This is a genomic window from Actinocrinis sp., assembly GCF_035946395.1.
GTDB lineage: Bacteria > Actinomycetota > Actinomycetes > Streptomycetales > Catenulisporaceae > Actinocrinis.
On record NZ_DASYZI010000313.1, the window covers coordinates 1 to 49,700 of the forward strand.

Below are 49,700 nucleotides of genomic sequence, written 5' to 3' on the forward strand. Positions count from 1 at the left end.
CACCGGCCTGATCGGCGGCGCGCTCGGCATCGGCCTCGGCTTCGCCGCCGCGTTCGTGATCGACAAGGTCGCGCCGAGCCTGACGGCGTCCACCGGCGGGATCTCCGCGCCGACCGGAAACGGGCTGCCCGGCGGCGGCAATGGGCCCGGCGGCGCAGGTGGCGGCGGGTTCCGCCAACTCGGCTCGCAGTCGGTCACGGTGCACCTCTCGGCGCCCGTCGCGCTCAACGTCCTGCTGCTCGCGGTGGGCCTGGCCGTGCTCGGCGGCCTGATCGCCGGCGGTTTCGGCGGCTGGCGCGCGTCCTGCCTGCGTCCCGCCGACGCCCTGCGCAAGGTCGCCTGACCCCTCCCCGAAAGAGACCACTGACATGTACCAAGTCACCGGCGTGACCAAGCAGTACAACCGCGGCAAGGATGTCGTGCACGCGCTGCGCGGCGTGGATGTCGCGATCCCGGACGGCGACATGCTCGTCATCCAGGGCCCGACCGGTCACGGGAAGTCCACCCTGCTCCAGCTGCTCGGCGGGCTGGACCGACCGACGGCCGGCAGCCTGGTGTTCGACGGGCGCGACCTGGCGAAGCTGAGCGAGACGCAGCTGACCAGGCTGCGCGCGGAGAACTTCGGCTACGTCTTCCAGTCCTTCAACCTGATCCCGACGCTGACCGCGCAGGAGAACGTCGAGACGGCGCTCGTCCCGCTCGGCGTGCCCGCGCAGCAACGGCGCGAACGCGCGGCGCGCGCGCTGGCCGAGGTCGGCCTCGGCGACCGGGCAGGCCATCTCCAGACGGAGCTGTCCGGCGGCCAGCAGCAGCGGGTCGCCATCGCGCGGGCGCTGGTCAAGGAGCCCAAGGTGATCCTGGCCGACGAGCCCACCGGAAACCTGGACGAGGACACCCGCGACGAGATCTTCGTCGTGCTCGAAGCGCTGTGGCGGGAGCACAGTCTCACCGTGATCCTGGTGACCCACGATTCGGCGATCGCCCGCCGGGTGCCCCGCCTGGCGCTGATCAAGAACGGGAAGCTGACCATCAAACGGGAGCGGACGCCGCAGCCAACGCCGCCCGAGGCTCGCAGCACCAGCACAGCGCCTGTTCACGCAGATTGACCGGCCAGGCCCGGCCACAACGAGTCAAGCATTTGCCCTAGTCACATCCTGTTCTCACCCTCCTCTCATGAGAGATTGCGAGGGTGAGAACAGCTTGAACGGCACGAAAAAGATACGGAGGGTCGATGTCCGCGAACGAGACGAGCAGCCGGAGCCTGGTCGTCGACGATGAGCCCGCGGTGCGCGAGGCACTGCGCGCCGGGCTTGAGTTCGAGGGCTACGAGGTCGCCATGGCCGGCGACGGCCTCGGCGCGCTGGAGGCGATCGCCAAACAGCTGCCCGACGCGATCGTGCTCGACGTGATGATGCCGCGCATGGACGGCCTGACCGTCCTTCGCAGGCTGCGCTCCTTCGACGCAGCGCTGCCTGTACTGCTACTCACCGCGCGTGACACCGTCGGCGACCGGGTCACCGGGTTGGACGTAGGCGCCGACGACTACCTGACCAAGCCGTTCGACCTGGACGAGTTGTACGCCCGGCTGCGTGCCCTACTACGCCGCGGCGCCCTTCTCACCGAGGCCGCGCAACCCGCAGACGCCTTGTCGGACGTGCTCTCCTACGCAGACCTGCGGATGGACATCCTCACCCGGGAAGTCAGCCGGGGCGAGCGCGGCATCGAACTGACCCGCACCGAGTTCAACCTGCTGGAGATGTTCCTGCGGCACCCACGCCAGGTGCTGGCCCGCGAACAGCTGCTCGCGTCGATCTGGGGCTTCGACTTCGGCCCGACGTCCAACTCGCTGGACGTGTACGTGATGTACCTGCGCCGCAAGACCGAGTCCGGCGGCGAGCCAAGGCTGCTGCACACGGTGCGCGGCGTGGGCTACGTGCTGCGCGTAGACACCACGGCGGGAACCACCACTCGCTCGGACGCACACGACAGCACCCACGGCGCCATCCACGGTGGCACGTCGTGAAGCTGCCCCGACCGGGCGGTGTACTGAAGAAGCTCTCGCTACGCGGCCGCTTCGCCCTGCTCTCAGCCGTCTCGGTGTCGATAGCGATCATCGTTGCCGCGCTCGCCTCGTACTTCCTGGTCTCCGCGCAGCTCAACAACCAAGTGAACCAGGTCCTCGCCCGAATACGGCCGCCAGACCTCCGTGCTCTCGCCGGCTCGACAGCGCCGGCCCAGAACTGCGGAGCAGGAGCCTTCCAAGGCTTCCCCGGCGACGAGGGCGGTGGTCCGGCCGGCGGCCCCAGCAGCCCATTCAGCCTCGAATACGTCGACGCGGCCGGACATTCCTGCGCGACCAACAGCGACCTGAGCGTGAAGCCCTCGGACACACAGAAAGCCGTCGCGGCCGGAACTCTCCAAGCCCCGCTGAACCACGGGGTCTTCTACGACACGTACACCACCGGCGGCGAACACGTACGGGTCTATACGGTCCAAATCGTCACCGGAACGGCCGTGTCCAACATCGGCTCGCTGAGCGAAGTCGACTCCGCACTGAGCCAACTGACGCTGTGGCTCGTGGTGGCCGCCGCCGGAGGAGTCGCGGTGGCGACCATGGCGGGCCTCGTCGTCGCCCGCTCCGCGGTCAAGCCGGTCCGCCGGCTCACCCGGGCGGTCGAACACGTGGCCCGCACCGAGGACCTGTCCGTCAAACTGCCGATCGACGGCAAGGACGAGATCAACCGCCTGGGCGCCGCGTTCAACAATTTGACCAGATCCCTGGCCACCTCCCGCGACCGCCAGCGCCGTCTGATCGCCGACGCCGGCCACGAACTGCGCACCCCGCTGACCTCGCTACGCACCAACGTGGACCTGCTCATACGCAGCGAGCGCACCGGACGCGAGCTACCCGCCGGACGCCGCGAGACCATGCTGGTCAGCGTCGACCAGCAACTCCACGAGCTCTCCGGCCTGGTGACCGACCTGCTGGAGTTGGCCCGCGGCCAAGAGCGCGGCACAAGGCGCACCATGCGCGTAGCGCTACACGAAAGCGTCAGCCGCGCAATCGACCGCGCCAGGCTACGCGGCCCCGGCCTGCACTTCGACATCGCCATAGAACCCTGGTTCGTTCAGGGCGACCCGACCGCCGTGGACCGCGCCGTGCTCAACCTCCTCGACAACGCGGTGAAGTTCTCGCCGGCCGAAGGCACAGTCACCGTCCGCCTCCACGCCGGCGAGTACACGGTCACCGACCAGGGCCCCGGCATCGACCCTGCCGACCTGCCCTATGTCTTCGACCGCTTCTGGCGCTCCGAAAGCGCTCGCTCGCTCCCCGGCTCCGGTCTCGGCCTGGCCATCGTCTCGCACGTCGCCGAGGAGTCCGGCGGCAAGGTGAGCCTCCAGCCGGCTCCCGGCGGCGGCACCGTCGCGCGACTGTGGCTGCCGGGAAACGCTGGGCTTGCCTGACGCGTCGTGACTCGCGACGATTGGGGTACGGAGGGGAAGCCGACGGCGCCCGTTCGCTCGTCAAAAGTGTGCCAGCGTCAGTGCGAGCGCGGTGGCGAAAGCTGGCGAATACGACGAAACGCGGGGTGATTTCCGCGAGTCGGCAGCGGCGGCCATCAGCCGAATACATACTGCCTGGTGCGCGTAAAGACGCTCGGGGGGTGGTTTGGTCGCCGTTTCATGACAGATTTTGGTTGTTCGGCACAACAAACGGACAATCGGCCTTTCAGGCACACAAAATCATCACCTTAGCGATCCAGCTTGACTCGGTCAAGACACATGTGCAAGATGGCCTCGGACACAACTGCGAGCGATGGAATGATCACCCATAACCCTCTAACGCAGTGCTGGTCTGATCTTCCGCGCCGCGGAGGTCTTTCCTATGCGCTAGACGGGTTGGTGACAGATCATGAACGCAATTGTGGAGACGCAGTCGGAGCTGGTGTCTGTGGTCTCGGATCTGCGGCACGTGCCGCTGACCGAGCTGGTTCGCGCGCGGGAGGCGCAGCTGGCGGCCGCCGGCCAGTCCACCGCCGGGGCTTTCAACTCCTCGATCTGAGGCCGTACTTGCGATCGCGCCGGCTGGATGCCTGATGACGCACATACTGCCGTTCCGACAGTTCGTGCTGAAGGTGCACAGCCGGTGCGATCTTGCGTGCGATCACTGCTACATCTACGAGCACGCCGACCAGAGTTGGCGGGGCCGCCCCAAGGCGATTTCCGACGCGACGGCGTCACTCGTCGCCGAGCGAATTGCCGAACACGCGGTTGCACATCAACTTCCGGAAGTTCACGTCGTTCTCCACGGTGGCGAGCCGTTGTTGCTCGGACTGGAGCGCACGCGCACCGTTCTGACTGTGTTACGCGACCGGATCGAACCGGTAACGCGATTAGATCTGCGCATCCACACTAATGGAGTACTCCTCGACGCCGAATTCTGCGCGTTGTTCGCCGAATTCGGCGTCCGCGTCGGCGTCTCCCTGGATGGGGACCGCGCTTCGAACGACCGACACCGGCGTTTCGCGAACGGGCGAAGCAGCCATTCGGACGTATTGCGCGCGCTGGCTTTGTTACGCCGTCCGCAGTTCGCACGCCTGTACGCGGGAATTCTCTGCACGATCGATATCGGCAATGATCCGGTCGCCGTATACGAAGCACTGGCGGCCGAGCGGCCCCCACGGGTCGACCTGCTGCTGCCGCACGCCACCTGGGACACTCCACCCACTCGGCCCAACGCGGCACGCGCGCAGTACGCCGATTGGCTAATCGCGGTGTTCGACCGTTGGCAGGCCGACGGCTCGCCGTTCCCCATCCGCACCTTCGACTCGATCCTCGCCGTCCTGCGCGGCGAGCCCAGTCAGACCGAATCCCTCGGCCTGACACCGTCGGATCTGCTGGTGATCGAGACCGACGGCGCCATCGAGCAGGCGGATTCGCTCAAGACGGCCTTCGACGGCGCAGCCGCCACCGGCCTGAACATCGCGGACCACACGCTCGACGAAGCCGCCGAGCACGAAGGCATCGAGGCCCGTCAGCAGGGATTGGCCGGGCTGTGCAGGACGTGCCGTTTATGTCCCGTCGTCGATGTTTGTGGCGGTGGCCTCTACGCGCATCGCTTCCGCAGCGGGACCGGCTTCGCGAATCCGTCGGTGTACTGCGATGACCTCAAGGCGACCATCCTGCACGTCCGCAGCCGTACGACCACGGTGAGAGAGCCTTCGCACGCGCTGCACGCAGCCGATTTCGACGGGCTCGCGTCCGGCTACGGATCCGGCGAAGCCGTCAGGAGCCTGGCCGAGAGTCAGGACTCGATCCGCCGGAAGCTCGTCGGCACGCTGATCGCCGAGACCCGCTCGACCGCTTCTCTCGCCGCCGCAGGTGATCTGCTCGCCGAACTCGACTCCCGCGCCCCGCAGGCGGTGGAGAGGGTTCTGCGACACTCTCGCACGAGAGCCTGGGCGGCCGAATGCCTCGACGCGCTGCACGCCGGCCGAGCGCAGGCAGTAAGGCTGAACCACCTCAATGCGCTCGCCGCCGCAGCAGCTGTGCTTGCGGGCGCCACGGCCGAGTTGACGGTCCCCGTCGTCGCAGGCGCCGTGCGGCTGCCCATGGTCGGATCGTTCCCGACACGCGGCCAGAGCGACGCCTTGGTGTCCATCACGGGCTCCGGAATCACGATCACCTGCGACACCGACCGCTTGCGGCTGGAATTCGGCGACCCGACGCCCGACCCCGCATGGCAGCCGGTCCACCGTCTGGCCACCCGAGACTTCGACATCTGCCTGGAAGAGGCCGACGCCTACTCGGAACACCAGGGATCCGAGATCGGTCGGATTTCGGCTACCGAGGCGAAGGCCTGGCAGTCCGGATTCGCGGACGCGATCGACCTGCTGGCAGCGGGCATGCCTGCCTACCTGCCCGGGCTGCAAGCTGGACTCAGGGCGCTGATGCCGCTCGGCGCGTCGCGGCCCGACCCGGCCGCCGCCACGAGAGAATCGTTCGGTGTGGTCGGCGCGGTCCTGTCCGAGGATCCCGCGGCATTGGCACTCCAGTTGGTACACACGTTCCAGCGCGTCAAAATCGGCGGGATCCTCGACCTCTTCCACCTGTTCGACCGTTCCGCGAGCGTCGCGGTGTACAACACGCCTTGGCACCCGGATCCGCTGCCGCTCTCGGGGATGCTGGAGGAGGCATACGTCGGCGTCGGGGTGACCGAGTTCTGGCGGACCGCTCGAAGTGCCGGCGGCACCACAACGGAGGCTCTCGCGCAGGCCGAGTTCGCCCGATGGCGGCGAGACACCGCCGACGCGGTTGGGCAGTTGCGCGACTGCGCAGACCTCACCGACCTCGGCCGACGGTTCGTCGACGGGATGCAGCTCACCGTCACGACCTGGTTCGACGATCCGGCCGGCCAGCCGGTGCAAGCCGCGCTGCGGCAAACCGGGGCTCTCCCCCGCGCCGAACCCGAAACCGGCCTGCGAGCTCAGCGTTGACCACGGGCTCGGACCGCCGAGCCCTGGCCGCGCACCTCGAAGCGCTCGGGCTCGCAGCAGGCGACATCGTGCTCGTGCACGCCTCGCTACGCCACGTCGCCCCGCGCCCCGCGACGGCGTCGACGGTCATCCAAGCCCTGCTCGACGTGCTCGGCCCCGCCGGAACGCTCGTCGTGCCGACTCAGACCGCTTGGAACTCGACCACGTCCCGGGTTCACCGGGAGGCGGTGGCTGCGCTCAGCGAACAGGAGCAGCTCGAATATCGGATGGCGCTGCCGAGATTCGACCCGCTCACCACGCCGTCGAGCGGGATGGGCGCGTTGGCAGAAGGCGTCAGGACCCTGCCAGGCGCCTGCCGCAGCACCCATCCGCAGACCTCCTTCGCCGCGATCGGTCAGCAGGCTGATATACTGACCGCCGTCCACGACCTGGACTGCCACCTCGGACCGCGCTCCCCGATGGGCGCGCTCCACAAGGCGGACGCGCGGGTGCTGCTGCTCGGCGTCGGCTACTCGGTCTGCACGACGTTCCATCTGGCCGAATACCGGTACAAACTGCGGCCGAAGCGCAGTTACGAATGCCGGATCGCCGACGCGCCGGGAGACGGATGGACCGAATTCGAGGACATCGAACTGGACGACGGCGAGTTCGGCCAACTCGGCAAGGAATTCGAACACGCGTCCGAGCAGGTCCGCGCCGGGCTGGTCGGAAACGCCGAATGCCGGCTCTTCCGGGTCCGCGAGGCAGTTGAGTTCGCCGAGCGGTGGATGCGCCGGTTCGCTCCATAGCGCGGGTGGCGCGATGTTTCACCGCCGCTGCCCGTGGATACCAGAGTTCTTACAACTGGGGCAGCCGGGCGGCACAGACGCCTGGGGGAGGGAGGCGGAGTCGTGCCGTCGCGTCCGGAGGCCGGAGCCGATGTGCCGCCGTTGTATTTCTTCCTCAGTTATGCGCACAGCAGCGGTGTGGGCACCCACGACCGTTTCGACCGCGACGCGCTGGTCCGGCGCTTCGAGGAGGATCTGGGCATCGCGGTGATCGAACGGGCCCGGCATCCGCGGGCGATCGTGCCCGGCCACTCGGACGCCCACATCCCGCTGGGCGGCAACTGGCCGATCCGGCTGGCGAGCGCGCTGGCCGTCTGCCGTACCTTCGTCGCGCTCTACAGCGCCGAGTACTTCGACAGCCAGGACTGCGGCAAGGAGTGGAGCGCGTTCGCGGAGCGGATCAACCGCGACTTCGTGCGGTACAACGAGGACCGGGAAGCGTTCATCCCGGTGCTCTGGCTGCCGATCCGGCCGGAGTCGGTCCCGCAGGCGATCAGGAACGTGCAGTACACGCATCCTGATTTAGGACCGGAATACCACCAGCACGGCCTGCGCTACCTGATGACCCACCGGGAACTGCGAGAGCGGTACCACCGGGTGGTGGACTTCTTCGCCAGCCGGATCACGTTCGTCGCGGAGGACAACGCCCCGTCGACCTCCGTCCCGGCGCCGATCTACCAGGACCTGCCCAACGCGTTCGCGAAGACGAATCCCGCCGACGGGCAAGTACCGCTCACGGAGCGGCCCAAAGTCCGGATCGTGGTCGCCGCTCCGCGCGCGGGGCGATTACCCCGGGGCTGCGATCCCGAACTCTACGGCGACGATGCGGTGCACTGGCGGCCGTACCTGCCGCACTACGAGGGAGAAGTCGCCCAGACCGCCAAACGGCTGGCCGAAGCCCTGCATTTCTATGCCTTCATCGAGAGCGCCGAGCGCTGCCGGGAACTGATCCCGACGACGGAGGCGACCGCACCGACGATCCTGATCGTCGACCCGTGGGCGGCGCAGCAGCCGGACCTCCAGCAGAAGCTGGCCGCGTTCGACCGGCGCACCGTGGACAAGAGCTGGGTGCGCCTGGTCATCCCGTGGAACCGGACGAACCGGCACTCGATAGCCGCCGAGGTCGATCTGGAGAGCAGGCTGGAGAGCACGCTTTCGAGAACGCGGGCACGATGCCGCTTCGAAACGCCCCGGGCCGTGGACGGCCTGGAGACGATCGAGGATCTTATTAATGACCTGCCATCGGTGCTCTGGGCCGCCGAACGGCACTACCTGGGCCTCGCGAAGCCGTTTCCGCCCAGCAGCCCCAGTTCCACGCCGCCCCGAAAGCGGCTGCGGCTGCGTGCGCCGGGCCTCGGGCCCGGCGGCCTGCGCGCGAACGGCAAGGGCTACGACGAACCGCATGCACCCTCGGAGGACCGGTAATGACAGCGCCCCGCAACGGGAAGATCGTCACCTTCTACTCGTACAAGGGCGGTACCGGGCGCACGATGGCCCTGGCGAACACCGCGTGGATCCTGGCCAGCACCGGCAAGCGGGTACTCGCGGTGGACTGGGACCTGGAGTCCCCGGGTCTGCACCGGTTCTTCCACCCCTTCCTGGACCTCGCCGCGGTGGCCGACACCCCCGGCGTCATCGACATGATCCGGCAGTACCGGTTCGCGACCACCGTCGAGAAGCCCGGCCGGCCGCTCGACTGGCACCGCGAGTACGCCAAGGTCGGTGAGAACACCGTCTCGATCGAGTGGGAGTTCCCGCACGGCGGCGTCCTGCACTTCATGTCGGCGGGCAGCCAGAACCAGGACTACTCGGCGACGCTGGCCGGCATCGACTGGGACGAGTTCTACGAAATGCGCGGCGGCGGGGAGTTCTTCGACGCGATGCGCGACGAGATGAGCCGCAACTACGACTACACGCTCATCGACAGCCGGACCGGTCTGAGCGACGTGGCGGAGATCTGCACGCTGCACTTCCCGCACATCCTGGTGACCTGCTTCACCCTCAGCGACCAGGGCATCGACGGCGCCGCCACGGTCGCCCAGCACATCGACACGCAGTACGCCGCCCGCGGGATCAGGATCCTGCCGGTACCCACCCGCATCGACGAGGGCGAGAAGGAGAAGGCCGACGCCGGGCGCGCGCTGGCCCGCAACCGCTTCATATCGCTGCCCAGGGGAATGACAGACGCGGAACGCACCCTGTACTGGGGTTCGGTGGAAGTGCCGTACCGCCCGTTCTACGCATACGAGGAGACGCTCGCCACATTCGGCGACCGCCCGGGTCTGCCCAACTCGCTGTTGTCCACCTTCGAGCGGCTGGCCGGCTACATCACCGACGGCGAGGTGACCGCGGCCGATCCGATTCCGGAGGCGGAGCGCCAGCGCGTACTCGGTGCGTTCACCCGCCGCCGTCCACCGCACCCGGGCGACATCGTGCTCAGTTACGTGCCCGAGGACCGCATGTGGGCCGAGTGGATCTCGGCACTGCTGGAGCAGGCGGGAATACGGACCGTGCAGTTCGACGCGGACAGCCCGGAGTCGCAAAGCACCGCGGCCACCCTTTCGCGCAACCGGACCGTGGCCATCGTCTCGCCGTCGTATCTGATCTCGCGCAACACGCTCGCGTTCGCCCGTGCGGTCGCCGACACCGACCCGTCGCGCAGCCGCGGCCAGCTGATCGCGATCAACGTCGCCGAAGTCCGCACCGCCGAGCCGTTCGTCGGACGCCCGACAATCGAACTCGGCGGGCTCTCGGCCACCGCCGCCACGGAGGCGGTACTGCGCATCCTCGACCTGCCGGTGCCGTCCACCCCGGCGGACCCGGCCCGGCCGACCCCGCGCTTCCCCGGCGCCGCTCCGCTCGTCTGGAATGTCGGGCCGCGCAACGCCACCTTCACCGGCCGCAACCCGGTGCTGGAGCATCTGCGCAGCCAGCTGGCGTCGAAGAGCGTGTCGGTCGTGCTGCCGGTCGCCTTGCACGGCCTCGGCGGTGTCGGCAAGACGCAGGTGGCACTTGAGTACACGCACCGGTTCAAGGCCGACTACGACTTGATCTGGTGGCTGGACGCCGAGCAGCCGGGACTGATCAGCCAGTCGTTGGCGGAACTGGCCCGCAGGCTCGGCATCCGGGTGGGCGAGAGCGAGGCGGAGGCGGCCCGCGAGGCGCTGGACCGGTTGCGGGTCGGCGGTCCGCCGTACCAGCGCTGGCTGCTCGTCTTCGACAACGCCGACGATCCGAACGACCTGCGGCCATACCTGCCGAGCGGTTCGGGACACACGCTGATCACCTCGCGCAACCAGTCCTGGACGCAGGTGGCCGAGCCGCTCGAAATCGACGTCTTCGCACGCGAGGAGTCGGTGGCCCACCTCTCGCGGCGCCTGCCGACGCTGACCTCGACCGACGCCGACCGGGTGGCGGAGGTCCTCGGCGACCTGCCGCTCGCCGTCGAGGTCGCGTCCGCCTGGCTGTCCGAGACCGGGACCTCGGTGGAGGACTACCTCGTCTCGCTGGAGCAGGAGAGCACCCGGATCCTCTCGCTCGACCAGCCGGCCGGTTACCCGCGCAATCTTGAGGCGACCTGGAAGATCTCGCTCGACCGGCTCGCGGAGCGTTCGAAGGCGGGTTTGCGCCTGCTGCACATGTGCGCCTTCCTCGCCCCGGACATCTCGCTCGACCTGATCTACGGTCAGCAGACGGTGGACGCGCTGGTGCCGCTGGACGGCTCGCTGCGCGTGCCGATGATGCTCGGCCGGGTCACCCAGGAGATCAACCGGCTCGCGCTGGCCAAGATCGACGCGCAGAACAACGAGTTGCAGATCCACCGGCTCATGCAGGCCTATCTGCGCAATCAGCTCGTGCCGGCCGACCGCAGCGACACCGTGCACCTCGTGCACCGGATCCTGGCCGCCGCACGCCCGGCCCGCGGCGACACCGACGACCCACGCAACTGGGACCAGTACGCGCTGATCTGGCCGCACCTGACCCCGTCCGAAGCGGTCACCTGCGACGAAGAGCCGGTACGGCAACTGCTGATCGACTGGGTGCGGTACCAGTGGAAGAGCGGCGCATTCGACAGCGCGCTCGAACTCTCCCAGTTTCTCGACCGCTCCTGGTCGGCCGCCCTGGCCGGACAGACCGCCCAGGCGCCGGGCGACGTGGCGCAGGACCTGCTGCGCCGTCAGCTGCTTCACCTGCGCTTCCACATCGGGAACGTCTACCGCTCCCAGGGCAACTTCCAGAAGGCCCGGGAGATGGACGAAGCCGTCCTCGCCGACCAGCAGCAGGCGCTGCCGTCCAACGACCTGCACACGCTGATGACCGCGGGCGGCCTGGCCGCCGACCTGCGCGGCCTCGGCCTGTTCAAGGACGCGCTGGAGATGGACGAGGCCACGTACAACAGCCTCAAGGAGATCTTCGGCGAGGACCACGAGCGGACCCTGTCCGCGGCCAACAACCTGGCGGTCTCCTGCCGCCTGGTCGGCGACAACATCCGCGCCCGCGACCTGGACCGCGACACGCTGCGCCGGCGGCGCACCGTGCTGGGGCCGAAGCACCCGTACGCGCTGTTCTCGGTCACCGCCCTGGCCCGCGACCTGCGTGAGCTCGGCGAGTACGAGGAATCGATCACGCTGCTTGAGGGCGCGTACCAGGACTATCTGGACGAACTGAACGAGAGCTTCCAGGAGACCCTGCGCACGGCCACGTCGCTGGCCATCTCGCTGCGCGAGGCCGGTCGGCACCCGCGGGCGCGCGATCTCACCGAGCAGACCCTTGAGCGTTACGCGGCCGAGTTCGACACCGAGACTCCGGACGCGCTGGCCTGCAAGATCAACCTCGCCGCCGACCAGGCCGCCACCGGGAACGCCCCGGCGGCCGTGCAGACCACCGCCGAGACGCTCGCCGCGTACGAGGCGCGCTTGGGCGTGGAACACCCGTATTCGCACGTATGCCGCAACAACCTCGCGGTCTATCTGCGGCGAGCCGGCCACGACCACGAGGCGACCGCCGCGATCCGGCAGACGCTGGCCGGCTTCAACCGGTTGTTCGTGTCCGACCATCCGTACGTGCTCTCCGCGTCGGTCAACCTCGCCAACTGCCTGGCATCGCAGGGCGAACACGGCGAGGCTGTGGGCTTGGATCAGAGCACGTACGAAGGGTTCATCAGCAGGCTGGGCGAGACCCACCCGGACACGATGGCCACCGGCCTGAACCTTTCGCTGGACTTCGACGCGCTCGGCGACTCCATCAGAGCACGCACGCTGCGGGACAGGCTGTTGCCCGCGCTCGCGGCGAAGCTGGGCGATGACCATCCGACGGTGGTCGCCGCGCGGCGGTACGAGCGGACGGACCGCGAGTTGGAACCGCAGCCGACCTGACAGTCACGCCGGATCGGCACCAGGCGGATCGGCCGGGACGCGTCAAGCGCCCCGGCCGATCACGGCTGCTCCCCTACTACGTGCGAACCGCGCCTGCGCTACGGCTGTCGCCAGACGTCAGGCGGCGGCGGGTTGCTCCGGCTCCCTATCGCCCTCCGCCAGCCAGCTGAGCACCTGCGGGAGCACGGCCACGGCTCCGAAGTGCGCCGAGTTGCTGTCCAGCACCAGCGAGGCGCTGGGGATGTGCTCGGCGAGCCAGCGGGTGTGCGCGACCGGAGAGAAGACGTCGAGTTCACCGTGCCACATCAGCACCGGGCGCTTGATCTCCTCGACGGAGAAGCCCCAGGGAACGGTGAACGACATGTTGTCGTCGATCCAGCCGGTGTAGGAGTCCTTGAGCGCCTCCGAGAAGTTGTCCACCAGCATGCTGCGGATGCCGAAGTCGGAGACCACTCTGCGGTCGGGTGCGGGAAGGTCGGCCGGCTCGAAGGGCAGTTCCGATGCGGGATCGCTGCGGATGCGGTCGGCGTACGTCCTGATGCGCGCCGCGAGCACTTCGTACCCCGCTTCGGCGTTGTGATATTCGGCCACGTTGGACGGCGTCATGCCCGCGTACCAGTCGAGGCCTTCGGCGTCCCGCGGGGCCAGGCTCACCAGCAAGGCGGCCCGGGTGACGCGGTCGGGCAGCAGTGCGGCACAGGCCAGTGCGTGCGGAGCACCGCCGGAGCGGCCGACCACCGCGAACCGGCCCAGCCCGAGATGGTCGGCGATGGCCTCGACGTCGCTGGCGGCATGTGCCACCGAGCGGCCTTTCAGCGGGTCGGAACCGCCGTAGCCGGGCCGGTCATAGGCGATCAGCCGGATGCCCAGCCGGTAGAGTACGGCAGGCCGCGGGTGAGGACCCATCCGGCTGCCGGGTGTGCCGTGCATCAGAAACACCGGCGCGCCGTTCTGCGCGCCCCAGCTCTCGAATGTCAGAACACGACCGTCCCCAGTCCTTACAACTGACACAGGCGCCCCTCCTGTGGCTCGGCCCTGATCGTGCTTCACGACCAGGGGCCCAGGTTCATTGTCCACTGCATGGCGTTGCGTAACAACGGAGAAACAGATGCCTGTTCGGCCATAACTTCGCAAAGAATGAACTATGGCCCTGAATCGGGTGACGAAGTCCCCTGTCATCACATTCCATTGTCCAACGGTAATATCACCCACTTGACAGCCGAGCACACCTGACGAACAAAGGGTAAATAACTGGCAAAGTCGACCCAAACGATCACAACACCGAGAAGCATGGGTCTGTTCGCCTACCGGGCGACCAAACGGGCCGCGCGTCGTCGAGTCAGAAGCTCTACACCAGTGCCGTCGGCCCGGGTATGGCTTCTTTAGGTTGACATCCCGAAGAGGCGTGGCTGCCCAGAAACAGACATCATGGGAGGATTCGGGCGCTGGCCGACCTTCCTACCTCAACCCCTGGGCAGACCTCATGAGCACCTACATCGCATCGATCGACGCACTGGACGTGAAGGGTCGCTGCGAGATCGCTTCGGTCAGTCTCGTTCACGACGAGCCCGGCTACGAGCCGGAGGTGCTGCTGCCGGATGACGAATGGGGGCCGCTGGCCGCCAAGCAGGTTACTTCACTGCGCCCGCCCGCGGATGCGACGGGCAACATGCTGCACGAGATCATCCGCCTGCCCGTCGGATCGGACGAATTGGCGCGTATTCGCGAGAGTAGTACCGAATACAGTTTGAATCATAGTCAGACTATTAACTTCGATCCGTTCGCCGGGGGGCATGCCAGCACGTTCATCGGCCATGTCGACAGCCCGGGCGGGCAACGCACGACCACCGTGGACCAGCGGTTCGGCAAGCACAACGGAATCCACCTCGACAACTTCGACCAGCTGCCGATCAGTGAACGAGCGAACAGCCGCAGACGCCTGGCGGTCAATCTCGGCCCCGGCCATCGCTTCCTGATCCTCGCCACCAAGGATGTCTGGGACGTCACCGCGGGGAACCAGATTCTCGACGACTACCCGCGCACCGCGGACGTCCGAGAGTTCGTGCGCCGAGGTGGAGCACTCAACTGTGTGCGCATCCGGATCGAACCCGGCGAAGGGTACGTCGCACCGACCGAGGTCGTCCCGCACGACGGCTCGACGAGCGGTATCGGCGTTTCCTCGCGCATCGCGTTCTGGCTCGGCCGCTGGCCGGCCGGCGTGCTTCCGTCCGCCATCTCCTGAGGGCGCCACGTCACGGCCGCCGGTCGTTCGGAGCCGGGAGTCTGACACGGTCCAAGCCGGTCCAAGCCGGTCCAATCCCGCCGCCGTCACCCGGACTGGAGCACACCCGCCAAGCGCAGGTCCAGTGCCGTGTGGCGGCGGCCGGAGCCGGCGGTGCGGATCGCCTGGGCCAGGGCGCGTTCGGAGCCGACGAGCACGACCAGCTTCTTGGCGCGGGTTACCGCGGTGTAGAGGAGGTTGCGCTGGAGCATGGCCCAGGCGCTGGTGGTGACCGGGATGATCACTGCGGGGTATTCCGAGCCCTGCGAGCGGTGCACGGTGACGGCGTAGGCGTGTTGGAGTTCGTCCAGCTCGGCGAAGTCGTAGGGGATCTCCTCGTCTTCGTCGGTGCGGATGGTGAGGCGCTGGGCTTCCTGGTCGATGGCGGTGACTATGCCGCCGGTGCCGTTGAAGACGCCGTTGGCGCCCTTGTCGTAGTTGTTGCGGATCTGGGTGACCTTGTCGCCGACGCGGTAGACGCGGCCGCCGAAGCGGCGCTCGGGGGCGCCGTCGCGGTGCGGGGTGAGTGCCTGCTGGAGCAGGACGTTGAGACTGCCCGCGCCGGCCGGGCCGCGGTGCATGGGGGCCAGGACCTGGATGTCTTTGCGCGGGTCGAGGCCGAACCTGCGCGGTACGCGGTTGACCGCCAGGTCGACGACCAGGGCGGCGGCCTGGTCGGATTCGTCCTCGGTGAACAGGTGGAAGTCCGGGAAGTCGTGCAGCAGCAGCGGCTTGCCCTTGTTGATGCGGTGCGCGTTGACCACCACGCCGGACTGCTGGGCTTGCCGGAAGACCTGGGTCAGGCGGACGCGCGGGATGGGCTCGGCGTCGAGGAGGTCGCGCAGGACCTCTCCGGCGCCGACGCTCGGGAGTTGGTCCACGTCGCCCACCAGGAGCAGGTGCGCGCCGGGAGCCACGGCCTTGGCCAGTTTGTTGGCCAAGAGGAGGTCGAGCATGGACGCCTCGTCCACGACGACCAGGTCCGCGTCCAAGGGGCGGTCCTTGTCGAAGGCCGCGTCGCCGCCGGGTTTGAGTTCCAGCAGGCGGTGCACGGTGGCGGCCTCAACGCCGGTCAGTTCGGCCAGGCGTTTGGCGGCGCGGCCGGTGGGTGCGGCCAGCACCACCTTGGCGCGCTTGGCTTTGGCGAGTTCGACGATGGAGCGCACGGTGAAGGACTTGCCGCAGCCGGGGCCGCCGGTAAGGACGGCGAGCCTGGCGGTGAGCGCGAGGCGGGCGGCCTGTTCTTGTTCGGGGGCCAGGTCGAGGCCGGTGCGGGCGTGCAGCCACGCGAGGGCCTTGGGCCAGTCGACGTCTTGGAACGCGGCCAAGCGGTCGTTGGTGGTGTTCTTGAGGCGAAGCAGTTGCGCGGCCAGCGATACCTCGGCGCGGTGGAAGGGGACCAGGTAGACGGCCTCGGTGTCGGTCCACTCGCCGGGCAGGGTTTCGCGTACGGCGCCTTCAGCGGTGATCAGTTCGTCGAGGCAGGCGGAGGTGAGCTGTGCGTCGACGGTGAGGATTTTGACGGCGGCTTCGATGAGCTTTTCGCGGGGGAGGTAGCAATTTCCGGCGTCGCAGGCTTGGGAGAGGGTGTATTGGATGCCCGCTTTGACGCGCTCCGGGGAGTCGTGCGGGATGCCTACGGAGGTGGCGATGGCGTCCGCGGTCTTGAAGCCGATGCCCCACACGTCGGCGGCGAGCTTGTAAGGCTCGGACTTGACCACGTCGATCGACGCGTCGCCGTACTCCTTGTAAATACGCACGGCGATGGACGTGGTTACGCCGACCGATTGCAGGAAGACCATGACTTCCTTGATGGCCTTCTGCTCAACCCAGGCGTCCGCGATCAGCTTCGTGCGCTTCGGCCCGAGCGTCGGGACCTCGACGAGGCGCTCCGGGTCGGTCTCGATGACGGTCAGCGTGTCGGTGCCGAAGTACTCGACGATGCGTTCGGCGAGCTTGGGGCCGATGCCCTTGATCAGCCCGGAGCCGAGGTAGCGCTGGATCCCCTGGACGGTCGCGGGCAGCACCGTCGTGTAGTTCTCGACGTGGAACTGGCGGCCGTACTGCACGTGCGAACCCCAGCGGCCGCGCATGCGCAGCGACTCGCCCGGCTGCGCGCCGAGCAGCGCGCCGACGACGGTGAGCAGGTCGTCCGAGCCGCGGCCACGCGGTGAATCGGACACAGCGACACGCGCGACGGTGTAGCCGGTCTCCTCGTTGGCGTACGTGATGCGTTCGAGCACGCCTTCGACGACGGCGAGGTGGATGTCGAGACGGCCCTGCGTCGCTTCGTCCGCTGCCTGCGTCGCCATGGACGCAGCTTATCGGGCGGATGGGACAGGCCGGCGGTGAACGAGGAGGTCGGGCCGGGCGGTCGAATACGGTGCGCATGAAAGTTACATCACGGGGTGGCGAAGCAGCGCGAGAACGGCGCGCAGCTTTATCGTTTTAGCGCGGCCGTGCGCGGCTGCGCTCCGGCCGCTTCCATGCTCGTGAGCTCAGGGTTACAGAAGTTGTCTCCCGGGAGGACGCGGCGCGTTGTCCGAATCGTTACCGGGTTGATCCACTGGTTGCGCTGGACGCGGAAACTAAAGCAAGGTTGCATCTCACATGTCATTTCCCGGGCAGAGTCAACGACTTTCCTGGGAACGCACGGTAACTTAGCGAGTCAGGGATCGAGGACGCTGATGTTCACACCCTCTGGCGAACGGGGACAGAGTACCCGCAGCCGTGACGAATCAGAGCGCTCGGGCGGGGGACGCTCGTCCCGCAGACGGCGCCGGGCGGTGGCGGCCACGGCCGCCGCGGCTTCGGCGGCGCTGCTCGCGTCCGCGTGTAGCAGTAGCAGCTCCAACAGCGCGACGCCCGTGCCGACCCTTACCGGCGACTGCGCGCAGTACCAGGCCTACGCGGGCCACTCGGGGACGACGGTGACGATGTTCGCCTCGATCATCAGCCCCGAGTCGGACTCGTTGCAGAAGTCCTGGGCGCAGTTCTCCTCGTGCACTGGGATCAAGATCTCGTACGAGGGCTCGAACGACTTCGAGTCGCAGCTCGGCGTGCGCGTGTCCGGCGGCAACGCGCCGGACCTGGCGGTCATCCCGCAGCCCGGTCTGCTCCAGCAGATGGTCAAGACGCACAAGGTGGCCAAGCCGCCGGCACAGACCGTGGCCAACGAGGCCAAGTGGAACGACGCCTGGAAGTCGTACGGCTCGGTCGACGGCACCTTCTACGCCGCGCCGATGAGCGCGAACATGAAGTCGCTGGTCTGGTACTCGCCCAAGGCGTTCGCCGCGGCCGGCTACCAGGTGCCGACCACGTGGGCCGACCTGATGTCGCTGTCCGCGAAGATCGCCTCGTCCGGCAAGGGCAAGCCGTGGTGCGGCGGCATCGGCTCGGGCACCGCGACCGGCTGGCCGGCCACCGACTGGCTGGAGGAGGTCGTGCTGCGCCAGTCGGGCGGCAGCACGTACGACGACTGGGTCAGCCACAAGGTGAAGTTCTCCGACCCGCCGATCCAGCAGGCCATGCAGACCGTGGCGGGCTGGATGCAGAACCCGGCGTGGGTCAACGGCGGCTTCGGCGGGGTCAAGACCATCGCCACCACGACCTTCCAGGACGCAGGCAAGCCGATCCTCAAGGGCGACTGCTGGATGCTCCAGCAGGCCTCCTTCTACGAGGCGCAGTGGCCGACCGGCACCAAGGTCGCGCAGGACGGCGACGTGTTCGCGTTCTACCTGCCGGCGATGAGCTCGTCCGTCCCGACCCCGGTCGAGGGCGGCGGCGAGTTCGTGACCGCGTTCTCCTCGCGTCCCGAGGTGCAGGCGGTGCAGAACTACCTGTCCACCGCGGCCTGGGCCGACTCCCGGATCAAGGTCGCGCCGGGCTGGGTCTCCGCCAACCAGGGCGTGGACCAGAGCCTGTACAGCGACCCGATCGACCAGCTGTCCGCGAAGTACCTGACCGACCCGAACGCCACCTTCCGGTTCGACGCGTCGGACATGATGCCCGCCGCGGTCGGCTCCGGTGAGGAGTGGAAGGCGTTCACCGCGTGGTTCGGCCAGGGCTGGTCGATCCCGCAGACGGCATCGGACATCGACGGCGCGTGGCCGAGCCAGTGATGTACGTACCCGCACCCGGTCTCCGCATCGCGGAGGCCGGGTGATGTCCGCGCCCACGCCGCATCTGCTCGCCAGCACGGCGGGCGACGCGGCCTCCAAGCTCGGCCAGACCGGCGAGGCCCTCGTGGTCTTCTTCGGCATCGGGCTGGTCATCTTCTACGCAGCCGGCCGGGCCACCGGCCGGCTGCACCGCCCGCTGACCATCGCCGTGCTGCTCGGCCCGGCGGTGATCCTGCTCGCGGTGGGGCTGGTCATCCCGGCGCTGCGCACGATCTACCTGAGCTTCTACAGCGACGACTCCTCGACCTTCGTCGGCGGGAAGAACTTCGGCTGGGCGTTCACCAACGGCTCGGCCCAGCAGGCGCTGCTCAACACCCTGCTGTGGATCGTGATCGCGCCGTTCGTGACCACGCTGCTCGGCCTGCTGCTCGCGGTGCTGGTCGACCGGATGAAGATGCAGTCGCTGTACAAGTCGCTGATCTTCATGCCGATGGCGATCTCCTTCGTCGGCGCGTCGATCATCTGGAAGTTCGTGTACGACTACCGCGACCCGAAGGATCCGCAGACCGGCCTGCTCAGCGAGGTCGTGATGAAGCTGGGCTGGCACAACCCGCCGGACTGGATCCTGAGCCACCCGCTGAACAACTTCCTGCTCATGGTGATCATGGTCTGGGTGCAGACCGGGTTCGCGATGGTGGTCCTGTCCGCCGCGATCAAGGCGATCCCGGACGACATCATCGACGCGGCCAAGGTGGACGGCGCCAAGGGCCTGGCCATGGCGTTTCGGATCACCTTCCCGATGATCCGCAACACCCTGATCGTGGTGCTGACCACGGTCATGATCATCACGCTGAAGCTGTTCGACATCATCCGCACCATGACCGGCGGAAACTTCGGCACCGAGGTGCTGGCGAACGACATGTACTCGCAGACGTTCGTCAACTTCGACAACGGCAAGGGCAGCGCGCTGGCCGTCATCCTGTTCGCCGGAGTGCTGCCGCTGGTCGCCTACAACATCGTCCTGCTGCGACGGGAGAGGCAGATCCGGTGAGTACTCCCGCCGAAGTGGTTTCCCCGACCGCGGTGCGGCCAAGGCCGCCCGCGGCGAAGGCGATCCGCCGCTCGTTCTCCTCGCCGCTGGCCTCGGCGCTGGTCATCGTGCTCACGCTGCTGTGGACGGTGCCCACCTTCGGGCTGCTGGTCGCCTCGTTCCGGCCCTCGGGCCTGTCGGCCACCTCCGGGTGGTGGACGGTGTTCTCGCACCCGCAGCTGACCGCGTCGAACTACAACACGGTGCTGTTCCAGAGCGCCAGCTTCGGCGGCACCACTGGGATCATGCCGTACCTGATCAACTCGCTGGCGATCACGATCCCGGCCACGCTGTTCCCGCTGTCGATCGCCGCGATGGCGGCCTACGTGCTGGCGTGGGTGAAGTTCAAGGGCAGCGACGCGCTGTTCTTCTTCATCTTCGCGCTCCAGGTCGTCCCGTTGCAGATGTCGCTGATCCCGCTGCTCCAGCTGTTCTCCGGCGGGGCGCACATCGGCACCGTGGCGCTGATCCCGGCGCTGAACGTCAGCGGGACCTACGTCTCGCTGTGGTCGGCGCACACCATGTTCGCGCTGCCGCTGGCGATCTACCTGCTGCACAACTTCATCGCCCAGATCCCCCGGGACCTGGTCGAGGCCGGGCTGGTCGACGGAGCGTCACACTTCCGGGTGTTCCGTACGATCATCCTGCCGCTGGCGACCCCGGCGCTGGCCGCGTTCGCCATCTTCCAGTTCCTGTGGGTCTGGAACGACCTGCTGGTGGGCCTGACCTTCGCGGGCGGCACGCCGGCGGTCGCCCCGCTCACCGTTCGGCTGGCCCAGATGACCGGCTCGTTCGGCGGCCGCTGGGAGCTGTTGACGGCGGGCGCGTTCATCGCCATCGTGATCCCGCTGGTGGTGTTCTTCTCCTTGCAGCGCTACTTCGTTCGCGGACTGCTGGCCGGGTCGGTGAAGGGGTAGTGGGCGGGTAGAGCGACAAACGGCGCGAACTGACGGAGCGGAGGCGGAAGGCGGGGCGGGATGCTCACCGGAATCCTGGTCGGCGAGAGTCTTCGGGTGGGGGCCAAGCTGGGCGGCCTGCCGCTGCACCTGCACTGGGTGACCAGTGTCGATGCGGCCGAGCGGGCGCCCGGCCAGCCGCCGCGCTGGACGCTGCTGGAGTTCGGGGCCGACGACGAGACGGCCCCGGACCTGGCGGCGGCGCTGGCCCGCTGCCTCGACCCGGGGCCCTGGTACGCCAAATTCACCACGACGCAGGAGGCCTACGTGGTCTTCGCCGATCGGGTGTTCCATTACGAGCGCGGCGACCGTTCGGGCCGTGCCCGCGCGGTGCAATACGCACGCACGGTGGGCGTGCCCGAGGTGCAGCTCACCTGGAGCGACTGACGCGCCTGTCAGAGCGAGGCCATAGCATCGGCGAACACCACCGAGGTTAAGGAGCCGAGCCGATGCCCAAGTCGGTCGCCGAGAAGCTGCTGGTCAAGCCGAACACGACTCTCTGGGCGTCCCACGCCGACCGGATCGCCCTGATCGGCCCGCTGCCCGACGGCGTGGAGAGCGTCGCGCAGATGGACGCAGCGACGACCGCCCTCGTGTTCGCCGACAGCGCCGCCGCCGCGCACGAGATCCTGACCGAGCACAAGGACCGGCTCGCCGCGCCGGCAGTCTTCTGGGTCCTGTATCCGAAGGCGAACAGGGCGGACATCAACCGCGACACTCTCTGGCCGATCCTCGGCGAATACGGCATGCGCCCGATCAGCCAGGTGGCGGTGGACGACACGTGGTCCGCGCTGCGTTTCCGCCCGCTGCGAGAGGGCGAGGAGCGCTTCGCCGGCGGCGCCTGACGCGCCGTCGCGTCTCGACACACCGCCGATCGCCGCCGGAATCCTTCTCTTCACCCGGTCGTGATACGAACGGCGCTACGCCTCAGAAGGTGCGTGGGGTGGATTGCCGACAGTGCAGCGCATGCGGCTGGCACCGCACGGGCTCGCGGGTCGGGGGCCGACCATGGCAGGCCGGAGGAGGGAGTCGCAGCGCTACGCGGCGCCAGCCGCATCAGCAACACCGCGCAGCGACCGACGAGAACGCCGCCGGGCAAAGGCCGTCGGCACACGAGCCCGGCGATCCACCCCGCGCACCCTCTCAGGCGATGAGGAGGTGGCGGATGTGTTCGGCGGCTTCGGCGCGGGCGGTGTCGGTCAGTCCGCCGTCGGTCACCCAGGTGTCCACGGCGGCCAGCGGGGCGAAGGTGGACAGCCCGGCCAGCCCCCACTTGCTGTGGTCGGCGACGGCCACGACCCGGCGCGCGGCGGCGATCAGCGCCCGGTTGGTCTCGGCCTCGGCCAGGTTGGGGGTGGACAGCCCGGCGCCGACCGAGATGCCGTGGCAGCCCACGAAGGCCAGGTCGAAGTTGAGCGAGCGGATCGCCTGGTCCGCGACGGGGCCGACCAGTGCGTCGGAAGGGGTACGCATGCCGCCGGTGAGCACCACGGTGGCCCCGTGCCGGGAGCCCGGCGGACGCAGCCGCTGCGCGAACAGGTCGGCGATCCGGATCGAGTTGGTGACCACGGTCAGGTCGGACACGTCGGTGAGCCTGCGCGCCAGCGCGTAGGTGGTGGTCCCCGCGGACAGCGCCACCGCGCCGCCGCGCGGCACGAGCGCCGCCGCCGCCTCGGCGATGGACTCCTTGGCCGCGGTCTCCAGGGTGCGCTTGGCCTCGAAGCCGGGTTCGTGCGCGCTGGACTCGCCGAGCGCGACCGCGCCGCCGTGCACCTTCTCCAACTGCCCGTCGCGGGCCAGCACGTCCAGGTCGCGGCGCACCGTCATGTCCGAGACGCCGAAGCGCAGCACGAGGTCGGTCACCCGCACGCCGCCGCGGGCGCGCACCTCGGCCGCGATGGCGGCTCGGCGCTGCTCGGCGAGCAGCCCCCGGCTGTCGTCCGTCTCGACTTGCGCCATCGAAGCTCCTTCTCGACTACCCATCCCCCGCGCGCGGCCGTTCCCGTGCCGCCGGCGCCGGCGGCCGCCACGCTCACCGGGCTTGCTTTCACCGCGGCCGCCGTCACCGGAGTCACCGCAGTCACTCGTGTCCACGCCAACTGTGGCTGCGCCCATTGTGGCACCGCTCGTCCACCGCGGCGGCGGCGCCGGCGGCGTGGCGCGCACGGCATGACGAAGCACATCGAACTCGTTCGAAACTATGCTAGCCCTTGTGAGATATCGTTCAAGCGTGTTTGAATATGTTCGATGAAGGAGCTACCGGTGAAGAAGACCGTCACGCAGTTGGCGGACGGCCGCGAGCTGATCTACTACGACGTCGGCGACGCCGAGACCCGGGCTGTCTTCGCCGATCAGCGCCCACTCGACCCCGTGCACACGACCAGCGAGACCAGGCTCGACCCCGTGCAGGGCGAGTGGATCGCGGTGGCCGCGCACCGGCAGGGCCGCCCCTACCTGCCGCCGACGAACAGTTGCCCGCTGTGCCCTTCCACGGACGAATGGCACAGCGAGATCCCGGCGCCGGACTATGAGGTGGTGGTGTTCGAGAACCGCTTTCCGTCGCTGAGCGGCATGCCGGCGGCCGAGGACGCCCTCGTCGGCCCGCTGCCGCACCGCGCGCACCTCGGCGGCGGACGCTGCGAGGTGGTCTGCTTCACGTCAGACCACAGCGCGACGTTCGCGGCGCTCGACGAGGCGCGGGTGCTGCTGGTGCTGGAGGCGTGGACCGACCGCACCGCCGAACTGTCGGCGCTGCCCGGGATCCGACAGGTCTACTGCTTCGAGAACCGCGGCAACGAGATCGGCGTCACGCTGACACATCCGCACGGCCAGATCTACGCGTTCCCGTATCTGCCGCCGAAAACGGCGCGTGCGGTGGAGAACGCCGCCGCACATCGCGCGAGCACCGGCCGCAATCTGTTCGACGACGTGCTCGCGGCGGAGCGCTCTGGCGGCCGGGTGGTGCTGGAGAGCGAGGAGTGGACGGCGTTCGTCCCGTTCGCCGCGCGCTGGCCGTACGAGGTGCACCTGTACCCGAACCGCCGAGTGGGTGACTTCACTCGGTTGGACGAGGCGCAGCGCGTCTCGTTCCCGGCGGCTTACGTCGGACTTCTGCGCCGGTTCGACCGGTTGTTCCCCGGACGTTCGGCGCCGACGCCGTACATTGCCGCATGGCACCAGGCCCCGGTCGCCCCGACCGGGACCGAACCGGAGCTGGCCCTGCACCTGGAGCTGTTCACCGTGCTGCGCACCGCGGACAAGCTCAAGTACCTGGCCGGGACGGAGTCGGGGATGGGCGCCTTCATGAACGACGTCTCGCCCGAGCGGGCCGCGCAGCGACTACGAGAGGTGGCCGAATGACGGGTACGGACACACCAGCCGACACGGTGTCCGATACACCAGGGTCCGATACACCGGTGTCCGATACGCCAAGGCCCGACGCAGCAGCCTCCGATACAGCAGGGCTCGATGCGGCAGACCCCGGCACCCGGGTCCTCGTCACCGGCGGCGCCGGCTACATCGGCTCGGTCGTCGCCGCGCGGCTGATCGAGTCCGGATACCGTGTGATGGTGCTCGACGACCTCTCGACCGGCCATCGCGCCGCCGTGCCCGAGGGCGCCGAGTTCGTCGAGGGCCGCGTCCACGACACCGCCGCGAAGCTGCTCGACGCCTCGTACTCGGCGGTGCTGCACTTCGCCGCCTTCTCACAGGTCGGCGAGTCGGTCGCGAAGCCTGAGAAGTACTGGGCCAACAACGTCGTCGGCACGCACCTGCTGCTCGACGCGATGCGCGAGGCCGGCGTGCGCCGCCTGGTGTTCTCCTCCACCGCCGCCGTATACGGCGAGCCCGAGACCGTGCCGATCCCGGAGTCCGCGCCGACCGCGCCGACCAACCCGTACGGCGCGACGAAACTGGCCGTCGACCACATGATCCGCGCCGAGTCGGCCGCGCACGGGCTGGCCGCCGTGTCGCTGCGATACTTCAACGTCGCGGGCTCCTACCGCGGATACGGCGAGCGGCACGACCCCGAGTCGCACCTGATCCCGCTGGTGCTCAAGACGGCGCTTGGCGAACGGCCCGCGATCACCGTCTTCGGGACCGACTATCCGACCGCCGACGGCACCTGCGTGCGTGACTATATTCACGTCGCCGACCTGGCCGACGCGCATCTGCTCGCGCTGCGCCGGGCGCGCCGCGGCGAGCACCTGATCTGCAACCTGGGCATCGGGAAGGGCTTCACGGTCCGCGAGGTGGTCGAGGCCGCGCGCCGGGTCACCGGCCGGCCGATCCCGCAGGTCGAGGCGGGGCGCCGGGCAGGCGACCCGGCCGCGCTGGTGGCCGGCGCCCGGCGTGCCGGGACCGAACTGGGCTGGCAGCCGCGGCACACCGACCTGGACGCCATGATCGCGGACGCGTGGACGTTCGCCCGCTCGCTCAGACCGTACGATACAGAGCACTGACTCAAAGGCGAGCGCAGCGTTCCGGAACACCCCGCAGCGGAAGAAGGCAATCCCTTGAACACAGCCGGTACGGTCGGTACGGTCGGCCCGATCGCAGCCGAGGCGGCGCGCCTTTTCGAATCAGCGTACGGACGCACGGCGGGCGGCGTGTGGGCCGCGCCGGGCCGGGTGAACGTGATCGGCGAGCACACGGACTACAACGAAGGCTTCGTCCTGCCGATGGCGATCGACCGTTACACCGCGGTCGCCGCGGCGCCGCGCACCGACGGCCTGCTGTGCGTGGTTTCCGCGGCCGGAGACCACCGCGTCACCGAGATCGCGCTCTCGGACCTGGCGCCGCGCGTCCCGCACGGCTGGCCCGCGTACCCGGCGGGCGTCGCGTGGGCGCTGCGTGGCGCGGGCGTCCTGCCGTCACGTTTCGGCGGCGCGGACCTGGCGTTCGCCTCCACCGTGCCGATCGGCGCGGGCCTGTCCTCCTCGGCCGCGCTGGAGTGTTCGACGGGCATGGCGCTGGCCGCGATCGCCGACGCCGAGGTGAGACTGAGCCCTGCCGAGCTCGCCCGGCTGTCGCAGTATGCCGAGAACGTGTACGCGGGCGTGCCCTGCGGCCCGCTCGACCAGCTCTCGTCGGTCTTCGGCGCGGAGGGCGGCGTGTTGTTCATCGACACCCGCTCGCTGGAGATCGCCGTGCACCCCTTCGACCTGGCCGTCGCCGAGCTGACCCTGCTGGTGATCGACACCGGCGTCAGCCACGACCTCGGCGAGTCCGGCTACCCGGCCCGCCGCGCGAGCTGCGAGAAGGCCGCCGCGGTCCTCGGCGTCCAGGCGCTGCGCGACCTGACCACCGCCGACCTGGACCGCGCCGCCGCGCAACTCGACGAGACCACCGCCCGCCGGGTGCGCCACGTGGTCACCGAGAACGAACGGGTCGAACGCTTCGTCAGCCTGCTGAAACTCGGCGAACTGACCGGCCCCCGCCTCAACGCCGCGGGCGAGCTGCTCACCGCCTCGCACGCCTCGCTGCGCGACGACTTCGAAGTCTCCTGCGACGAACTGGACGTCGTGGTCGACACCGCGCTGCGCGCCGGCGCCCACGGCGCCCGCATGACCGGCGGCGGCTTCGGCGGCAGCGCGATCGCCCTGGTCTCCCTGGACCGCGCCGAGCGCGTGACGGCGAGCGTGCTCGACGCCCTCCCCGAGGCAGAGATCTTCCAGGCCGTGCCGGCACGCGGAGCCCACCGCGTGGCGTAAGGCATCGGCCCTGCGAGCGATCGTCTGGACGTACACTCCTGCTCAATGGACCTCGACCGCCGCAATCCGCTACTGGTGCACTTCACGCACGTACACAACCTGCGGGGTATCGCCGAGCGTGGCCTGATCGCGGACACCTACGGCGCGGATCCTCGGGTGGACTGCGCCGAGGACGGCATCAAGGAGGCGCGCCGCCGCCGGATCGTACCGATCGGGCCGGGCGGCGTAGTCGCGGACTACGCGCCGTTCTACTACGCGCCACGCAGTCCGATGTTGCGAAGAATTCACGGTGGCGGGGTCTCTGGTTACAAGGACGGCCAATACCCGCTGGTCTACCTGGTCAGCCGACTGTCAAGACTCGTCGAGCACGAAGTGACGTGGGTGGCCACGAACCTCAACGCCGCGCTGAGGACAACCCGATTCGTCAACCACGTCGATCAGTTGCCTGCGCACATCGACTGGGACCTGATGCTGCGGCTCATGTGGAACAACACTCCCGAAGACGGCTCGCGCATGCAGCGCCGGATGGCGGAGATGCTCGGCCATCGCGTGGTGCCATGGGCCGCAGTGGAGTCAGTCGCGGTTATCGACGAGGCGATGGCCAGGCAGGTACGTGCAGCACTCGACGGAATCGAGCACCAACCATCAGTGGCTGTCAGACCTGGGTGGTACTTCTAGCATGCACACCAACACCGTAGTCAGGAAGGAGGCGAACAGCATGATCGAGGAACGGCGGGGCAACCTTCTACGCGACGATGCGCAGGCCCTGATCAATCCCGTCAACACCGTAGGAGTGATGGGCAAGGGCCTCGCGCTACAGTTCAAAAGGGCCTTCCCGGAAGTCTACGCCGCCTACCGCGAAGCCTTCGAGCGAGGCGAGGTGCAGCCCGGGCGGGTACTGGCCACGCCGTTGGAGGGCACCCGCTGGGTCCTGAACTTCCCCACCAAACGGCACTGGCGCGACCGCTCGACCCTAGAGGACATCGAAGCTGGCTTGGACGACCTGGTGCGCGTCCTGCGCGAACGTGGTATTCACAGCGTGGCTGTCCCGCCGCTCGGCTGTGGCAACGGAGGCCTGCGCTGGCAGACCGTACGGCCACTGATCGTCGAGAAGCTCGCACCGCTCAGCATCGAGGTACACCTCTATCTGCCAGGCACGCCGCCAGCCGCCGACATGCCGACGGCCGGGCCCGCGCCCGTCCTGACGCAACCCCTCGCACGGCTGCTGGCCGCCCTGGGCCGGTACATCGCAGCGGCATGGAACAGCGGCGTCACCGAGGAGCCCAAAGCCTCACTGCTGGAAGTCCAGAAGGTCGCCTACCTGTTGCAGAGCGCTGGCGCTGACCTCGACCTACGTTTCGTGCCCTACAAGTACGGACCGTTCTCCGCCACCCTCAACCGCGAGTTGGCAGCCTCCGAAGGCCACCACATCCTCGGCTACGGCGACGGCACCGGCGGAGCCCGGGCCGACATCGAAGTATTCGAAGAGAGCACCGAGCAAGCCGAATCCGCCGTCGACGGCGACAGCATGTTCGCCACAGCGTGGGGCAAGGTCGCTCACGCGGTCCGCGGCTACGAGTACCCCGAAGGCATGGAACTGCTGGCCAGCGCGCACTACCTGGCCAACCGCGCGTCGCGCGTCAACCCGGCCGAGATCGCCACCCAGATGGCCGCCTGGACCCCCCGCAAGGCCACTTTATTCGGCCCGGCCGACGTCACCGACGCGCTCGGGCAACTCACCGCCACAGGATTGCTGGCACCCGTGGCGACGTAGCCCGAAATTGCCCGCGCGACGATCTCGGATGGAGAGTCTGGGCGAATTGCGCCGCAGCGAGCGCGCGACGGCGCGTGCTCATAGCGCGAGCCACCGAGCGGCGGCGAGGGGGCGCAGTGCGTGCGCGGCAGCGCTCTGAGTCCGTGGAGCGGCCGAGCGTAGCGGGGGCGCGGAGCGGGGGCGCGGAGCGGGGGTGGGCGGGTGGGTCAAGATCAGCGCGAAGTGCGTCGGCGTGGCGTGGCGTGACGTGGCGGAGACTCTGTCGTTGCCGGGTGGGTGTGGGTGTCAGTGCTCGACGCGGCGGAATCGCAGGCGCGCGCCGGGCGGGGCTTGGGCGGCGAGCCCGAGGGCTGCGACGGGGACGACGGCGATCACGGGGTAGCCGCCGGTCGGCGGGTGGTCGGCCAGGAACACGATCGGCAGGCCGTCGGCGGGGACTTGGATCGCGCCCAGTACGGCGCCCTCACTCGGGATCGTGTCGGGGCCGGTGCGGCGCAGCGGCGGGCCTTCCAACCGCAGGGCCACTCTGTTCGAGTGCTGCGACACCGTGTACTCGTTGCCGGTGAGCACCTGCCAGGCGAGGTCCGGGAAATGCTCCGCCCTGGGGCCGGGCAGGATCGGCAGTTCGAACGCTGATCCGTGGTTGGGTTCCGGGTCCGGCGCCGTGACCGTGACGGGGTACGTGTCGGCGGGGTGCGGGGGGCTGCCCGGGTTGCCGAGGGGCAGGATGTCGCCGTCGCGTAGGCGCTGCGGGCCCAGGCCGGAGAGCAGGTCGGTCGAGCGGCTGCCCAGAACCGGCGGGACCGCGATCGCCCCGGCGAACGCCACGTAGTTGTGCACGCCCTGCGTCGCGGAGCCGATGTCCAGGGTCTCGCCCGCATTCAGCGCAATCGGCGCGGCCCACGGCGCGGGGTGGCCGTCGCGGCGGATCGGGGCGACAGCGCCGCAGACTGCGACGACGACCGGCTCCAAGGCGCGCACGGTGACGCCGGTGAGCGTCGTTTCCAGCGTCGCGGCGCCGGGCTCGTTGCCGACGAGGTGGTTGGCGAGGCGGTGCGCGGCTTGGTCGAGGGCGCCGCTGCGTGGAACGCCCAGGTGAGCGTAGCCGGGGCGGCCCAGGTCTTGGACCGTGGTCAGTGCGCCGGCGCGGACGATCTGGATCGCGGTCATGGGGGCGTCACCGCGTGCCGTTGGTCGTGGGGATGTCGGCGCCTGTCGGGGTGTCGGCGTCGGGCATCGGGATGAAGCGCACGGCGCTGCCGGGCTCCAGCAGCGCGGGGCCGGGGCGGTCTAAGTCCCAGAGGTCTGCGTCGGTCGTGCCGATCAGGTGCCAGCCGCCGGGCGAGGAGCACGGGTAGACGCCAGTGTAGGGACCTGCGACGGCGACCGAACCGGCCGGGATGCTGACGCGCGGCGTCGGGCGGCGGGGTAGGTGGTAGGCCTCGGGCAGCCCGACGAGGTACGCGAAGCCCGGGGTGAAGCCGCAGAACGCGACGCGGTATTCACGGGCACTGTGGACCTTTGCGACGTCGGCGGTTGGCACGTTCCAGGCGGCGGCGACCTCGGCGAGGTCGGGGCCGTCGTAGTGCACTCGGATGTCGACGATCTGAGCGCGGTCGGCAGGCGTGGTGGAGAGCGACCAGGTGGGCAGATCGGCCGCGAGTTCGGCGGGCTCGGCGATGCCGTCGATCAGGACTGTGCGTTCGGCGGGGACGATGTCGTCGAGCGGGGGCAGCGCGGCGGCGGCGCGTCTGCGTGTGAGTTCGGCGTGCAGCGCGGTGACCTCCGCGAGGTCCGCGCACTCGACAAGTAGGGCGTGGGCGCCGTATCGGAGGATCTTCATGGCTGTGCCTTACGCGAAGGGTTCGACGGTGACGCCCGCGCGAATCAGGGCTTCGCGGACTCGCCGGGCCAGTTCGACCGCGCCCGGGGTGTCGCCGTGCAGGCAGAGCGAAGCTGCCTGCACGGCGATGCGCTCGCCGGAGACGGTCGTGACCTCGCCGCGCGTCGCGATCGTGACCGAGCGCTCGACGACTTGGCCGGGGTCGTGCAGGACTGCGCCGGGCTCGGTGCGCGGCACGAGCGTGCCGTCCTTGCGGTAGGCGCGATCGGCGAAGGCCTCGGCAACGGCCGCAAGCCGCGCCGCGGCCGCTGAGCGGTGCACCGCCGATCCCGGCAGGCCGAGCACCGGCAGGTCGCCGCCGGACAGCAGGATGCCGTCGACGACCGCGTCCGCCTGCGTCTCGTCCCAGGCGATCCGGTTGTACAGCGCGCCGTGCGGCTTGACGTATGCCAGGTCGGCGCCCGCCGCCTGGGCGAAGACCCGCAACGCGCCGATCTGGTACGCGACCTCGTCGGCCAGTTCGCGCGGGGGCACCTCCATCGGGCGGCGGCCGAATCCGGCCAGGTCGCGGTAGGACACCTGCGCGCCGATCCGCACGCCGCGCGCGGCGGCCAGCGCGCAGACCCGGCGCATCGTGGACGGGTCGCCGGCGTGGAAGCCGCAGGCGACGTTCGCGCTGGTCACCACCGCCAACAACGCTTCGTCGTCGGTCAGCTCCCAGCGCCCGAACCCCTCGCCGAGATCGGCGTTCAGGTCGATGGCCAGCGTTCCGGTCGCCATGGGGGAAAGATATCCGGCGAGCGGTCGCGGAGCACGTAGCCCGGAGCGTTTATCGGGGTGTTCGGCTGCCCTTAGGCCCCGACGGGGCTATTGCCGGGCCTGGCCTCGTCGGCATCGAACGGCTCGGCGGGCAGCCGCCCGGCGAGCAGGTCGGGCATGATGCGCGCAAGCGCGGGCGGGTATACGGGCTCGGCGGCAGCGGCCAGTTCGGCCACGGTCCACCAGCGGTACTCGGCCATCGTCTCCCGCTCGACCTCTTCCCATCCCGACTCGTCGAGTTCGAAGGCGGCGGCACGCAGGAAGTAGAAGTGATCTTCGTACCAAAGGTCCTGGCCGGCGTACCTCGCGGCGCCCTCGGCACGCGCAACGACGCGCTCGAAGCTGCCCTGCGGGACGCGCAGGCCGGTCTCCTCGAACAGCTCGCGCGCGGCGGCCTGCGGCAGCGACTCGCCCTCGTCGACGCCGCCGCCCGGCGTTCCCCAGAAGACTCCGCCGGGCACCTCCGACTTCGGGTCCACGAACCGGAACAACAGGATCCTGTCGCCGTCGTCGGCCAGCAGGATCCTGGCGGTGCGGCGCAGCGGCAGATCGGAACGGCCCGCCGGGCGCTCGTCGGCGGTGGCGGCGGCAGCAGCGTCAGCAGTCACGGCCTGATGGTATCCCGGTGCGCCGACGGGAAGGCGCGGATCACGGTTTATGTCGATCAGGCTATGCCGGCGCGGCGCTGATGTAACACTGGGAGCATGGCGTATCCGAACACCGCGACGCTGGTGACCTTCCCGAGCGGCACCGTCCACGGAGGCTCGACCGTCGTCGCCGCGATGCCGCTGCCCGGGGGCGTGGTCGGCCTCGTTACGGACACCACGCCGTTCCATCCGCTGGACCACAGCTGGCCGGATCAGCCCGGCGACAGCGGAACAGTGGAGTTCGACACCGTGGATGCCGACACTGGAGAGTTCCGCGGGGCGCGTTACCCGGTCGTGGACTGCGTTATCGGCGCGGTCAGCCCGCAGGGCGAATTCCTGCTCGGCGAGGAGATTCCGGTGCGACGGGGCGACCCGGAGTGGGTGTGGCTCGTGGTGCACCTGGCCGAGTTGCGTGAGATGGACGAGGCGGGAGCCGCAGCGCAGGAGTTGGTGGGGCGTGCGGTGGTACTGCGCGCGGACGTGGAGCGGCGTGCCGCGCTGTCGGCCGCGCACACCGGATGCCACCTGCTGGCCCTGGCGCTGAACGAGGCACTGGCGGAGCGTTGGCGCAAGCAGGCGCGCTCCGACGCGCTCGGTTCGCCGGATTTCGACGCACTGGCCATGGTCAGCTCGCGGATGGACGAGCACGCGAGCACGGACCGGTATCGCATCGGAAAGTCGTTGCGCAAGCAGGGGTTCGACCCCGAGGGTCTGGGTGACGCGCTGGCGGGAGTGACGACGCGCGTCAACGCCCGGCTGGCCGGCTGGATCGCCGCCGACGCACCAGTTCGCGTCGAAGCGCCCGGACCGGAGCTGACTGCGCGCCGCCGCTGGGTATGCGAACTGCCGGAGGGCACCGCGTCGATCGACTGCGGCGGCACGCACGTGGCCCGGCTCGGCGAGCTGAGCTCACTGACCACGAGCCTGTCGCTGAGCGGCGACGGGACGGAACTGGTAGCCGTGACCGTCCCGAAGCGGACCTGACGCGCAGCTTCAAGCCACTAATCGTCATATATAGGTCGCATAAAATCGGATAAGGTAACTCACTCTGTCGCGAACTGAACGTGGACTGCTACGGTCACATGTCGTGGCGGCGACCACAATGAGTCACCTCGGCGAGGCACGGACGCCCGACGCGGACGCCCGCGCGCAGTTCGACGCGTTCTTCGACGCCCATCACCGGGACCTGGCCCGGCTCGCCTACCTGCTGTCCGGCGATCCGGACGCCGCGGACGACCTGACCGCCGAGGCGTTCACCCAGGCCTGGAAACGCTGGGATCATGTGACCGGGTCCGACTCGCCGCTGGCGTACGTGCGGCGCATCGTGGTGAACCTGGCCGCGACCCGGGTGCGCAGGCTGGTGCGCGAACGGCGCGGCTGGCGGCTGCTGGGCGCGGCGTGGTCGGAGCGCACCGAGGAGCCGGACGTGGCCGCGGTCGCCGACGTGCGCGCCGCGCTACGGCTGCTGCCGGTGCGAAAACGGGCCTGTGTAGTGTTGCGGCACTACTACGGTCTGAGCGAGCAGGAGACGGCCACTACATTGGGCATCTCGGTCGGAACCGTGAAGAGCCAGACCTCGCGGGGCATGGCCGAGCTCGCCGTGCTGCTCGGCGCCGAACGGCGGCGACCGGCTGGGCGAGAGGGACACGACGTAAACGGCGCGCAAGGCGGTGCGCGATGACAGACGGATCACACGAGCGGCCGGGATCGGTCGATTGGCTTACGGAGGCGCTGGACACCGAGATCGAGTTGTACGAGCCGGACGGCGAACACATCCGCAGCATGCTGAACGAACGGCTCGACGAGTTGCTCGACAGCGTGGAGCACGATGCGCGCGAGCGCTCCAGGCGACCGGGACGCGGCCTCTCGGTCACCGGCATCCGGCTGGCGGGAATTCCGGTCGGCATCGCGGCGGCGGGACTGAGCGCGGCGATCGCGGTCGCCGTGACGGTGACGATCACCAGTCACTCGCACACGCAGGCGGCGACGGCGGCCGGTGGCGGGTTCCCCTCCCCGGGCGCTGCGCTCACGACGCCGCTACCGGGGGCGACCCGGGCGCGTGGAACTCAGAGCGCTGCCACGGTCGACCAGTCCACCGCGTCGACGAGGCCTGAGAGCGGCGGACACCCGGCTTCGGCGTCCGGCTCCGCTCAGGCCTCGGCGTCCGCGTCGGCGTCGCAGCCCACGAACCTCGGAGGTAAGATCGTCACCGCGGCCGGCGCGATCGGGCCGAACAGCGGCGCGAGCTGGACCGAGGAGGACGTGAACGTCACGCTCACCGAGCCGGTCGACTCGCTGAAGCTGGTCGTGCAGGTGGCGCAGAGCCCGGGGCTGACGGCCACCGGCTACTTCGTGGACTACGACGTCTCGGTGTTCGATGTGACGGTGAACTCCAGTTCTGACGGTTTGGTCTATAGGTTCGAACTCAGGACCGGCAAGACGCTCCCGGCGGGCGGAATCAAGTTCGCGGCGCAGTTCCAGCACAGCAACTCCCCGCACGGCACGTCCGGCGACACGTACTCCTTGAGCGTGACGACCGACGCGCAACACGGCTCGGTCTCCGGATCGCAGTCCGGCGGCTTCTGAAGACGGCCTCCCGGCGGACGTGACTTCAGCCGACTGCTTCGGCCGCGGCGCGTCCGGCCTGGCGGCCGGAGTACAGGCAGCCGCCGAGGAAGGTACCCTCCAGTGAGCGGTAGCCGTGCATGCCGCCGCCGCCGAAGCCGGCGGCCTCACCCGCCGCGTACAGGCCCGGCAGCGGCTGCCCGTCGGCTCGCAGCACCCTGCCCGACAGGTCGGTCTCCAGACCGCCGAGCGACTTTCGGGTCAGGATGTTGAGTCTGACGGCGATCAGCGGCCCGGCCTTCGGATCGAGCAGCCGGTGCGGCGAGGCCACCCGGATCAGCCGGTCGCCGCGGTAGGCGCGGGCCCCCCGGATCGCGGTGACCTGAAGGTCCTTGCCGAACCGGTTGCCGAGCTCCCGGTCGCGCGCCTCCACCTGCCGGGACACCTCGGCCAGGTCGAGCAGCGGCTTGGCGGTGCGGGCGTTCATGCCCTCGACCAGCCGGGGCAGCGAGTCGGCGACCACGAAGTCGGCGCCGTACCGCTTGAACGCCTCGACCGGCGGCGGCGCGCCCCGGCCGACCCGGCGCAGCAGCTGGCGCACGCTCCTGCCGGTGAGGTCAGGGTTCTGCTCCGAGCCGGAGAGCGCGAACTCCTTCTCGATGATCTTCTGGGTGAGTACGAACCAGGTGTAGTCGTACCCGGTGCCCATGATGTGTTCGAGCGTGCCGAGGGTGTCGAAGCCGGGGAACAGCGGCACCGGAAGCCGGCGGCCGAGCGCGTCGAGCCACAGCGAGGACGGCCCCGGCAGGATCCTGATGCCGTGCAGCGGCCAGATCGGATCCCAGTTGGCCACGCCCTCGGTGTAGTGCCACATCCGGTCGCCGTTGATCAGGTGCCCGCCCGCCGTCTCGGCGATCCCCAGCATCCGGCCGTCCACATGCGCGGGCACGCCGGAGAGCAGATTGCGCGGCGGCTCGCCGAGGCGCGCGGGCCAGCTGCGGCGCACCAGCTCGTGGTTGCCGCCGATGCCGCCGGAGGTGACGATCACAGCCTGCGCGGTGAAGGAGAACTCGCCGACGGCAGTACGCGAACTCGACTCGCCCCGCGGGGCATCGCTGGGTTCGAGGATCGTGCCGCGCACGCCGGTCACGGCGCCGTCCGTCACCGTCAGCTCATCGACGCGATGCCGGAACGCCAGCCGCACCAGGCCTTCGGCAGCCGCCGCGCGCACCAGGCGTTCGAAGGGCTCGATGACACCCGGGCCGGTGCCCCAGGTGATGTGGAAGCGGGGCACCGAGTTGCCGTGCCCGTCGGCGAGATACCCGCCGCGCTCGGCCCAGCCGACGATCGGGAAGAACCGCACGCCGAGGCCGCGCAGCCACGCGCGCTTCTCGGTGGCGGCGAAGTCGACGTACGCCTCGGCCCACCGGCGCGGCCAGGCGTCCTCGTCCCGGTCGAAGCCGGCGCTGCCCAGCCAGTCCTGCCAGGCCAGCTCGCGCGAGTCGCGGATGCCCATCCGGCGCTGCTCGGGCGAGTCGACCAGGAACAGCCCGCCGAAGGACCAGAAGGCCTGGCCGCCGAGCGAGGCCTCCGGCTCCTGCTCGACCAGGATCACCCGCCGCCCGGCGGCGGCCAGCTGCGCGGTCGCGACGAGCCCGGCCAGCCCGCCCCCGACGACGACGACATCCGCGTCCACGACGGCCGCACCTCGTCTCTGTGCTGGGTTCCTGTACTGCGTCTCTGTACTACGTCTCTGTGGTGGAGTGCCGCCCATCGTAGGCCCGGGCCAGGCGCTTCTCAATGATCAGGCGCTTGCGACGCACGGTTTCGGCCGTGTTCGCCGGCGCTGGCGCGGCCGACCGTGGCCTGGGAGACTGCGTCAGTGATCGAAGAGCTGCTGCCGCGGGGCGCGATCGCGGTCGAGGCGGTGTCGGACCCGCCGGATGCCGTGCTGTTCCCCGAGGAGGAGGCCCTGATCGGGCGGGCGGTGCCGAAACGCAGGCTGGAGTTCACGACCGTGCGCCACTGCGCGCGCACGGCACTGGGCCGGCTCGGCCTGCCCGCGGTCCCGATCCTGACCGGCGAACGCGGCGCGCCGCAGTGGCCGGACGGGATCGTGGGCAGCATGACGCACTGCGCCGGATACCGTGCCGCGGTCGTGGCCCACAGCACGGACCTGGTCACCCTCGGCGTGGACGCCGAGCCGCACGAGGCGCTGCCGCCCGACGTGCTCGACACGGTCACGCTGCCGCAGGAGCGCGACCGGCTGGCTCAGCTGGCTGCGACGCGTCCGGACGTGCACTGGGACCGGCTGCTGTTCAGCGCGAAGGAGGCCGTGTACAAGGCCTGGTTCCCGCTGACCCGGCGCTGGCTGGACTTCGACGAGGCGGACATCACCTTCGACGGCGGTCGCGATCAATCCGGCGCCTTCGACGCGCGGCTGCTGGTGCCCGGCCCGGTCGTCGGCGGGGTGAGCCTGCCCGGATTCGCCGGACGGTGGCTGGTGCGCGACGGATTGCTGTTCACCGCGATCGCGCTGCCCGTCGAGGGTGCGCATTCGAGTGCTGCTGATTCGCTTCAGGGCGTCGCTCTGGCGTAGGAGTGCGCTGAAGATCTTGGCCAGGCGCCCAGTGCGCTCCGGTCTGCCAGCGAATACCGATCGGGCGAGCCGATATGTGCCGGACGCGTTTTCAAGATCTTCGTCAGGCTTCGAAGGCTTGTCTATGACGTAGAACTCTGGAAGAACGCTGCCGTCAGTACCCGCGCGCCAGCAGTTCCCGCGCCTGCGGGGAGCCGAGCTTGACGAACAGGTCGTGCGCGGCGCGCCAGTGTGGCAGCGCGGCCTGCTCCCCCTCAGCCTGCCGCAGCGCGTCGCCGAGCGCACACATCGCCTTCGCGTGAGTGTGCTGATATCCGATCTCCGCGCCGAGCGCCACGGCTCGTTCGGCATGCCGGCAGGCGCGGTCGACGTTGCCCAGCGCCAGGTTCGTCTCGGCCAGCTCGACCAGCGCGTCCGCCTCGTACAACCGGACGCCGCGGTCGTGGCTGAGCGCGAGCGCCCGCTGGGCCCGCCGCAGCGACTCCGGCAGCGCGCCCAACGCCCGGCACACCGACGCGCCGCCGATCAGGGCGCAGATCTCGTGGTTGGAGTCGCCGAACTGGAGCGCCTGGCGCAGGACCTCGTCGTAGAGCTCCTGTGCACGCACGTAGTCGCGCTCGCCCTCGTACACCAGCCCCCAGGCGAAGTTCGTCTGGGTGAGCGGACGCGGCGTGCCGGCCTGCGCGCCGAGCGACTCGGCCAGCGTGGCGTGGTAGCGGGCCTGCGCGAAGTCGCCGACCGAGCAGTCGAGGGCGACCAGGTCGCAGTGCGCGAGCCGGGCGGCGCGCGTGTCGCCGTTGGACTCGGCCAGTTCCAGCGACTGGTCCAGCAGGCGGCGCGCCTCGGCGAAATCGCCGGCCCGCCAGTTCGCGTAGCCGAGCGAGCAAAGGCTGTGGGCGCGGGCGCCGACGTATCCGCTTTCGAGCCGCGTCGCGTCGGCGCGGGCGAGCAGTTCGACCGCGGTGCGCAGCGGACCGGTGTCGCAGTACACCAGGCCGAGATTGGCAGTGGCGCGCGACTCGCCGTACTTCGAGCCGCTCGCCCGGTACTGCTCGGCGGCCTGCGTGAAGCAGCCCTTGGCGGTTTCGAGGTCGCCCTCGTCGAAGTGCCCGAGCCCGAGCTGCATCTGGGCCGCGGCCGCGCCTTGCGGCCAACCCGCCTCGCGAGCCGCCTCGTACGCGCGCTTGAGACGCCCCTTGCCCGCTCCGGCCTCGCTGCGCAGCTGGGCCACGTCGCCGAACAGCAGGTTCAGCGCCGCGAGACCCAGCGGATCCGCGCGGTCGGCCAAGGCGCGCTCGGCCGCGGCGACCGCGGTGAACCAGTCCATGTGCAGCTCGGAGGTCTTGAAGTGCGGGCGCAGCGCCCACGCCATCCGCCAGGAGCTCGGCAGCGCGCCGTGGTCGGCCGTGTGCTCGATGACGGCCAGGATGTTGCGATGCTCGGCACGCAGCCAGCCGAGCGCGTCCGCGGATTCCGCGAACGGCGTCGCGAACAGCGCCGCCGCGCGCTGCTGCGCCTGCGGCGGCGCGGGGAGCCGATCGCGGTCCAGGTAGACGGCGTCCACGGCCTTCACGACCCCGGCTTCGTACCAGTCGGCCAGGCGGCTCAGCGTCGCCTCGCGTTCCTGTCCGGTGTCCTCGGCCCGTGCGCGTTCGGTCGCGTACTCGCGCAACAGGTCATGGCAGTCGTACCGACCCGGCAGATGCACGGAGATCAGATGCGCGCCGGCGAGGCCGTCGAGCGCCGCCTCGGCCTGCCGCGCATCGCCGCCGAGCAGCGCGGCGACCGAGTCCGCGGTGAGATCGACCTCGGGTATCGCGCCGATCATCCGGAACAACCGGCCCGCGAGCGGGTCGAGCCGGGCGTAAGAGAGGTCGAAGACGGCACGCACCTGGCTGAGCTCGTCGTCGCCGATGGCCAGCGAGTCCAGCCGCACGCCGTCGGTGAGCTGCGCGACGAACTGCGCGATCGACCGGTCGGGGTGGATCACCAGCTGCGCCGCCGCGATCCGCAACGCCAGCGGCAGCGCGGCGCAGGCGCGCACCAGGCTCAGCGTCGCGTCGGGCTCGGCGCCGGTGCGGGACTCGCCGAGCACGCGCGCGAGCAGTTCGACGCACTCACGTTCCGGGAGAACGTCGAGGCCGATCGGGTAAGCCCCGTCGAGCGCGACCAAGCCGTCGAGCCGATCCCGGCTGGTGACCAGTACCCGGCAGGTCTCGGCGCCGGGCAGCAGCGGGCGCACCTGCGCGGCGTTGACAGCGTTGTCGAGAACGATCAGCACACGGCGGTTCACCAGCAGCGAGCGGTAAAGCGCTCCCGCTTCGTCCAAGTCCACCGGCACGCTGCTCCCGTTGACCCCGAGCGCCCTCAGGAACCGTCCGAGGACGTCGATCGGCCGTTCCGGAGGCGACGCGGAGAAGCCGTGCAGATTCGCGTAAATCTGTCCGTCGGGGAACAACGCGGCGGCGCGGTGAGCCCAGTGGACGGCGAGCGCGGTCTTCCCGACGCCGCCGGCACCAGTCAGCGTGACGATGCGGTAGGGCGCCCCTGCCGACGAGGCGTCGCGACGCAACGCGTCGAGCCGCGCGAGTGCGTCGGTTCGGCCGGTGAAGACGTACGTGTCCGCTGGGAGTTGCGCGGGGATCAGGATGTCGCGACGCGGCGCGGGCTGCTCCCTCGGCTCCTCGGCCTCGCTCGGCGTCACCTCCTGCCGCAGCACGCGCATCAGGGCCTGGCTCAGGGCTCTGCCGGGGTCTGCGCCCATTTCGTCGCGCAGCCGCAGCCGTAGCCGCTCGTAGGCGTCGAGCGCGTCGGCCTGTCGGCCGGTCGCGGCCAGTGCCTCGATCCACGCGCCGATCACCCGCTCGTCCAGCGCATGGTCCATGACGAGCGGGCTGAGCACCTGGACGGCCTGTTCGCCCTGGTCGATCGTGAGCAGCGCACGTGCGTAGTCCACGGTGGCCGTGACGCGGCGCAGTTCCAGCCGCATGACGGTGTCCTGGTCGGCGCTGCCGTCCGGAATGTCGGCCAGTGCCGGCCCACGCCACAGCGCGAGCGCCTCGCCGAGCGCCTCGGCCTTTGCCGTGCCCGCCAGCGGTTCGGCGGCGTCGACCAGCCGCAGGAACCGGAACGCGTCGACTTCGCCGTCCGGCACTCCGAGCGCGTAACCGCTCGTCGTGCGCGTCACGGACACCTGACCGCGCGTGGCCGAACGCAGCCACCGCCGCAAGCGGTGAATGCTCACCGTCAGTGTCGAGTCCATCGAGCGTGCGTCACGCGAACCCCAGACGGTTTCGAACAACTCCCCCGCCGACAGGCCGGCGGTCCCGGCCAGGGCGAGCGCGGCGAGCACCGCACGCAGGATGTTCGATGTCGGAGTGAGCAATGATTCCGGCGGCGCAACCGGTCCGACCCCCACCGGACCGAGTACGAGCACATTCATCGTCGAGTATGTATCTCCTCGCATCTCCGCGTCGTCGCTGGATACCCCGTCTGCAGCGGCCATGCGGGCATGCTACGCCGCCTGCGTCGGTGTGGCATGCCCCGTGCACATGCCACACCGGCGCACCGAACACAGTCTGGTAAAACCGGCCTACATCTCGCCTACACGCAATGCAAACGCTCGCACACAGCCAGGCACAACCTGGAGCCGCGCGCTTTCAGAGCACCGCCGGCCCCTGATGCACGCCTTAGGGCGTCTCGCCGCCCCAGACCTCGTACACGGCCCGGCCGACCAATGCCGCGCCGAATATCACGTAGCCGATGCCGATGAGCCAGGTGACCAGGATCAGGACCGCGCCGATCCCGCCGTAGGTGATGGCGCTGGAGACCAGCAGCGGCGCGAAGATCGCCGCGGAGAACGCCCGCAGCCCGACCAGGCCCATCACCGTGAGGACCGCACCGGGCAGCAGGGCCTTCCAGGGCACCCGGCCTTCGAGCAGGAAGCGCGGGGTCCACCAGAAGAACAGCGTCGCGCCGCCGGTCGTCGCGAGCCATCGCAGCGTCGTGATGAACCAGCCGTCGTGCAGCAGGCCGAGCACGTCGGCGCCGAGCAGTAGCAGCCCGACCAGCACGGCCAGCCAGAGCGCCTGGCGCCACACCGACAGCAGCCTCGCGGCCGGCAGCTCCCACACGCGCGCCATCCCGGTCTGCACCATCGCGCCGAAGGACAGGCCGAAGACCGCCAGCACCGCGAGGCTGAACGCGGTGGTGGTGGACAGTACCCGGTTGGTGGGCCCGAACAGGCGGTTGATCGCGGTCGACGCCCGGCCGGACAGGCCGACCCCGGCTATCACCCACTCCGGGAAGGTGCGGCCGTTGAGCGGGGCGGCGGCCGCGACGACGATCAGCAGCGGGACCAGCGTCACGAAGCCCAGCGCGGCGAAACCGAACGCCCGGTGCATCAACTCGATCTCGACGCCGCGCCGGTAGGTCTGGGTGACCAGGCCGCTGACGACGCCGGAGAAGCTGAGCAAGGAGCGGCGCAGCGTGCGATGGCCCGATTCTCGGCGAGGCGGCTCCGGGAACGTCGGCATTCGGGTGGCACCGGAGCCGCTGTCGACGCCGCTGCCCGCGCCACTGCCCAAACTGTGATCTGTCGCCCTCACGCCCAAGCCGGTGACGGATTCGTCAGGCTCGACGGCGTCGGCGCGGGGACGCATCTCCTCCGGCACGTCACCGTGCCGCGATGACGCGCCGTGCGGCGGCACCTCGCGCCCGGGGGATGCGCTCTTCGAGTCGATGTCGGTCACCTCGTCGCCGACGCCTGAGACTGGCTGGTCTTGACGGCCGCTCGGGGCATACAGCTTGGGCACGCAAGCCAGGCTAACAAGGCCGCCGACCTGTCGCAGACCGATCAGCCGGAGCTTTTCGCAGTTATTGCCAGAATCTCGCTGTTCGCGAACCGGCACCGAGTGCGAGGCTACGGCGCTTCCCTAAGAGTTCTCCTCAGAAATGGCACAACTCGGCGGGATAACGTGACAAGCCTCTGGCCAGGTCCCCACGACCCGGCCAGAGGCTTGCGTACGTTACCCGTGTACGTTACACGAGGCGTGTCAGGTGCAACACGAGGCGTGTCAGGCGAAGAGCCCGGAGAGCCACGACTGCCAGGCCTGCTCAGCCTCCTTGACGTCCGGCGCCGGCTGACCGGGCCCGCCGAAGATGTGGTGCCCGAGGACCACCGCGCCCTGGTAGCCGTGGATGAACACGTAAATGCCGTCGTCCGTGCGTACGCCGAAGAAGTCCTCGTTGAGGAAGAACACCTCGCCGTCGAGCGGCGCGAGGCCGGACGGGGTCAGGTGCACCTTCTCGCCGACGGGCACCGAACCGGAGAGCCCGAGCCCGCCGTAGATCGTCCGCCACGCGTGCTCCTTGTCGGGGACCTGCGCCGCGAACCCGCCGACCGGCGCGGCGAAGCGGCCGGGGAAGTACTTCACGTACTGCGCCAGCTTGTGCAGGTAGACCGGATCACCCTTGCGCAGGGCGTCGTACTCGGCCTCCCAGTCGCCGCCGAGGAATCCGCTGTGCACGAACCGCAGCACGGCGCTGCCCCCGTCGCGCCCCTCGATCAGGTATTCGAAGGCGTGGAACGCTCCGTCCGGCGCCGGATCGCCCTTGAACGCGAAGTGCTTGGGCGGATCCCAGGCGGTGACCGTGGACTCGATGGCGAAGACGCCCATGTCCATCTTGTTGCGGCCGCCGAGGCCGGATTGGATCTCGTTGCGCCCCATGAGCCAGGAGTCGACTCCCGGGCCGGTGGCGATGGCCTCCCAGACCTGCTCCGGCGTGGCGTCCAGCTCGATCTGCTCGCGGACCTCGAATTCGTGCGTCATCTCAGGACTCCTCGATTTCCTTGTTGTCTTCTTCATCCGTTTTGACGTCCTGGGCCGGATCCGGCGTGCCACGCGTGATGGCGGGATGCACGGCGACGATCACCCGGTGCGGGCGCCCGTGCGCGGCGGTCTCGTCGTGATACTTGCCGACCAGCGCGGCCACCGCGCCGGCCAACTCCTCGGCGAATGCGGCACGGTCCGCGGCGGAGGCGAAGCGGACCTCGCCCTCCATCGCGAACGTGGCCACCCGCTTGTGCTCCCGCGCCGAGCCGACCAGCAGTTCGCCGACGTCACGCACCAGCTTCGCCGCGAGCGCGAGCAGCCAGTGCGCCGAAAGCCGGTCGGGCGAGCGCCTCGGATCGGGCTGCACCGCGGCCAGGGCGACCGGCGAGATCACGTAGGACGCGGCAGTGGCGCGCAGCACCCGTTCGGTCATGTTGCCCTTGCGCCGTTCCTCGACCAGCTCGACCAGGCCGTGCCGCTCAAGCTCGCGCAGGTGGTAGTTCACCTTCTGCCGCGGCAGCCCGACCCGGGCGGCCAGCGCGGTCGCCGAGCCGGGCTCGGCGAGTTCGGCCAGCAGCCTCGCCCGCACCGGATCCAGCGAGGCCTCCGCGGCCGCCGGGTCCTCGATCACCGTCACCTCGAACATAGCCTCAGCCTCTCACCGACGATTCATCTTGTCAAGACAAAAAAAGTTGTCGGTGAATAGAATTGCCGACGCGCCCTCATCCCTCATGGCATGGAACGGCGTGAAACGTATGGAAGGGCGTGAAACGGTCCGGGTTTCCTCAACCCTTTCACTGAGGGGCCCGGGTCTGGTGCCGCGCCACGAAGCCACTTACGACATCCCGTCATGGTCCGGACGGGAACTCCACCACCTGCCGGTACGTCGGCCGGTTCTGCCAGATGACCGGCGGGCCGGCGATGTCGCCGAGCACGTCCTGGATGATCGAGTCCGCGCACCGCTGGTCACCCGCCGAGCAGGTCGAGCCGCCAGGGCACACTGTCGCGGCCGACTCGGTGGCGGCTTGGGAAGGAGAACCGAGCAGAGCACTGCAACAGGCGGACAGGCTGCCGTCGCCGCAGTGCCGGGCCGGGATCGGGGCGGCCACACTCCGGCCGAGCATGCGCGCAGATCACTTGTCGGCGTACCCCTACCGCCGAGCTGGAAGGACGAGCCCTCGTGCGCCTACGCCTGGCTCGACGAGGCAGACGAGGCGGGCGAGCCGGAGGGACAGCTTGCGGGCCACCGGCCGGGGACTCGTTGACCTGTATCGCGCCGATCAACGCATCGAACAGGCCGGTGCCCATCCCGTTCTGGAACTCGGCTTGGCGCGACAGCGGCCATCAGGCGTCGAACAGTTGGACTGCGGCGGCGTTCTGGAAGGCTGCCGAATCCGACACAGTCCGGGTGAGCGTCGCCCCGGCGTTCAGTCACGTCGTCAGCTCGGCGACCAGCGCCTGCTGGCTCGGGTCGGTCACCGGCTGGCTCCCGTGACGATCGCTCGGCTTCGGCCCGGCGGATCATCACTTGTCGGAGCATCACATGACTGCGCGCCGCAAAGGGCCGAAACGCGCCGGACCGGACGGTCACGGCGCGGCTTGCGCCCGGTTCCGCCTCGTGGCGGGAGCCCGCGGGACCTGTGGGGGTGAGGCCCGTGGGGGCGGAACTCCGTTCGTTCGACGGAACCGGGACGGTGTTCGGACCGCGGTCAGTGCCCGGTTGTCTCCGGCGCACCTACATGGGGAACGGTCCTGCTGGTACTGCCAGTCTCACTTGTACTGCCTGTGTTGCTGGTGGCGCAGGTATTGCGGATGTTGCAGGTACTGCCTGTGCTGCCGGAACGAGTGCGCTCCGGCATCGCCTCAAGAAAGCAGGAAGTCCGCGCGGCCGTCCTTGGCCGCCTCGATGAACGCGGTCATCTCGGACACCGTGTACAGCAGCGCCGGCCCTTCCGGGTCGGTGGACTGCCGTACGGCGATCCTGCCGTCCTGGAGCTTGAGGACCTCGACGCAGTTTCCGCCGTTCCCTCCGCTCCATGGCTTCATCCAGCCGTGCGAACCCAGGTGGGTCGCCGGCATTCCGTTGTATATGTCACTCATCCTTCAGATCTCCTTGCGAATACCACTGAGATACGCCTCAGTGGATGGTGCGGGTGCGGCTTGTGCGCACATCCGGTCCAAAGCTTCCAGGTAGACCGATACGTCGTCCCGGTCGTCGATGTAGACGGCGCCCGTCAGCGATTCGCTGTAGACGATGTCCGGCAGTTCCTGGAAACGGAACCGGAAGATACAGAACGGCCCGTACATGGCGGGGTGCGGGCCTGCGCCGAAGGGCATCACCTGGAGGGTCACGTTGGGCAGTTGGCTGATCTCGATCAGATGGTCGACCTGCGCGCGCAGCACCTTCGGGTCGGCGGCGCGACGGAAGACCGTCTCGTCCATCACGCCCCAGAAGCGCGGCGCGTCGTCGCGCGCGAGCAGAGTCTGCCGTTCGACGCGCAAATCCACCAATCGGTTGATCTCAGCGTCGGCGGCGTGCGGGAGACCCGCGCGTAGCACCGCCTTAGCGTAGTCGGGAGTCTGGAGGAGTCCGTGCACGTAGTGCGGCTCGTACGCACGGATCAACGCGGCCTCGACCTCAAGGCTGACGTGCGCGCTGAACCAGTCGGGCAGCACGTCGCGGTAGCGGTGCCACCAGCCGGGCTGGTTGGCCTCGCGCACCAGGTTGAGGAACGCCTCGATCTCGCTGGGCTCGGTCACGCCGTAGGTGCGCAGCAGCCGGTCCACGTACAGGATCTTCAGGCTCACCTCGGCTTTCTCCATGCGGCGGATCGTGGAGTGGGTGACGTCGAGCGCCGCACCCGCCTCCTCGTACGTGAGCCTGGCCCGCTCCCGCAGATCCTGTAGTCGCCGACCAAGAACCATCCGCATCACCGTCGGGGCGCCGCCCGACGAGCGCACGTCACCGCTCACGTTCTGCCTCCGCACCGGCCGCCATGCGGCTCAGTGTGCCATGTCGGTAACGCTGCGAACAGTCTGCTCATCTAGTTCTGCAAATTCCAGGTTGACTCTTGCCATCCGTTGCTGGCGGACAGCATAGTGATTCCTGTGATTCAGCTCCCGCACTCGTACTCCCCGGCGCGTCGCGGGAAGCTCGGTCACCTTCGTTCGGAAGGCGAGATCCTCGTGAACCGTTCCCGCCCGACCGCGGGCGTCACTCCGGCTGCGGGCCGTGCCGTCGCGGACACCTCCGCCGCGACCATCACTCTTCCGACCGACTCGTTCGAGGATGAAACGCAGTTATTGCACCGCGACATCTTCCAACTGCCCGCACACGGTACGAGCGTCGCCGCGGCCCGCCACCGCGTCGGCGAGCGCCTGCGCCAGTGGGGAGTCACGGAGCCCGTGTACGACGACGCCGCCCTCGTCGTGAGCGAACTGTTCACAAACGCGCTGGTACACACGGAGAGCACCGAGATCACCTGTCGGCTTCAGACGACGACGGAGACCGTTTATCTGGCGATCACCGACCAGGGCCATGGCGCGACGGGGCCGCAGGTGCGCGAGCCCGACGTGGAGAGCGGCCGCGGACTGCTACTCGTCAACGCGCTGGCGGAACTGTGGGGCGTGACGAACGAGCACGGATGCGGCCGGACCGTATGGGCCGTGCTGCCCTGGGCCGGCGAAGGACACGGACCCGAGGAATGACCGCCGCGTCCGTTACTGCCCGTTACCGTTCCCACCCGCCGCGCCGTCGAGCCGCCCCTGCCCGGGGTTCGCCGCCCCCGAAACAATTTACCTAAATTTAGCTAACCTTCGCCCGGCTCTCGCCCTCGTTCTCCCCTGCCGCCGCTCCCGGTCCCTGCGCGGCGTGCCACTCAAGCGCCGTGCGGCCGAAGACCTGCTGAACGGTGACGGCGCGCTCGGAACGGCCGCGACCCACGAAGCTGACCGCCCAGTGCATGACCGTGGTCACCCGGTGCTTGAACCCGACCAGGTACATCAGGTGCACGACCAGCCAGAGCACCCATGCGGCGAACCCGCTCGCCTTCACCCTGCCCACGCTGGCTACCGCGTTGAAGCGGGAGATCGTGGCCATGCTGCCCTTGTCGTGGTAGTGGAAGGGCTCGCCGGCCGGCTTGCCCGCCAGGCGCAGCACGATCTGCCTGGCGGCGTGCCGACCGCTCTGGATGGCCACCTGCGCGACGCCGGGCAGGTCGTTCAACGCCATCAGGTCGCCGACCACGAAGACGTCCGGGTAGCCGGGCAGCGAGCAGTCCGGGTTCACCTTCACCCGGCCGGCCCGGTCCACCTCGGCCCCGGCGTGCCCGGCGAGCGTGCGGCCGAGCGGCGAGGCGGAGACCCCGGCGGCCCAGACCTTGGTGAGCGCCTCGATCCGCTCGTGCCCGCCGTCCCGCGTCTTGATCTCGATGCCGTTCTGGTCGAGCCCGACCACCATGGCGCCCAGCTTGATCTCGACGCCGAGCTCGCGCAGCCGCTTGGCGGCTTTCGAGGAGAGCGGATCGCCGAAGCCCGGCAGCACCATCGGCGCGGCGTCGACCAGGACGATGCGCGCATTGCGCGGGTCGAGCCGGCGGAACTCGCCGATCAGCGCACGGTGCGCGAGTTCGGCGATCTGCCCGGCCATCTCCACGCCGGTGGCCCCGGCGCCGACCACGACGAAGGTCAGCCGGCGACGCTCGGCCTCCTCGTCGGGCTCCAACTCGGCCAGCTCGAACGCGCCGAAGATCCGGCCGCGCTGCTCAAGCGCGTCGTCGATGCTCTTGAGGCCCGGCGCGAACTCGGCGAACCGGTCGTTGCCGAAGTAGGACTGGTTCGCGCCGGTGGCCACGATGAGACTGTCGTACTCGACGTGGAACGGCGCGCTGCGGCCGGGAGCGCGCGCGGTCACCGTGCGCGCGTCCGGGTCGATGTCCGTGACCTCGCCGAGCAGAACCCGCACGTTGCGCTGGCGGGCCAGGACCTCGCGCGTGGCCGGCGCGACCTCGCCCTGCGAGAGGATCCCGGTCGCCACCTGGTACAGCAGCGGCTGGAAAAGGTGGTGCGGCGTCGCGGCGACCATGGTGACCCGGACGTCGGCACGCCGCAGCGCACGAGCCGCGAACAGCCCGCCGAAGCCCGAACCGATGATCACCACACGGTGTGTGGCACCGCCTCCGGTCGCGTAGCCAGTCTCGTCAGTCACGATCAGCCTCCAGCTGCCTCCGGCCATTACCTGCCCACGCGACACGGACGCCCGTGGCACCGCCGCGAGGCCGTCCGGGCTACCCGTCAGCTTTAAACCCACACCAGCGTCATGGCCGCGTCAAGCCATAGCGGCCATACAGTGTCGTGAATCGGATAATCGGACGCTGATTCAGCAGCGATCAGACAGCGCGACGGTCCGTACGCGCGTCAACCACCCGCATAAGGATCGACGCTGACATAACCGCCCTCGGCAAGCGCAGATCGCCCGGTACATGGATCCCTGGTGGGAGCGGCCCACCCATAGATGGACACGCCTCCCGGCGAACCGCCCTTGGCACGCGTACCGGTCAAGCGCAGGTAGACACACGCCCCATCAGGCTGCGGCACGGAGAGCGCCGCAACACCGTCCGCGGCGGCGAAGTCGATCGCGCGAAGTGGCGGCGCACTGACCGTGGCCGACGGCCGAGCGCCACCTGAAGCGCCCACAGACGCAGGCACGCCGATGCCATCCTGGACCGCCGCGGCCAGATCGAGCGGTAGCGGCTTGCCTTGACAAAAACGGACAAAGCACGCGCCGTCTGCGCCGCGGCTGCCTGCCGCCGCGCCTCTGCCAACGCTGCGGAGGGTGAAATGCCGGCCGGGCACGGGATACCGCGATGCGAGACGTTGCCGTAGTACCCGATCGTGAACCGGAAGCAGCCGATCGCCGAGGGACCGAAATCGGTCTCGCCCTGCATCCGGTCGGTGACACCGGTGGCGCCCATCACGGTGTCGAACGTGAGCAGTTCGCCGGAAGTGCCGCCCGCGCCGGTCACGCTGGCCGTGGTCACGTAGCCGCCGCCATAATCGGCCACGACCGCGAATATCACGCCATCGCGCGCGCCGCGGGTGGTCTGCACGATGTTCCCGAGCATCAGATCCACATAGCCGGCGCGGGCCGCGGTCAGGTCCGCAGCACTGGCCGCAGCCACCACGGGATCCTCAGGGGCGACGCTCGGCACACTCACGCACCCAGCGACGAGCAACACCACCGCCAGCCCCCACCCCATCCGCACGACGCGGTCCCCGGACGTTCCCATCGCACACCCCCATGTACGCGTCCTGATCCCCCTGTGACGTGGCGACCGTAGCACAGGTCACGCCCTGAACAGCGGATATTACCGCCAGTTCCGCCCTCTCCGACCTCGCCCCGCGACTACTCCCGCACTCCGGCTGCCCGGCCGCAACGTTCCGGTTCTGCTAGCCTTCGGCTGAAGCCGGCTCAAGCACAGACAGTCGCGAGGGGTGGCCAGCGTGAGAACCATCCCTACCCCGCTCGCGCAATCCGAGGGTCACGAACCCACGGGATCCACTCAAGAAGGTAGGGCCGCGTGATCGATGGAATCACAGGCGGTGGCGTCTTGGGGTTCGCGCTGCGTAGATTCACCCGCCACGGGGGTCGCGGCTTCTTCCACCACTTCGGCTTCCACTCGCTGTGGCATGGCGGCGTGTGGGCGATCATCCTGTGGCTCCTGGTGATCGCGGCAGTGGTGTTCGTGGCCGTACGTCTCTTC

42 protein-coding genes and 2 pseudogenes are annotated in these 49,700 nt (G+C 69.4%); 27 read left to right on the top strand and 17 right to left on the bottom strand.

Features of this window, described 5'->3' with window-relative positions:
• The 9 genes and pseudogenes from VGS97_RS19025 to fxsT all read left to right on the top strand — a co-directional run.
• Nucleotides 1-343: pseudogene (locus VGS97_RS19025) on the top strand (ABC transporter permease); the annotation flags it as partial.
• Between the two features lie 25 nt (nt 344-368).
• Entirely contained in the window at nt 369-1,106 is a 738-nt protein-coding gene (locus tag VGS97_RS19030; RefSeq protein WP_326854929.1) for an ABC transporter ATP-binding protein, read from the top strand.
• Nucleotides 1,107-1,231: 125 nt separating this feature from the next.
• Nucleotides 1,232-2,023: a response regulator transcription factor gene (locus VGS97_RS19035; protein ID WP_326854930.1), complete on the top strand. Its 792-nt coding sequence runs from the start codon at nt 1,232-1,234 to the stop codon at nt 2,021-2,023.
• Nucleotides 2,020-3,465, top strand: coding sequence for a HAMP domain-containing sensor histidine kinase (locus tag VGS97_RS19040; RefSeq protein ID WP_326854931.1), 1,446 nt, complete (start codon nt 2,020-2,022; stop codon nt 3,463-3,465). Before VGS97_RS19035 ends, VGS97_RS19040 begins: the two co-directional genes overlap by 4 nt.
• A 448-nt stretch (nt 3,466-3,913) precedes the next feature.
• The gene (locus VGS97_RS19045; protein WP_326854932.1) at nt 3,914-4,063 is read left to right on the top strand and encodes a hypothetical protein; all 150 of its coding nucleotides are present in this window, start codon (nt 3,914-3,916) and stop codon (nt 4,061-4,063) included.
• A 34-nt stretch (nt 4,064-4,097) separates the two neighbouring features.
• Nucleotides 4,098-6,497: an FxsB family cyclophane-forming radical SAM/SPASM peptide maturase gene (locus tag VGS97_RS19050; protein ID WP_326854933.1), complete on the top strand. Its 2,400-nt coding sequence runs from the start codon at nt 4,098-4,100 to the stop codon at nt 6,495-6,497.
• Complete coding sequence (locus tag VGS97_RS19055) at nt 6,494-7,285, top strand: AAC(3) family N-acetyltransferase (RefSeq protein ID WP_326854934.1); 792 nt, start codon at nt 6,494-6,496, stop codon at nt 7,283-7,285. Before VGS97_RS19050 ends, VGS97_RS19055 begins: the two co-directional genes overlap by 4 nt.
• Nucleotides 7,286-7,387: 102 nt before the next feature.
• Nucleotides 7,388-8,749, top strand: a complete 1,362-nt coding sequence (locus VGS97_RS19060; RefSeq protein WP_326854935.1) for a TIR-like protein FxsC — start codon at nt 7,388-7,390, stop codon at nt 8,747-8,749.
• Nucleotides 8,749-12,699 (top strand): FxSxx-COOH system tetratricopeptide repeat protein, encoded by a 3,951-nt coding sequence (gene fxsT, locus VGS97_RS19065; protein WP_326854936.1) that lies wholly within the window; start codon nt 8,749-8,751, stop codon nt 12,697-12,699. Before VGS97_RS19060 ends, fxsT begins: the two co-directional genes overlap by 1 nt.
• A gap of 117 nt (nt 12,700-12,816) precedes the next feature.
• On the opposite strand, the gene VGS97_RS19070 is transcribed toward fxsT, so the two are convergent.
• On the bottom strand, nt 12,817-13,629 hold the full coding sequence (locus VGS97_RS19070; protein ID WP_326854937.1) for an alpha/beta fold hydrolase: 813 nt from the start codon (nt 13,627-13,629) through the stop codon (nt 12,817-12,819).
• 553 nt (nt 13,630-14,182) lie between these two features.
• Between VGS97_RS19070 and VGS97_RS19075 the strand changes: the two genes are divergently transcribed.
• The gene (locus VGS97_RS19075) at nt 14,183-14,941 is read left to right on the top strand and encodes a hypothetical protein (RefSeq protein ID WP_326854938.1); all 759 of its coding nucleotides are present in this window, start codon (nt 14,183-14,185) and stop codon (nt 14,939-14,941) included.
• 86 nt (nt 14,942-15,027) lie between these two features.
• On the opposite strand, the gene VGS97_RS19080 is transcribed toward VGS97_RS19075, so the two are convergent.
• Complete coding sequence (locus VGS97_RS19080) at nt 15,028-17,292, bottom strand: ATP-dependent RecD-like DNA helicase (protein WP_326854939.1); 2,265 nt, start codon at nt 17,290-17,292, stop codon at nt 15,028-15,030.
• A gap of 474 nt (nt 17,293-17,766) precedes the next feature.
• On the opposite strand from VGS97_RS19080, the gene VGS97_RS19085 reads away from it, so the two are divergent.
• The 5 genes from VGS97_RS19085 (at nt 17,767) to VGS97_RS19105 (ending at nt 21,992) form a co-directional block, all read left to right on the top strand.
• Nucleotides 17,767-19,101 (top strand): carbohydrate ABC transporter substrate-binding protein, encoded by a 1,335-nt coding sequence (locus VGS97_RS19085; protein WP_326854940.1) that lies wholly within the window; start codon nt 17,767-17,769, stop codon nt 19,099-19,101.
• Nucleotides 19,102-19,144: 43 nt separating this feature from the next.
• The gene (locus VGS97_RS19090) at nt 19,145-20,152 is read left to right on the top strand and encodes a sugar ABC transporter permease (protein WP_326854941.1); all 1,008 of its coding nucleotides are present in this window, start codon (nt 19,145-19,147) and stop codon (nt 20,150-20,152) included.
• A complete protein-coding gene (locus VGS97_RS19095) occupies nt 20,149-21,108 on the top strand; it encodes a carbohydrate ABC transporter permease (protein ID WP_326854942.1) in 960 nt (319 codons plus the stop codon). The genes VGS97_RS19090 and VGS97_RS19095 overlap by 4 nt, the downstream gene beginning before the upstream one ends.
• Nucleotides 21,109-21,168: 60 nt before the next feature.
• Nucleotides 21,169-21,534 (top strand): hypothetical protein, encoded by a 366-nt coding sequence (locus VGS97_RS19100; RefSeq protein ID WP_326854943.1) that lies wholly within the window; start codon nt 21,169-21,171, stop codon nt 21,532-21,534.
• Between the two features lie 62 nt (nt 21,535-21,596).
• Nucleotides 21,597-21,992: a hypothetical protein gene (locus VGS97_RS19105; protein WP_326854944.1), complete on the top strand. Its 396-nt coding sequence runs from the start codon at nt 21,597-21,599 to the stop codon at nt 21,990-21,992.
• A gap of 298 nt (nt 21,993-22,290) precedes the next feature.
• On the opposite strand, the gene VGS97_RS19110 is transcribed toward VGS97_RS19105, so the two are convergent.
• Nucleotides 22,291-23,106, bottom strand: coding sequence for a DeoR/GlpR family DNA-binding transcription regulator (locus VGS97_RS19110; RefSeq protein WP_326854945.1), 816 nt, complete (start codon nt 23,104-23,106; stop codon nt 22,291-22,293).
• 303 nt (nt 23,107-23,409) lie between these two features.
• Between VGS97_RS19110 and galT the strand changes: the two genes are divergently transcribed.
• From galT to darG, 5 genes are read left to right on the top strand one after another with little or no spacing between them, the layout of a single operon-like run.
• Entirely contained in the window at nt 23,410-24,507 is a 1,098-nt protein-coding gene (gene galT, locus VGS97_RS19115) for a galactose-1-phosphate uridylyltransferase (protein ID WP_326854946.1), read from the top strand.
• A gap of 56 nt (nt 24,508-24,563) precedes the next feature.
• Nucleotides 24,564-25,607 carry a UDP-glucose 4-epimerase GalE gene (galE, locus tag VGS97_RS19120; protein ID WP_326854947.1) on the top strand — a complete coding sequence of 348 codons (1,044 nt, stop codon included), beginning with the start codon at nt 24,564-24,566 and terminating at the stop codon, nt 25,605-25,607.
• Nucleotides 25,608-25,661: 54 nt separating this feature from the next.
• Nucleotides 25,662-26,858, top strand: coding sequence for a galactokinase (galK, locus tag VGS97_RS19125; RefSeq protein ID WP_326854948.1), 1,197 nt, complete (start codon nt 25,662-25,664; stop codon nt 26,856-26,858).
• A gap of 45 nt (nt 26,859-26,903) precedes the next feature.
• Complete coding sequence (darT, locus tag VGS97_RS19130) at nt 26,904-27,536, top strand: type II toxin-antitoxin system toxin DNA ADP-ribosyl transferase DarT (protein ID WP_326854949.1); 633 nt, start codon at nt 26,904-26,906, stop codon at nt 27,534-27,536.
• 40 nt (nt 27,537-27,576) lie between these two features.
• Nucleotides 27,577-28,632, top strand: a complete 1,056-nt coding sequence (gene darG / locus VGS97_RS19135) for a type II toxin-antitoxin system antitoxin DNA ADP-ribosyl glycohydrolase DarG (RefSeq protein ID WP_326854950.1) — start codon at nt 27,577-27,579, stop codon at nt 28,630-28,632.
• Between the two features lie 285 nt (nt 28,633-28,917).
• Here darG and VGS97_RS19140 read toward each other — a convergent pair whose 3' ends face one another.
• The 4 genes from VGS97_RS19140 to VGS97_RS19155 all read right to left on the bottom strand — a co-directional run bounded on the left by VGS97_RS19140 (nt 28,918) and on the right by VGS97_RS19155 (nt 31,902).
• Nucleotides 28,918-29,802 carry a biotin-dependent carboxyltransferase family protein gene (locus tag VGS97_RS19140; RefSeq protein WP_326854951.1) on the bottom strand — a complete coding sequence of 295 codons (885 nt, stop codon included), beginning with the start codon at nt 29,800-29,802 and terminating at the stop codon, nt 28,918-28,920.
• A gap of 7 nt (nt 29,803-29,809) precedes the next feature.
• Nucleotides 29,810-30,475, bottom strand: a complete 666-nt coding sequence (locus tag VGS97_RS19145; protein WP_326854952.1) for an allophanate hydrolase subunit 1 — start codon at nt 30,473-30,475, stop codon at nt 29,810-29,812.
• A gap of 9 nt (nt 30,476-30,484) precedes the next feature.
• Nucleotides 30,485-31,255 (bottom strand): 5-oxoprolinase subunit PxpA, encoded by a 771-nt coding sequence (locus VGS97_RS19150; protein WP_326854953.1) that lies wholly within the window; start codon nt 31,253-31,255, stop codon nt 30,485-30,487.
• A gap of 71 nt (nt 31,256-31,326) precedes the next feature.
• Nucleotides 31,327-31,902, bottom strand: a complete 576-nt coding sequence (locus VGS97_RS19155) for an NUDIX hydrolase (RefSeq protein WP_326854954.1) — start codon at nt 31,900-31,902, stop codon at nt 31,327-31,329.
• A 96-nt stretch (nt 31,903-31,998) separates the two neighbouring features.
• On the opposite strand from VGS97_RS19155, the gene VGS97_RS19160 reads away from it, so the two are divergent.
• The 3 genes from VGS97_RS19160 (at nt 31,999) to VGS97_RS19170 (ending at nt 34,527) form a co-directional block, all read left to right on the top strand.
• A complete protein-coding gene (locus VGS97_RS19160) occupies nt 31,999-32,925 on the top strand; it encodes a metal-dependent hydrolase (RefSeq protein WP_326854955.1) in 927 nt (308 codons plus the stop codon).
• 118 nt (nt 32,926-33,043) lie between these two features.
• Entirely contained in the window at nt 33,044-33,622 is a 579-nt protein-coding gene (locus VGS97_RS19165) for a SigE family RNA polymerase sigma factor (protein ID WP_349262188.1), read from the top strand.
• Complete coding sequence (locus VGS97_RS19170) at nt 33,619-34,527, top strand: hypothetical protein (protein ID WP_326854957.1); 909 nt, start codon at nt 33,619-33,621, stop codon at nt 34,525-34,527. Before VGS97_RS19165 ends, VGS97_RS19170 begins: the two co-directional genes overlap by 4 nt.
• A gap of 25 nt (nt 34,528-34,552) precedes the next feature.
• On the opposite strand, the gene VGS97_RS19175 is transcribed toward VGS97_RS19170, so the two are convergent.
• The gene (locus VGS97_RS19175; protein ID WP_326854958.1) at nt 34,553-36,202 is read right to left on the bottom strand and encodes an FAD-binding dehydrogenase; all 1,650 of its coding nucleotides are present in this window, start codon (nt 36,200-36,202) and stop codon (nt 34,553-34,555) included.
• 186 nt (nt 36,203-36,388) lie between these two features.
• Between VGS97_RS19175 and VGS97_RS19180 the strand changes: the two genes are divergently transcribed.
• Nucleotides 36,389-37,105 carry a 4'-phosphopantetheinyl transferase family protein gene (locus VGS97_RS19180; protein ID WP_326854959.1) on the top strand — a complete coding sequence of 239 codons (717 nt, stop codon included), beginning with the start codon at nt 36,389-36,391 and terminating at the stop codon, nt 37,103-37,105.
• Between the two features lie 154 nt (nt 37,106-37,259).
• On the opposite strand, the gene VGS97_RS19185 is transcribed toward VGS97_RS19180, so the two are convergent.
• The 5 genes from VGS97_RS19185 to VGS97_RS19205 form a co-directional block, all read right to left on the bottom strand.
• The gene (locus VGS97_RS19185; RefSeq protein ID WP_326854960.1) at nt 37,260-40,490 is read right to left on the bottom strand and encodes an ATP-binding protein; all 3,231 of its coding nucleotides are present in this window, start codon (nt 40,488-40,490) and stop codon (nt 37,260-37,262) included.
• A gap of 304 nt (nt 40,491-40,794) precedes the next feature.
• Nucleotides 40,795-41,919, bottom strand: a complete 1,125-nt coding sequence (locus VGS97_RS19190) for a YhjD/YihY/BrkB family envelope integrity protein (RefSeq protein ID WP_326854961.1) — start codon at nt 41,917-41,919, stop codon at nt 40,795-40,797.
• A gap of 261 nt (nt 41,920-42,180) precedes the next feature.
• A complete protein-coding gene (locus tag VGS97_RS19195) occupies nt 42,181-42,936 on the bottom strand; it encodes an SRPBCC domain-containing protein (protein WP_326854962.1) in 756 nt (251 codons plus the stop codon).
• Between the two features lies 1 nt (nt 42,937).
• A complete protein-coding gene (locus VGS97_RS19200) occupies nt 42,938-43,585 on the bottom strand; it encodes a helix-turn-helix domain-containing protein (RefSeq protein ID WP_326854963.1) in 648 nt (215 codons plus the stop codon).
• Between the two features lie 202 nt (nt 43,586-43,787).
• A complete protein-coding gene (locus VGS97_RS19205; protein WP_326854964.1) occupies nt 43,788-44,063 on the bottom strand; it encodes a hypothetical protein in 276 nt (91 codons plus the stop codon).
• Nucleotides 44,064-44,239: 176 nt separating this feature from the next.
• Between VGS97_RS19205 and VGS97_RS19210 the strand changes: the two genes are divergently transcribed.
• Nucleotides 44,240-44,434: a hypothetical protein gene (locus VGS97_RS19210; protein ID WP_326854965.1), complete on the top strand. Its 195-nt coding sequence runs from the start codon at nt 44,240-44,242 to the stop codon at nt 44,432-44,434.
• A gap of 368 nt (nt 44,435-44,802) precedes the next feature.
• On the opposite strand, the gene VGS97_RS19215 is transcribed toward VGS97_RS19210, so the two are convergent.
• The gene (locus VGS97_RS19215) at nt 44,803-45,039 is read right to left on the bottom strand and encodes a DUF397 domain-containing protein (RefSeq protein ID WP_326854966.1); all 237 of its coding nucleotides are present in this window, start codon (nt 45,037-45,039) and stop codon (nt 44,803-44,805) included.
• 3 nt (nt 45,040-45,042) lie between these two features.
• Entirely contained in the window at nt 45,043-45,864 is an 822-nt protein-coding gene (locus VGS97_RS19220) for a helix-turn-helix transcriptional regulator (protein WP_349262189.1), read from the bottom strand.
• 261 nt (nt 45,865-46,125) lie between these two features.
• Here VGS97_RS19220 and VGS97_RS19225 point away from each other — a divergent pair, with 261 nt between their 5' ends.
• The gene (locus VGS97_RS19225; RefSeq protein WP_326854968.1) at nt 46,126-46,647 is read left to right on the top strand and encodes an ATP-binding protein; all 522 of its coding nucleotides are present in this window, start codon (nt 46,126-46,128) and stop codon (nt 46,645-46,647) included.
• A 97-nt stretch (nt 46,648-46,744) separates the two neighbouring features.
• On the opposite strand, the gene VGS97_RS19230 is transcribed toward VGS97_RS19225, so the two are convergent.
• Nucleotides 46,745-48,145 (bottom strand): NAD(P)/FAD-dependent oxidoreductase, encoded by a 1,401-nt coding sequence (locus tag VGS97_RS19230; RefSeq protein WP_326854969.1) that lies wholly within the window; start codon nt 48,143-48,145, stop codon nt 46,745-46,747.
• Between the two features lie 349 nt (nt 48,146-48,494).
• A complete protein-coding gene (locus VGS97_RS19235; RefSeq protein WP_326854970.1) occupies nt 48,495-49,061 on the bottom strand; it encodes a hypothetical protein in 567 nt (188 codons plus the stop codon).
• Nucleotides 49,062-49,517: 456 nt separating this feature from the next.
• Here VGS97_RS19235 and VGS97_RS19240 point away from each other — a divergent pair.
• A pseudogene (locus VGS97_RS19240) lies at nt 49,518-49,700 on the top strand (hypothetical protein); the annotation flags it as partial.

Excerpts from the sequence above, each read along its gene's own strand:
- VGS97_RS19030 (WP_326854929.1), top strand. The coding sequence starts at position 369 with ATGTACCAAGTCACCGGCGTGACCAAGCAGTACAACCGCGGCAAGGAT.
- VGS97_RS19035 (WP_326854930.1), top strand. The coding sequence starts at position 1,232 with ATGTCCGCGAACGAGACGAGCAGCCGGAGCCTGGTCGTCGACGATGAG.
- VGS97_RS19045 (WP_326854932.1), top strand. The coding sequence starts at position 3,914 with ATGAACGCAATTGTGGAGACGCAGTCGGAGCTGGTGTCTGTGGTCTCG.
- VGS97_RS19050 (WP_326854933.1), top strand. The coding sequence starts at position 4,098 with ATGACGCACATACTGCCGTTCCGACAGTTCGTGCTGAAGGTGCACAGC.
- fxsT (WP_326854936.1), top strand. The coding sequence starts at position 8,749 with ATGACAGCGCCCCGCAACGGGAAGATCGTCACCTTCTACTCGTACAAG.
- VGS97_RS19070 (WP_326854937.1), bottom strand. The coding sequence starts at position 13,629 with ATGCACGGCACACCCGGCAGCCGGATGGGTCCTCACCCGCGGCCTGCC.
- VGS97_RS19075 (WP_326854938.1), top strand. The coding sequence starts at position 14,183 with ATGAGCACCTACATCGCATCGATCGACGCACTGGACGTGAAGGGTCGC.
- VGS97_RS19080 (WP_326854939.1), bottom strand. The coding sequence starts at position 17,292 with ATGGCGACGCAGGCAGCGGACGAAGCGACGCAGGGCCGTCTCGACATC.
- VGS97_RS19090 (WP_326854941.1), top strand. The coding sequence starts at position 19,145 with ATGTCCGCGCCCACGCCGCATCTGCTCGCCAGCACGGCGGGCGACGCG.
- VGS97_RS19100 (WP_326854943.1), top strand. The coding sequence starts at position 21,169 with ATGCTCACCGGAATCCTGGTCGGCGAGAGTCTTCGGGTGGGGGCCAAG.
- VGS97_RS19105 (WP_326854944.1), top strand. The coding sequence starts at position 21,597 with ATGCCCAAGTCGGTCGCCGAGAAGCTGCTGGTCAAGCCGAACACGACT.
- VGS97_RS19110 (WP_326854945.1), bottom strand. The coding sequence starts at position 23,106 with ATGGCGCAAGTCGAGACGGACGACAGCCGGGGGCTGCTCGCCGAGCAG.
- darT (WP_326854949.1), top strand. The coding sequence starts at position 26,904 with ATGGACCTCGACCGCCGCAATCCGCTACTGGTGCACTTCACGCACGTA.
- darG (WP_326854950.1), top strand. The coding sequence starts at position 27,577 with ATGATCGAGGAACGGCGGGGCAACCTTCTACGCGACGATGCGCAGGCC.
- VGS97_RS19140 (WP_326854951.1), bottom strand. The coding sequence starts at position 29,802 with ATGACCGCGATCCAGATCGTCCGCGCCGGCGCACTGACCACGGTCCAA.
- VGS97_RS19145 (WP_326854952.1), bottom strand. The coding sequence starts at position 30,475 with ATGAAGATCCTCCGATACGGCGCCCACGCCCTACTTGTCGAGTGCGCG.
- VGS97_RS19150 (WP_326854953.1), bottom strand. The coding sequence starts at position 31,255 with ATGGCGACCGGAACGCTGGCCATCGACCTGAACGCCGATCTCGGCGAG.
- VGS97_RS19160 (WP_326854955.1), top strand. The coding sequence starts at position 31,999 with ATGGCGTATCCGAACACCGCGACGCTGGTGACCTTCCCGAGCGGCACC.
- VGS97_RS19165 (WP_349262188.1), top strand. The coding sequence starts at position 33,044 with ATGAGTCACCTCGGCGAGGCACGGACGCCCGACGCGGACGCCCGCGCG.
- VGS97_RS19170 (WP_326854957.1), top strand. The coding sequence starts at position 33,619 with ATGACAGACGGATCACACGAGCGGCCGGGATCGGTCGATTGGCTTACG.
- VGS97_RS19195 (WP_326854962.1), bottom strand. The coding sequence starts at position 42,936 with ATGACGCACGAATTCGAGGTCCGCGAGCAGATCGAGCTGGACGCCACG.
- VGS97_RS19200 (WP_326854963.1), bottom strand. The coding sequence starts at position 43,585 with ATGTTCGAGGTGACGGTGATCGAGGACCCGGCGGCCGCGGAGGCCTCG.
- VGS97_RS19205 (WP_326854964.1), bottom strand. The coding sequence starts at position 44,063 with ATGCTCGGCCGGAGTGTGGCCGCCCCGATCCCGGCCCGGCACTGCGGC.
- VGS97_RS19215 (WP_326854966.1), bottom strand. The coding sequence starts at position 45,039 with ATGAGTGACATATACAACGGAATGCCGGCGACCCACCTGGGTTCGCAC.
- VGS97_RS19220 (WP_349262189.1), bottom strand. The coding sequence starts at position 45,864 with ATGGTTCTTGGTCGGCGACTACAGGATCTGCGGGAGCGGGCCAGGCTC.
- VGS97_RS19235 (WP_326854970.1), bottom strand. The coding sequence starts at position 49,061 with ATGCTCGGGAACATCGTGCAGACCACCCGCGGCGCGCGCGATGGCGTG.